Genomic DNA, 57671 nt, shown 5'->3' on the forward strand with positions numbered 1-57671 from the left:
GCGCTTACAGTATTTGCTTGTGTTACAATAATAGTTCCCGTTGCATTTACCGTTCCGCACCCGCCGGTTAAAGGGATCGAATAGTTAAACGTTCCGGAAGCTGTCGGTGTTCCGCTGATTGTAATGGTGTTAGAAGCCCATGCAGCGCTCACGCCAGCTGGTAGTCCATTAGCACCGGAAACCCCGCTGTTTGAGATACCAGTAACATTGGTAGTTGTATGTGTAATAGCTGTTAAAGCTGTGTTGATACAAAGTGTAGGCGAAGATGAAGCAGTTCCTGCAGTTTTAACAGGCGTTACAATAATAGTACCTGTTGCATTTACTATTCCACATCCACCAGCTAAAGGAATTGAATAGTTAAAAGTTCCAGCAATAGTTGGTGTTCCACTTATGGTGATGGTGTTTGAAGCCCAAGCTGCAGTTATTCCTACTGGTAGTCCTGTTGCCGTTCCGATAGCCGTTGCACCAGTTGTAGTATGTTTGATAGCTGTTTCATCTACTATGGTTGTATTAATACAAATTGTAGGCGAATATGAAGGCCCACCTGCTGTATTATTTGGCTTTACAATAATAGTTCCTGTTGCATTTGCAGTTCCGCAAGTACCTGCAAGCGGAATCGAATAGTTAAAAGTTCCCGCTGTAGTTGGTGTTCCGCTTATGGTAATTGTGTTTGAAGCCCAAGATGCACTAATACCGGTAGGTAAACCATAATTTGGTGGAGTTCCTGCGGGACTTATACCTGTAGCCGAACTAGTTGTATGAGTAATGGGTGTCAGGGCAGTATTGATGCAAAGTGTTGGTGAAGAAGAAGCTACTCCTGCAATTTTAGCAGGTGTTACAATAATAGTTCCTGTGGCGTTTGCATTTCCACAACTTCCAGAAAAAGTTACAGTATAAGGAAATGATCCCGCTACAGTTGGTGTACCACTAATCGTAACAACATTGTTTGCAAAATTTCCTGTAACGCCTGAAGGTAACCCTGAATAACTAACTCCAGTAACTCCAGATGTATTGTAGGGAATAGGAATAATCGCAGTATTAATACACTTTGTTTGATTATCTATTCCTGCACTAGAATCTAAATAAAATGAGCTTCCGTTTACAGTAATTGATCCAGATAGATTAGCTTGAATACAATCGTTGTAAACTGTTACAGTATAATTAAATGTTCCAGGAGTGGTCGGTGTTCCACTAATAGTTACAATATTAGAGATATAGCTTCCCGTAACACCGGGTGGTAATCCAGAAAAATCTGCACTAGTGCCACCAGTACTACTATAGGTAATATTTGTGATTGCTGTACCAGTACATTTTGTTTGCACATCAGTTCCAGCTGTAGAAGTAAGTTGGGCAGTAACACTACCTGTACAACATGCAGCCAGATTTAATTGAGAAGAAATCGATCTATAAGTTATAGTAACAGGATTTCCTGACCAGATATTATTTAAAGAAACAGTTTGACCATTCGTATTGATATAAGTTATTGATCCCGGTTTTGGCCTAAGACCATTTGCTCCAACGGTTTCATCATTTTCGTCAAAAACTCCATCAAAACACTTAGTATAAGTTATGGGACCAAAAGATACGTTCTTTTCAGCAACATTGATTGAGTCTCTATTTTTCGAAGTGAAAATCGGATTAAATTCTCCAGCATAGGATATAATACTCCAAAATACCATTAAAAGAGTTACAACTGAATCCTTCTTTATTTTAAAACTTTTCGACATATTTTTTCTATTACAATTGATTCTTTATCAATCGAGTTTATTAAATAGCTATTTATTCTATTTACAATAATTATGATTAACAATTAGTGCTATAGATTTATTAAAACAAGCTTTTTTATAATTTCTTAATTAATCACAAATTCGGGCATAATGTTCGTCAATTATACTTTGTGCTGTAATCTGAACGCACTGATTGTCTTCATTACCTACACGAACTCTCTGAGTTTGTCCATTTTCATCAATAAAATCTACCCATGAATTAATTTCAGGATGGTGAATATCATCTGGATATGGCCATTGTGATGTATAAAGATAAGTTTGTACTGGAGGACCAGTAATTTGTTTATTTACTGTAATGGTAACATTTATTATGGATCCGAAACACGTTCCGGATTTAGGCGTTATGGTATATGTTGCTGACCCATCACTGCTTCCTGTTGTCGTCAAAATTTGATTAATAGAATTTCCTGTCCCTGCAGAAGCACCCGAAACCCCATTTTGCTGAACAGTCCAGCTATATGTTAGTGATTGTCCCTGAACCGCCGATGCTAATGAAATGCTGGTGCTTTGTCCTGATGTTATCGTTTGAGAAGATGGAGTTGCAATAGCATTAGCCTGGCAAGGAGCTGGATTGGAAGGAACAGTTGGCGTAGTTTTACAACCGTCTATTTTTCTAACAAAAGATGCTTTTTGCCCTGGATTAATAGCTATACTGTTATTTCCAGTATGAGAAATTGCTTTAGATACAGTCACATTAGCATTAATAGATTGTGAAAAACCAAAATGAGGTTTTAATAAAGCATCTAATTGTGGATTTGGAATGCCATAATCTTCAAAACCATCAAAACCAATTTCTCCATATTTAGCATTTGAAGTAACTGCTATCGGCAAAGTATAATTATATCCATACTGAGCAGATGAATAACGATCTAAAGCATCTTTATTTTCTAATTCGGCACCATAAGGGCTATATTTCGTTACCTCACTAGCAAATGTCCAATTGGTAACATCTTTTGACCAGACTTCCGAATTCAATGTATAAAAAGGATTAAACGAAGTATAATATCCTTCTTTTCTTCTGTTTGAATTGTTTGAGTTATTTCTTCCAGTTAAATAAGCGTATGATTTTACTGCTCTCCAATTTCCTTTTGCATTATATAAATATGGATTCACTTTACCACCACTTGCGTTTATCAGGCCAGATTCATTCGGTAGGCCATTTTCACATTGCGATTTCCAATCGTCATTGTATTCAATGGCAGTAGCATTAATTATTTTTTTGCTAAGGGTTGTACTGGTTGTGCTCTTATATCCAAATGTGTCATTTGTAATATTAGTTGCAGCATTTTCAATTGGGTTCGTCATTGATGTAACAGAAGCCATTGATGCCATTTGTAAATTTTTGTTTCCTGATTTTGTTACAATGAAATTTAAATCTGAGGGCATATTTGAAGCATCAACATTATTGCCGCTTCTATCCATTAATTGAATTTTAGATTTACCTGTATTATAACCAATAACCCAGAGTTTAGTTTGATTAAAGATTAATTCGTCACCTATTTTAAAATATTCGTTAATTTTTGACGAAGAATTGCTTAGACTAAAAAAAGATCCATCATTAACTAATTCTCCTTCTAATCCAATATTCTCTGAAGCCAGTCCCATATTTTCATAATACCAATATGCCGGATAGCTAAAGCTGTAATAATTGTCATCAAATTCATTTACAGTCTGAGTCAATAATATTTGTCCAGATTTAGCATCCCATGCTAAATTTTTAGTAGAAACTTTTGAACCTAAATCATAAGCTATTTTTTCTATTAAAATACCAGTTTTGTGAATTACTTTAGTTGTTGAAGATGTCTTAAGAACAGATTCATGATAAGCAAATCTCGGCAAAACAGTAGGAACAAACCCTGGGAAAATAGCCACAAGAAATGTTGCCAAGTTTCCATCCACACCTGTTGTTGTAGCGGTAGAATTATTTTCATTAAAATCATTAATCAAATCATAATTTACCCCCAGAATCTGCTTTTTAATATTTCCTTTTGAATCAATTGTGGTTAGATTATTGTCCAGTTTTCCATCTTTTCCCACATTATATTTATATTCAACTTGTGAAATTGGTTTTGTTTGGCCTTCACCATAAACACTTTCAGATTTTACTTTCCCGTCCATGTCATTAGTCTCTATCGAAAACCCTTGTGATGCAGCCAAATGATTTACAGAATGTACTTTTAGTAATTGTTTCAAAGGATTGTCTGTAGGGTCAGGCAATATGTTAAGATCGGTATAATCTACCAATGTTGGAAAATCTTTGGTTGTGTAGTATTCTGTTATTACTTTTCCTGTTGCATGCTTTTTTAATATTTTATTTTCATCATTTTGTTTTTTTTCCAGATTTGAAACAGTAACTCTTGAATAGGTCACTTTTGGTGAAGGAAAAAAAGATTCGCCAAATGGTTTTTCAATATAGTTTGTTTCTTTGGGCGCAGCAATTCTTTCAGCATAATTTCCACTGTCACTATAAAATGGTTCAACAAATGGGTTTTCTGGCGAAGCATTTGGTTCAAAAGTAGCAACCCCGCTTGATGAACTTCCATCTTCTAAAACATATGAATACTGTTGACCATATTTTTCATTATAGATTGTATTGTTGTTCGGGGCTGCATTCATAACATCCCATTGATCACTTAATTCTATTTTGGATACTCTTAGACCTCCTCCAAGTTTTTTTCCATCTGGATTTTCCAGACGTATCCATGATGAATTTGGTGTAAAGGTTTTAGCACATCCATTAGTTTCTAAAAGAGCATTCGGACTTTTAAAAACTTGGGTCATTGATTGAATGCTTTGTACAAGATCTCTGGCAATTGCTTCAAAACTTTTGTTGGCTTCTTCTTCAGAAAGATTATAAACCGCTCTGTTTAAATAGGTTCTTCCAAATCCCCATCCTGTTTTTGCAATAGGGTTTACTGGTCGGTCTTTATCTCCTGAAATTCCTTCAAGTTTAAGAAATTTTAATGGAATTGCCACGACATGATCGTTTACAGACATTTGATCCCTAAGGGAGTCTTCCTTATCAATTTCAAAATAGCCACTAACAAAATCGCTGCTTTTAGCAGTCATATTCAACAAGAATTTGAAATAGATAGGTTTATTAATGTTTTCAGATAAATATTTTTGTTTAAACTCAGTTGCTGTTAATGTTGCATCTGGAACGCTTACATAAATAAATTTCTTAGCTATTTTGTTTGCATACAATTGGGTAGAAGATGTTGGTGTAGCAAAATCTCCGGCACCAATAACTTTAAACATCTGCATAGCCTTTTTATTTTGAACATATTTATAATCATCACTTTCGGTTTGTATTTTAAGTTCACCTCCAGATGGTAATGTAATTTTATTTAACTGCCATGCACTTGTGTTAGATGCAGCAATGTCATGATCTTGCTTAACAAAAGGAAATTCATTTGGAGATAAAGTAGAAGTTTTATCAATAGGAGCATAATTTCCCCATATATCTGATGCTTTAATTTCGTAATTAGGATTTTTTTCAGAATAAGAAAATTTATAAGGAGTATATTTCCCCATATTTGAAGCACGGTAGGTAAAGTAAAGTTTTCTTAAAGTAAGTTTTCCTATATTAGTACCTTCAGGATTTTGAGCTGTACCATTATTCGATGGAATATCATTGCAAAGCGAATAATCGTATTCAAAGTGAGCTGTTTTGATAGGCTTAACAGTTATTTCATTTGCGACATCGGCTGCGGTTTCTAGTGAAATTTGAGCAGCAGCCAATTCTGACTTTGAATATAATCGAATCGATTTTATATAACTCATGGCTCTAGATCCTTGACCACCTTTCTCACCATCTACTTCAATCGCATCTTTTCTTTTTTCTAAGTCAATAAAAGCTACATGCGTTTTTGTTTCTATTTTTTTAAGATATGTTATATCTTTTTTTCCATAGATATAATTCCCTCGCTGATCTTTTTTGCTTGTTTTTAAACCCTCATTATAAGATGCTTCAATTTTTCCTTTTTTTCCGTAAGGGACTCTCCATTGAAAGTCACTAACATAATGTAAATCATTAGGTTTAGTGTAGTCAAATTTAGTGTAAGACCCTAAATCATTATCAGTAGGTCCATCATTGTTTAAGTCCTGATAATCTGGAGAAAGTATACTGGTAATTAGATAAGAATGCGCATATTTAGGAGTAGTTATTTTTTGTACAAAATGATCGCTGTTATCAGTTCCATTTTCAGCCAATTCTGCTATATACTCAACCGTACCTTTAAAATTATCGCCAGTCTTACTTTTTGAAACATCAAAAGTTGCCTCGATTTTTTCATTATTGTAAACTGCTTTTCCATAAATATAAGAAGAGCCGTCTGCCTGTACTACTTTCATTCCTGCAGTATGGTATTCAGGTGCCTGATCATTTTTATATATAAACTTATTGTCAGCGTTTTTATTGGTTATTTTTTGAATTACCTGGTTACGCAACAGCCTGCCTGATCTTTTAATTTTTTCTGTTACTGGGTGAGGTTCGTATACAGAATTTGCAGAAATTGATTTTGCCATATAAACAGACTCTAATTTTCTATCATAGGTACCTCCGCCAATTTTTAGTCTTAAAGCTCTGTTTCCTAACATTTTTTTTGTGTAAATGTCGTCAAGGTCGTTATCAACATTTAGTTCACCAATAAGTTTAAATGTTGAGGGTTCATATAAAGGATCATTTTTATCGGTTGAGCGCTCCGTAAACGCATTGATTGCATAGTTTTGTTTAGACCATTTTCCTGTGGATGTTGAAGAAGGAGTTAAATTAAAATTGACACCAAAATGAACCAAATTTCCTGCGCCTATTTCAACTCCTATTGATGTACTTGAACCATTATCAGTTACTTTGTCGTTATAGACATAAGTAGTTTGCGATTTAAAAGGCCGGAACATGCCAGAAACTCCTTGTCCTTCAATGCTATATGTATCAAAAGTGTAATTGGTAACAGGAAGGGCATTTGTATTTTTATTTATTATTGAAGTTTCTTTTTCACGGTTAAAATCAAGCACTCCTTCGGCATCATTTTTATACTGGCTGTTTTCATATCCATATGCCCCGACTTTTCTGTTTTTATATTTAGAGTTAATTTTTTGTACAGCACCATATGCTGTTATTTTAGCATCTAATTCGCCACCAAAAATCTCAGAACCTATAGAAGCATTAAATGTACCGTTGATGTTGTCATAAGCAACTCTTTTTGTAGGAGTGTAATTATTCGTATTATTTAGAGAGATTTTACCTTCTATTTTACCTTCTCCGATAGTTTTTTCAGTATCACCACCGGAAGTGATAGTATTAAATGTTTTTTCTGATCGTTTTGAGAATGCTGAAACACTTAAATTCTCTAATCCTTTTCTATTATTTAGATCGATTCCAACTCCTACACCCAAAGTTGATGAAAATTTTGTTTTTTCAGAAACTTTGCCGGATAAACCAACAGTTGGACTCAATGTTGCACCTTCACCTGTTGATCCTGTAAGCTCAAAACCAATATTGGCAGTATTAAATAAAGAATACGAAATACCGAATGAAGGTTTGAATGTTATACCTTCATAATTGTTATACTGAACTCCCAAACCTGCTTGAAATGGAACTTCTACACCAAATAAAGCTCCTGAAATGTTAAAATTAGTTCCAACAGTTACATTGTCCCTAAGGTTATTTTCATAAGTCATTTTATCACCTCGAAAATCATCAGGTAAACCGCGGACTTGTCTGGAAATTTCACCTACGTTTAAATTCCATCCTAAACCTACCCATGATGATTCCTGATCCATACTGGCACCAGAATTGTAAGCAAGATTTAATGGATATCCTCCAACATCCATTATGGGGATGTTATAATTAAAATCTCCTGTTGATAAATTCACCATATCAGAGGTACCAATAGGGGTGAAAGCATTGAATTCAGGCTGTGTTGGTCCACTTGTCAATGCGTAAATCTGCATAGGCTGAAAAGTTTCCAAAAGAATCATCATGGCTAAATAGACAGCCAAAGTTTTTTTAAATTTACTTACTTTTCTTTGCTTAATCATAAGGCTATAGGGGTATGAGGATCTTTGAATTTAAATTTTAGAGTTCCTTTTCTAAACAGGAAATCATTATATATAAGTTGTATTTTATCATTAGGATCTATTCCGGAGAAGAATAAAAGTACCCTTTGATAAGGAGCAATCTTATAACTACGTTCATAAGTAACTCCAGAGCATTGAATAGTGTCATTTTTTGAGGTAACGACATAAAAATCATTTTGAAGACCAAAAGACATATATTTTACAGCATCAGTATATTCCATACCTGTAAAATCTTTAGATAATAAATCTTTTTCTTCCTCTTGTTGAAAAGTAAATTCCATGACACGTTCTCTTTTATTTTCTTCATAAAGAGAATCTACCATTTTTAAATCTTCGGTTCCTAAATCTTTCAGTAAGTAATATTGAACAGGAACTTCGGTTGCAGTAAAACCTATATCTTCTACTTTTTGAGTATACATGCGAGATTTCCAGCCTATTTTTTCAAGGTTGAAATAACGATCTCTAATTTCTGAATCGTCAAAATTTGATGTTTGCGGGTCTTTTTTACAAGAAAATAAAGCAAAAAGCAGGAAGACAAAAATAATCTTATTTAAGTCCTTCATACTTCTTATTTATATAGGTAAGTAAATCGTTGGTTATGTCAATCGATTCATCGGCAAATAGAACATTGCCTTTGTCGTCAGATCCAATAATTATTTGGTAATTGTTTTCTTTTGAAAATTCAGAAGAATAGCTTCTAATTCGGGTCCATATTTTTGCGGATTGCTCTGCACCAAAATAATCGTTGAATTGATTCAGTTCTTCTTTCTCCTGAATGAAGATCTGCATTAAGTTTTTTTTATCTAAACTTGATATTTCTGGAGATTGTAATTTAGAGTATAAAGAATCAAGATGTAGTTTTCTGTTGTTGAATTCTTTTTCACCAACTTTTTTTAATTCTTTCGTCATGTTAAAGCCTTCAAATACTTTAACATTATTAACATATACAATTTTACTTTTGCTTGGATTTAATTTTAATGCAATAAAGGTTATTAAAACTATGATTAACAGGAAATTAAGTATTGTTAATCCAGTTGTGGTATTATTTTTCACTGAATAAATTTGTTAATTTTTTGGTAAAATTACTCTATTTTTCGAATTGCAAAAATGATTGTCTTTTTATTTTTAAACAATAGTTAGTTATTTATGTTAAAAGCCAATTATTATTTGTTAACGCGCTCAAATTTATAGGTAATAATTTTTATTTTATTACGGGTTTCCTCATTTTGTTGTTTTTTTATTGAACTGTTTTTTACCTTTTTGTTAATGAGTGAGTTACCATTTAAAAAAAAGTTGCTTCTTTTTCTGTAATATGGAAATAGAAGAAAAAACTAATTTATTTTGAGAGATTTATCTGGGTAAATTTCTCTATTTGGTGACTTGATGAATAAAAAAAAATGTATTTATAACCTGCTGTAAAATTTAATTGAGAGACTAAAAAAAAGAAGGATTTTTCTTGAATTTTATATAAGAATTAATGTATTTCGAGATGATAAAAATACAAGAGATTTTTTTAATGAGTATAATGTTATTTTTCGTCTTAAAACTTAAAATAAATCAACATAATCTATTTACAATGCTTCATAAACTTTTCTAAAGTTGAATGTTCTATTAGTTATCATCAGTTTTATAGTTTTTAGATGAGATCAATAATTTGTTGGAAACTGAAATTTAATATGCAGTTGCAGAAAAGATTTTATAGTAAAGTAAATAGTTAAACTCTTCTTCTGATTAAACTCTCTGCAAAAGCTCTCAATATCGCTTTCTTATTTTCGTTTATATCAATCTTCTCTAAAATTTCAGAAGCTTTAAAAGTATATTTCTTAATGGATTCTTGAGTTGCGGCTGGTACTCCAGACGTCTGAAATAATTCTGTAATGGTTTCAATTTTCTTTTCATTATCAACTAGGCGAACAGCATACAATTCCATTAATTGTTGTTTTTCGTTTGAAGTTAAAATTTCAAGAGCCTTGAAATATAAATAGGTTTTTTTATTCGAAATAATATCGCCGCATAATCGTCTGCCAAAGGTTGGAGTATCACCAAAAAGATCCAGGTAATCGTCTTGCAGTTGAAACGCTAAGCCTATATTAAGTCCGAAATCATAAATTAAATCGCAATTTTCGGGAGAAGTTTGAGCAATAATGGCGCCCATTTTCATTGATGTGGCTATAAGTGCCCCGGTTTTGCACTCAATCATTTTTAGATATTCTGAAACCGTAACATCTTGTCGGGTTTCAAAATCAACATCCCATGTTTGTCCCTCGCAAACTTTGATTCCCATTTTGACAACCGCTTTAGTTAAAGCTTTAGCAAGATTTGGTTCGTAACTTTGCAGATAATGATAAGTTAAAATAATCATGGCGTCTCCGGCAAGAATAGCGACGTTAGTATTCCATTTTTTGTGTACCGTAGGTTTTCCTCTTCTTATAGGATCCTCGTCTATAATATCATCGTGAACTAGTGAAGAATTATGAAAAACCTCTATGGCCAAAGCAGCTGGCAATGCCAATTTGTAATCCGTATCAAAAAATTCTGTAGTAAGTAAAGTAAGAACAGGCCGTATTCGTTTTCCTCCCAATGACATTATGTAGTTTATAGGCTCATATAGATTTTTAGGTTCTTTATCTATAGTTTGATTTTCTAAATAACTAATAAAAAAATCTGTGTATTGAGCTGGTGAATACATAAAATCAAAATTATTAATTAGTAAATAGCTAAATTACAGCTTTTTATAAATTAAATTAAGAAAAATTCTACAAATTAATTTATACTCTAAATCGTACATAAATTTCCTGACTTTTTAGAGTTTTTTTTGAATAATTCAGATTGGTTATATCAAAAAAAAGCTCCAGATTTCTCCGAAGCTTTTGTAATATTTATAAAGGATGATCTTTAAAAATTAGTATTTACCTTTTTAGAACGATCGGCAATGTATGAAATAAGCCAGGTTACTTGTCCCTCTTTTACAAAGTATACTTTCTTTGTTTCTAAATTTGGAACACCTTCTAAACAGGCAATTAATATATTATTTGCAGAAATTAAATATTCCTGATTATAAGTACTCAAAACTCTTGCAGCTTCTTTATTGGTTTTAGCAAGGTTTGTAAATTTCACGAAGTTATTTTTCAGGATTGCATCATAATTAAGAATGTCTTCCATGTTTAAAGAAATATAATGCTCTTTTACGTTTTCATTATAATATAGAGTCGCAAAAGCCCAAACAGCTCCACCAGATAAATATATTTTGTCCTTTTTTAATAAAAGAGGATTTTTGTCCAGCAATGCCTGAACCTTCTTACGCAGCACCGAGTTAAAATCAAAAGATTTTTCCTGATATGCCGACATATCATTAACCTGCGCTTGATTTACAACCGTTTTTTTCACAGCATCAGTAAGTGTCATTGTACCAAAATCAAGCTCCAAAGGAATAAACTCTAATTTGTTATCTTCAAGTTCATCAATGTATCCGCCTTTTGTAGTTTGTGCACCAATATCAAGCAAAAAAGCATTAGAATAATCAACCGGAGGCATTGCACCTTTAACTAGTGTTTTAGCCTCTTCGTTAACATTAAGTATCTCAAGTTCTTTGTTTGTTAGTGTAGCAATTTTATTTTTTAAAACATCAGCGTTGCGTGCAGATGAAAAAACAGGAGCGGCTACGATAAAAATATTAGTTTCGGGCATTTTATGTTCTGCTCGTATTTTTGTCAATTGTTCAGCTACAATAGTGCTGGCTCTGTTAATATCGTCCTCAGTAAGTTCGCCGGTATTAGCAATATGTTCGGCAAAATTAATTCTCTCAGTCCAGAAAGAAAGGATTTTATAATCTGCTTTCTTGATATTACTTACATCCAGAACAGAAACTTTTATCGCTCTTCGGCCAACTTCAATTCCGGCATAAAGATTTTTTTGAGAAAATGAATTAATGGAAAAAAATAAACTTAAAAAGGTAAGAATAAGAATTTGGGGGCTGTTTTTTTTAAACATTGGAGTTTACGATTAAAATATAATTTTAAATAAATAATTAAGATAATTGTTGCTTTTCTTCTCGTTAACGTAAAGAAAATCAATCAAAAAGCAAGTTTTTTTGCAAAGTGCTTTTTTTTATAAAGAAAAAAGCTCCAGATTTCTCTGAAGCTTTACTTAGTAGCGGGAACAGGACTCGAACCTGTGACCTTCGGGTTATGAGCCCGACGAGCTGCCTACTGCTCTATCCCGCGATGTTTCGGGTGCAAAGATACGCACTAAATACTGTTATGCAAAGAAATTATTGAAAATTTTTCATTTTAATAATTTTAATTTTAAGTGATTGATATTTAGTAAATTGTGGTTTATGATTACTTGAATCACAATTTATATTCAAGTAATTCTAAATATGGATTGATTTTTAAACCTAATAATTCGCCAAAAGCAGGCTCGGTTTTGTATCCATTTTGTTTGAGTTTTATGATTTCTAAACGGAAATTTTCGCCTTTTGATTCTAATATTTCATTTTGAATAACCATATGCTTGTAGGCATTTTGATTTTTGGTTGGAATATTTTGTCCGAAGATTTCAATTTCAAAATCATCTATTTTAAAATTAGCGACTACAGATTCATGTTGGTCAATAATTGTTTCTTGAATTTTAAAATCCGTTTTATTTTCGAAAAGGGAAGAAACTCTAGAAACAAATTCGGTTTTGTTTTCCCAATAACAAATAATATCCAGATCGCTGTTTTCAATGTCAATATTAATGGGAATTGTTCCAGCCAAAATTGGATCAAATTCAGAAAGAACTTCCATGACCTTATTTTGCTTTAAGGTTTCGTAAGCTTGAATCTGTTTTTGATTTCCGGTTTTTAAATATTCAATATTGCTGAAATCAGTCATTTATTTGGCGTAATTTTTTTCTTCTTTGATTTCCTGTTCAAGCCTTTTGTTGATATTGATTTTCGCATTTTTAAAAATAAAAATTGTGGTTCGGTATTCTCTGGCGTATTTATTTGTGATTTCGCCGCCAATTAAAGAAATATCAAAATAAGGGCTCGTCTCTACAAATTCCTTACTGTCTTTGTCAAATTCTTTAACCCTAATTAGATTTGTATAATACAGATTTAGGTTGAACCAGTTTACATAATCGGCATTAAAAGAAACCGCTTTAATTCCTTTTTTTGTGTAATAATTTATAGCTCCGGCCTGACCGTAATTGTCACACAGAACCAAAGTGTTTTCTGTTTTTGGAAACAAAGCATAAACTGAATCTGTTTTTCGGGCAAGTTCTCTCCAGCCTAGCATATCGGCAAAATCCTGCGATAAATTGTGTTCTTTTCCATCTTCCCAACGATGTGTTTCCAGTTTTTCGGCAACTATTTTTTCAGGACTTTTATTGGGGAAAGCCAGGTAATACATCGGAATAAAAAATAGTAAAGGAAGCGCAATAAATACAGGTTTTAAGAAACGTTTCCAGCCATTTTGTAAAACATCTGCAAGAAAAACCGATCCAAAAGCGATATAAATAGGGTATAAGCCAATTGCATAATAGGCTTTTGCTTTGAAGTATAAAAAGACAATTAATGTAAAAACTATCGACGCAAAAAAGAACTTATATTTTTCAAAAGGTTTATAAAAAAGTAAAGCATAAAAAGAAGAAAGAATAACAAAGAATCCGCCAATAAAAAATAAAATCTGTTCTTTGGCAAAATCGGCACGATCTACGTTTACCAATTGTGTTTCGGCAAGTTCTTTCATATGGTGTACAATTGGAAAATGATTATTGTACTGCCATAATAAATTCGGCAGAATCAATAATAACCCTAAAATCAAGGCGAAGTATAATTTTTTCTCTGCGAATATTTTTCTTTGTTTAGAGAGTATAATTGCCGGTAAAAGGCCAATTAAAAGAAATAAGATGTTGTATTTATTTAAAAAACCGAAGGCAAAAACAATAGCTCCAATATAAAGCCACTTTGGTTTTTCTGCAGCAACATATCGAATCAAAATATAATAAAATAATGTCCAGCACAAAACATCAAATGAATTAGGCTGATACAACATGTTAATTCGTAATAAAGCAGAGAATAAAATACAAAGTGCGCCTAAAACCAAAGCGTATAAATTTCTTTTTAAAAACTCAATAGTTTTCCAGACAATTAAAAGCGTCAAAGCACCAAAAAGAGCAGGAAAGAACTTGACCCAAAAAACAGAATTTCCGAGTAATAAAATGATATAAGAAAACCAAGAAGTTACCGGCGGAACCGATAAATAACCCCAAGCCAAATGATGCGCCTGATCAAGATGTAAATATTCATCGCGCTGCAAATCATATTCCGGACTTATTAAAACATATTGCAGGACAAATTTTAAAATAATAAACCCAATTAATATAAGTGTTTTTTTATTCATGGAGTTTTTGGTTTGGTTGTAAGTGGTTTTGTATAACGAATATAGGATTTATTTTGATTTGAAAATACGTGTAAATTTTACTGCCCGAAAATAAAAAAGCTCCAGATTCCTCTGAAGCTAATTTGTTAAAATTTCAATATTGGAATTTGGAATTTTAATTTTTTGAAGTTTAAAAAAATTATTCTTCTAGGGTTTCAAATTCCATATGGTCTATTATTTCTTCATCTACTTTTGCAGGTTTTGAAGCTTTAAGAGCGTTGAATCTTTCCAGCATTTCGGTTTCTTCTTCCTCACCACTGAAATAAGGAAAAACATCCATAATTGGCGACTCTGAAATGGCAGGAATAGAATATTCTCCCATTGTATTTTTCATAACATGAATTGTGTTGTCAAAAGCTTCTCTCACATCATTTGCCTGAACCAGCATATACATATTCGATTTTCTTTCTTTTCCGCTTTCTTCATCATAAGCAATCAAAGAAACTTTTGATTTAAACCAGCGGTCAGCATTTTCAAACGGATGAATCTCGGCATAATTTGCGACTTTAATATTGGTGATTTTAAATTCTTCGCTAATATAAGCCGCCATTTCTTCATTAATTCTTTTTTCAGCCTCTGTATAAGATACTGCATCTACCAAATAAGGTTCTGTTAAAACTTTTTGGCCTCCAGTTTCATCGGTTTTTCTATACTTTACTTTGCATTCGTACCAAATTGCGCTCATTTTTTCTAATTTTTAAGGATGCCAAAGATAGATTTTACAGGAAAATAAATCAGGATTTCGGGAAATAGATATTCACAATTTGCTTTTGTTTTTTGTAAAGTGTTGATTGGTTTGTGTTTAATGTGTAAACACGAGTTGTCCTGAAAAATGTAATGTTAGTTAGAAATTGTAAGCGGATTAAAAGTCCTGGCTTTTTATAGTAATATTTATAAATTAAAATGTATTAGATTTGCTTTACCTTGAAGCATAATGTAGTGATATAAGGGGATTAAGGAGTATAAATTTTAAATATAAATAATGGGAGATATTCTTAATGCATTTAATAATTTTAACAACACCTCAAAACAGTTGATTATCTTTTTTATAATTATGGGAGCATTTTGGACTATTCCATTTTGTTTATTTAAACCTGAAGTATTTGAGTATCCTTTTTATGCACAATTTGCTTTAATATTTGCGTTAAGTGTTAGTTGGTTTCTTTGTACTCTTTTGGCTATTTCGAAATTCCTAAGTTTTGTAGATAAGGATGGTACATATACAGTTGGTGTAGCTTCTATTTTTTCGATAGGATTGTTGTGCATTTCTATACTAATAAGTTATTATTTCTCAAATAGTTTTACATTCTTTCTGCGGATTGCCTTTCTATGTGTGATGTTGCCTTTTTATCTATTATTTTTAATCTTTTTCGTTAGGTTAGAATTTAAGAAACTTAGTAGAAATGTTTCTGAATAAATCTATATTTTTTGCTTTACACAATTTTTGCATTTATAATCTATAATATTGACAGCATACCCGCTCACGTATTAACATTTAGCGGAATGAAATTATGAAATTGACTCAATTTTTTTATTGTAATTCTTCGCAACAATCTGATATGACAATAAAAGCAGAGTTATTATTAAAATAAACGGAAGAGAAGGCCATATAGCAAAAGTTTTAAAAAACGGTACTAATAAAAATATCGTCGATAATGAAAACATAATCCAGGTAAATAATTTTTTATTGATTATTGACGATAAAATATTTTGAATTAATACACTTTCAAAAAAAATGAGGACAATATAAGGAAGTATTTTTTCTGTAATTTGTCTATAATTTTCTGCGACAAACTTTGTCTCTGCAAATTGTAGTAATTCCACAAAAATAAAATAAACAAAAGTTTGAATCAAACTAAATATAATTCCGAGTATAAAAATCCGCTTAATCATTTAAAATTATATTTTTTGGAATAACTCTGCTATTTCAACATTCAGAGCTTTACTGATACGAATAAGCTTGTCAATACCCATAATTTGTTTTCCTAACATATATCTCCTTAATGCTTCGATATCTAAATCTGAATCGTGTGCAACGTGTCTTACTTTAAGTTTTTTTTCTTTAATAATCTCTTTTATATTATTTCCGACAATTTTGACGGATTCTGGTACTTCAGTTTTTCTCATTTTCGAAATTTATTCATTTGAAAATGGAGGTAACTCAAAATTAAATAAATCACTAAGCGGTACTTCTAACGCTCGAACAATTTTAAATATAGTACTTACAGTAGGATTTGTTTTTACGGTTTCAATTCTGGCAATTTGTGATAATGTCATATCAGCACGGTATGCTAGTTCTTCTTGTGATATACCTTTTTCAGCGCGTATTTCTTTTAGTCGCTTTGCCAGTAACTGTAAACCCTCTTTATCGAAGATTAATTTTCTAGGTTTAATATCATTCTTTTCCACTTATCAAAAAGAAGATATAAATAAGAAAAATATTATAGCACTTGTGCTATAATTTGTATATTTGCTCATATTTAAAAGAATAAAATATTATGGAAAAAAATGAAATGGAAAATGAAGAGAAATTTAAAAAATTAATGCGTTACTATTTTAAAACTCTAAAATCGGCAAATAAAAAAAATGAACATTATGTTGCTGAGGTTAAGTTTTCAAGTTACTATGAACTTGGATGCGCTATTAATGAGATGCTAAAACTGTGCATTTTGGGAGTTGATCACGACGTGCATAAAATTTCGGAAACTGATATAAGAACAACGATTAATTTGTCTTTAATTTTAGAAGTTGTGCACCAGCTTTTTCCTTTGGATGCATTTGAATTTTTGGATGAAATCGATGAAATGCTTCTTAAAAAAGTTCAAAGTATAAAAGAATAATAAAAAGCTTTTTACCATTAAAAGAAAATCTAATAAAAGCCTTTTCTAAGCTCGAATAATTTTTCCACAGAATTTCAAATTTTGTATATTTATATTGTTATTTATTTGATTATTAAATGTTTATAATTGTTTAAAGGATATGGAAAACAATAAAAAAACTTTGCCAAATGAAACGGATGAAATATTTTTAACAGACGGCGGACTCGAAACAACATTGGTTTTTTTGGAAGGATTTGATCTTCCGTATTTCGCTGCTTTTGATTTATTAAAAAATCAGGAAGGATATAATGCCCTTAAAAATTATTACATCCGATATTTAAAAATCGCAAAAAAGTATCAAACCAATTTTATTTTAGAAACTCCAACCTGGCGTACCAATCCAGACTGGATCGAAAAAATTGGTCATCGCAAAAATGAATTAGCCACGCTGAATGAAAAAGCCGTTACTCTTTTAGAAAATTTAAGAACAGAATTTAAAAACGATATAAATTCTATTTTAATAAGCGGCTGCATTGGCCCTCGCGGCGACGGTTATGTACCAGAAAATTGTATGAATATTGAGGAAGCACAGCAATATCATACAGCACAAATAGAAGCTTTTAGCAAAACCTCAACAGATTTTGTTTCGGCACTTACAATGAATTATATCGAAGAAACTATTGGAATTGTCAAAGCTGCGGCATCTTTTAATTTGCCTGTGGTTATTTCTTTTACAGTCGAAACAAATGGTAAACTGCCTACGGGAATGAGTTTAAAAAATGCTATTGAAAAAGTAGACCAAAGTGTCAATATTCCGCCAATATATTATATGATAAATTGCGCGCATCCAACACATTTTTTAAACGAATTAAGCGAAAGCAAAAACGAAAACTGGGTAAAACGCATCAAAGCAATTCGCGCAAATGCATCTTGTAAAAGCCACGCCGAATTAGACGAAGCCACAGAATTAGACAGGGGAGTCCCAAAAGAATTAGGAAAAGAATATAAAACATTAAAAGATTCTTTCTCGCATTTAAATGTTTTTGGCGGCTGTTGCGGAACTGATGAAGAACATATCGTTGAGATTATTGGTCAGTTGAAAGCCGTATAAAGTTTCAGAATTTAGAATTTACTCCGCTATCGCGAGCATCTTACTCGTGACCGCAAAGTTTTGCACGAGCGAAACGCTCGAGCCAGCATTTTTTTTAGAAAAAATGAATATATTTGAAAATAGGATTTAATGATTTTTGAATACAAAACATCCTAATATTTTTTAATAATATTCAAAAATAAATGAAATGAAAAAAAGCATTTTGGTAATTCTATTGTTTACTTTATTGATATCTTGTCAAGAAAGTAAACTAGAGCTAAAATTGATAAACAAAGAAATTGTATCTAAAGGATTTTCTACAGACACAATTGAAGCTTTCTACAATCATGGTGTGTTTAATAACGAAAATGAAAAGTATCTTTTTATAAATACTGTAAAACTTGAATTATCGAACCCCACTAATAAAAAATATTTACTCTTTATTCAAGACTTGCATTTATCTAATTTATATCATGTAGATATAATTATTGAAGATGAAAAAGGAAATTTATTGGAGAAAAATGCCCCTTTAATTGATCCTTCGTATAGTTGTAAAATGGGTAGTTTATTAGAACAAGATTCATATATTCAGAATGAAAAAGAACTATTATTAAAAAAGATGGGTTATAATATAAAAAGCGAGTTTTTAAATTTTTATAACCAGGAAATAATTATCTCTCCTAAAGAAAATTATATTTTAAAAACATCTTTACCACTTCCATTTGTGGTTGAAGATATAGTTGAGAATTTAAGAAGTCCAATTTACTTTAAATTAAATCCTCAAAAAAAATATACATTTCGTTTAAAATACAAATTAAAATATGATATGGAAAAAATTATCCCAAAAGATATTTTGGCTAATTATAAAGAAAATAATATAGAAATTTTTAAAGGAGAAATAGAAACTCAAAAAATACCAATTGTTTTTAAATAATGTTTTAAACCTATAATTTTAGGAAGAGACAAACCTCATCATTACCATTAAAATATAATCACCTCAATAAATAATTCATCCCCTATATGAAAATTACGCTCCAAATTTTAATAATCAGTATGTTGTTATTCTCTTGTCAAGAAAATAAAAAGGAGCTAAGTAAAAAACCAGATAAAAAAGAAATTGTAAGCAAAAAGAAAGAAGATTTTGTATCGGATGGAGAAAAAGTAAATGACGCAATAGCAGATCTTACTATTAAATTTTCTGATTTAAAGATTTCAATGAGTGACGATGATACAAGCTGGAAAGATGAATATGAAGAAACCGATAATATTTATGAAACCAGAAAAGATACAGCCGTTTTTTATCTTGATCCGGGTTACTCTCTTGAAAGATCATTTAAAATTGAACAAGCTGAGTTTGATGAAATAGAATTATATGGACAATTTGAAATAAACGTGGGAATTGATACTGAACGAGAACTTGATGTACCGTTTTGCCTTATAGAAGGTTGGAAAACCTACACTTCTGAATGGACTAAATTTAAAGTCAATAAAAACGATTTGCAGCTCCCAATGATTGATGAAAGAACAGACCACCCAATAGATTTTACTATTGATGAGCTCAAAACTGCTGTAGGGAAACATTGCGGACCTGAATGGTTAGACGAAATCCGAAATATTGAATCTCTTGATAAAATAAGAACCAGCTTTTTTGCAACAAGATATATTTATAAAATTAAAGCAAAGAATAGCAAAACAAACGAGGTAGTTGAAAAATTCATTGTTTTTTATGCACCTACAAGCTGTTAGAATTTAATAACACTATTAGATTCAGTTCTAAAAACATCTAAAAATGAAAAACCTTATTTCGATATTTATTGTTTTGCTTTTAATGAGCTGTAGAAATACGGCAGAAAATGTTTCTTTAAAAAAAGAGAGTAAACATGAGGTTTCAGTAAAAGAGCTTTCCCAAACTAAAATAGATACTTCTGTAAAAATAAGTGCGCCTTTTAGCCTTAATAATATAAAATGTAACTGGAAACAAATTGATTCTGTTTCAGGCGCAATTACAATAGAATTAAGAGACTATAAAACACAGCGAATTTTATTAAGCTATTCTGATTATTTTAAATCAGGAAATGATGTTAATACGGAAGATTATTTTAACGAACATTTTCAGGATTTAAATTTTGATGGTTTTAAAGATTTTTTTATCACAAGTCAAGGAAGTAAGCCTATGACAGATATGGTGAATATGTATTTGTTTAATGAAAAAACAAAGTCATTTGAGTATTCAGAAGAGCTGTCAGACAATGCTATAGAAGAAATAGATAGTGTTAACAGAATACTTTCGACAGCTTCATCTACTATAGATGATGAAACTATAAAAAAGCATTATTTTAATAAAAAAGGCGTAATAAAATATTCTGAAATTATAACTAGATCAGACGTTAGTGAAAACGATTCGGTTGCACATTATAAAAATAATTATGAAAAAGTTGTAAATGGTAAAGTGGTTAAAACAAAAGAATATATTACTATAGAATAATAATTAAAAACATAAACTTTTGTTTACATCATTTTTCCTTCTTTAGCATATTCCTTTTTAATTCCCTGAAGCAAATGATTGAGGTTAATACTTTTGTTTTGGTCTTCTAAAGTTCTCAAACAGGCATATTGAATGATATTTACAATATTGGCACCCGTAATATCATATTTTTTCGAAAGCTCGTTAAGGTTTACATCTTCCGCAATCTTAATCCCTGTTGGCAGGTTATTTTGCCATAATCTTAAACGTTCACCGTAGGATGGTACTTCAAACTCAATTATAGATTGAAATCTTCGGGTAAAAGCGCTATCAATATTTGCTTTAAAGTTAGAAGCCAGAATAACCAATCCCGGATGATTTTCGATACGTTGCAGCAAATACGAAACTTCCTGATTAGCATATTTATCGTGGGCGTCTCTCACATTTGTTCTTTTTCCGAAAACGGCATCGGCTTCATCAAAAAACAAAATCCAGTCTTTATCCGTCGCTTTGTCAAAAAGAGAAGACAGGTTTTTTTCGGTTTCACCAATGTATTTTGAAATCACCATCGATAAATCAATTCTATAAACATCTCTTTGAGTATATTTTCCTAAAAGCGAAGCTGTAAGCGTTTTTCCCGTTCCCGGCGCACCATAAAACATGACTCTAAAACCAGGTTTTATTTTAGATTTCATATTCCATTCATGAAGTAAAATATCGTTGAATTTAAGCCAGGTTTCTATCTCTTTAATTTGATTTAAAGTAGAAGAATTGAGCACCAAATCATCCCAGTCTAATTGGGTTTCGATTAATTGGGCAGGGAAAATACTGCTAAGCTGCGGTTTAAGAATTTTTCCGGTAATGAATTTTTCGATGTATTCGTCTTCTAAAACCAATAAACCGCTCAATTTTGGTTCACCATTTGGAACAGCTTCTATTTTGATGATTTTTTTCTGATAAAGAAAAGACTGATTGTGCAGATAATCATAAAATGAAATTCGATCATCGAGATCATTTCCAGCAATTAAAAATTGAGCCGTTTCGCCTGTTGGTAAAATTCCGCGGTGGTTTTTGGTTTTTATTCCGCCAAATTCAGGTAATTCGCCGCCATTTGGTAAATATTCTGCAATAATCGAACTTAAAAAATCGGGTTTCACGTGGGGTGCAAGAGCCAGCCCCAATAAAAGAATATCGATTTCTGTCAGATTATTTTCGATGATGAATTCGTTCATAAAACCATTCGAATCCATTTGATTCAAAACAGGTTTTTCCATTGGGTTTTCGGCCTGAAAAAGAATATCAAGCTGAAATACGAATTGGTTTTTTAGGTAAGAGAATACATTTTCCATTTTATATTACTAATAATGATTCGATTGATTATTTTACTTTTTTTGTTTTTGCAGGTTTTCTTAACAATTATTCAAATTATCTTCGTCTGTTCCCGCCTCTGTTTCCACGTCTATTTCCGCCTCTGCCTCCACCATCTTCTTCTTCCTCTTGATCCCGTTTTTGCTCTCTTCTTTCTCTTTCTTCGGCATCTCGTGTTCTGTTTTCTTCTCTCTGAGATCTTGGATCAGCACCTCTTCTTGTGTGAGTTTGAGCGTCTAGCACTGCGACTTCACCTTTATATTCATAATGAAATTCATGTCCGGGTACAGCACAAGGTATCCTCGCAACTCTAATTCTTGTAATTCTATCTGCTCCTGCCATAACATTGTGATAGGATGTAGGTACATCATATTCTATATTCCAGCCTCCATCTTGTACTACTCTAGTTGCAGTTGGATTGTCATTTTTTACTTTTATATATAAATCGTCCAAAGTAGTATATAAGTTAGTTTCCATGGTACATCCTTCAGTACCAGCATCAGCTTTTGGAAGATTGCTAGGTTCTTCGGTTCTTTGAATAATATTGTAATTCCATTTGGTTCCACCATCAACTACTTGAATTGAATTTACTAACGTATTGTTTCTGGCTGCTACATTTTGAGCTACTGTCTGCGCATCTTCTCTTCTTATTCCTCCGTTTGTTAAATGAGTTTGCTCTTCCTGATGAAGGTTTTGTCTAACAGCAGTTAGACCATCTGCACCACTATTTCCCATTACTCTGTCCAACAATGCCATTCCTCTGTCGACAGCCTGATTTACTAACCAAGTTAAGGCCTCATCAACCATTTGTTGTACAGAAATAATCATTTCGCCAATTCTTGCCCCAATACCAGTTAAACCAACCTGATTTGCTAAGAAACCTATCACAACCGGCATGGCTTGTCCCATAGTTCTTTCGAGATAATCTGCAGCTGTTGCTACGTTGCCTCTGGCTAAATCTGCAACCCCATTTACAAAAGAGTTGACAACTTCGAGCATTTCACGCAGGTATTTTATAAAACTCTGTATCGCATTAAAGAAAGCCATAGCTCCGTTTATCACCGCCATGATTCCCGTTGGGTCTAACATGCTCAAAAGTCTGGCTGTAATTCTATTTACAATACGTTCCATGACAAAGTTTTTCACGGCATCAAGAACGGTATTCCATAAATTACTGAGCTGCTCTTGTATTTTGTCCCAAATGGCAGCCATGCCTCGTTCCTGAACATCTTTAATGAATGTCCAAATACCTTCGAGCGTATTAATCATACTGCGGATTCTGGCAACTCTTGCAGGGCCAATACGTGGATGAGCAGCTAGTTTTTCCCAAATTTTTTCCATTGAGATATTCAGTACTTCTAATACCCAGGCAATAACGCCGCGCAAAGAGAAATCAGTAAGTACTGGAATATTAGCATCTCTTAACTCACTCATAAGCCAGCCTGTTACACCATTTATTAAATGGGTTACAATATTGTCAAAGAACTGTATAAATCCTTGTTTGAGTGCTCGCAGTATATTTTTCAAGAAACCAATTGGGTCTTTTTTGATATCATCAATAGCTTCTAATGCTCTTGTAATGATATTTCCGATGAGGTCAAATGGGAAATTCATGATTTCGAGAATAGCTACAATAACGATTCGGACAATTTCTGCCACAAAAGCGATTAATCGTCCTATAGGTTCTCCAAATTTTTCGATAATTCTCATGAAAGCATCTATCGGATGAATGAGGTCATCGATACTCATAGAATCCCAAATATCAGTAAAGAGCTGTATTATCGACTGTGGCGTCATGTTGAGAGTTGCAACTGCAGCTTCAATTTGGCCTACAATTCTGGCTATTGCGCCAGATTCAACCATTTGTGCATATTGTTCTTCTCCGCCATCCATAAGGCTCATAAATCCTCGTATTAAATTTGGAACTGTGCGAGGTACAGCTTCTTGTGTAAAAGGATCTTTTCCAATAATCACTTTAACAAGCGAATAACCTCTAACAGTAGCAGCCTGCTCAGAAAGCCATGCTAATAAGGAATCCTTAACAAGTTCTAATACTTTGAGTGCCACGCCAGAGGCAAAATCCCAAACTCTTTGCAGAAATCCTCCTACCTGATCTGCAAGTGCAGAAAGATTATCAGCAATATTGACCAAATTTGCGGGTTGAATAGCATCCCAAGCAGCCGTTATAAGTCCGCGAAGTTCGCCAAGTAAAGAAGTGAAAGTTCCAACCTGAGTGTCAAGCCAGTCGGCAGTTTTTTGCAGCGTGCCTTTTTCACGCATTTGCTCAAGTTCTGTTTGCTTATCTATCAGTATTAAGAAATCTTCTAATATTTCGACCGTTGTGGCGTTGACTGCCTCATCGCGTAACGGGTTGTATTTAATTATTTTTTTGATTAATGACCAAGCTTTATTTTCTGCCAGTATAGGTTCTGCTACACCAATTAAAGCTTCTTTTATCCAGGTAATAACCTGATCTACAGTTGCACTTACAAAAGAAGTTATTCTGTCAATTACTTCATTAAATTTTTCAGTAACTAAATCAATTATACCTGTATAAGGAAATGATAATTCGTGCCAAACATCTTCAACCAAATCTAAAATACTGTCGATCGTTAATCCCAGTTCGCCTAATTTTCCTTCTACCCAATCAAAAACCTGCTGCAATATTCCATATTCCTGAAGTTTGTCGAATATGGCTGTGCCAAAAGGAACAAGTCCCATTAAGCCTTCAACCAGATTAATTGGAGTTCGTTCTACATCAATTTGTCGCAACGGATCGTAACCAATAATAACGGTGAAAAGTGTGTAACCCGGAATGTGTCGCGCGCCATCAATGATCCAATTTGGAACTAAATCCAGGAACGAACCCTGAATCATTTCGGGAGCTGGGGATATAGGTTCTGCTTTTTTTCTAATGGCCGCTCCTTGCTGAACAGTATGTGTTAATTCGTGGGCAAGTAAATGTTTACCATCCTGCGAATTTGGATTGTATTTTCCTTCGTTAAAATAAATATTATTTCCTGTTGCAAAAGCCTGTGCTCCCAGCTGCTGGTTCATTTGAACTGCAGTAGAATCATTGTGAATACGGACATTGCTGAAATCAGCCCCAATGCCAGATTCCATTTCAGTTTTTACTTTTCCGGATAATGGTGCACCGCCGCCTTTACTGCTGTTTAAAGTACTTTCTAGATTTGAAGTGTCAGAAGGGTTTGCATCTGCAGCAGCGCTCATCTGCAATTCTTTTTCGTCTTCTTTAGCCTGAATTTCCTCTTCTTCCTTGGCCTGAATTTCTTCTTCTTTTTTCTTTTGTATTAATGGTTTTGGAGCAAGATGTGTTTCTTTATTTTTTGGAGTTTCGGTTTTTACAGATTCAGTTTTATTTTTTGGAGTTTCGGCTTTTTCAACTGCATTTTTTTTCTGAATATCTTCTTCTTTTTTGGGTTGAACCAAAGATTTAGAAGTAGTTGTTTTTTCTTTCAGTTTAGGAGATTCTATTTTGTTTTGTACGGAATCTTCTTTCTCTAATTTTAACTGAATAACAGGAACTTTTTTCTCTGTTGCGGCTTCTTTTTGAACCTCTTTTTGAGAATTGTCTTTTTTCTGTACTTCGTTAGCGCGTTTGTTTTGAATAACTGGCGAAGGAGTGAAAAAAGATCCTGCAGCAGTTCCGGCCTGTTTGTTATGAACTACTTTTAATTTTGGCTGAACAACTGGTGAAATTCCCTCTGGAACTGTTTTTTTCTGGATACCATTATTTTTATTTTCCGGATGATTTTCACCGCCAAGTTTATTTTGAATAGTAGTTGAAGTGGCAAAGAAAGGCTCTGGAGCAGTTTTTTTGTTTGCTACAACGGTATCTGCTACCCTGTCTGCTTCGGCTTCATATTTATCATTTGATTTTCCAATGTTGAGTTTTGCCTGAACACCAAAAAAAGAATCCCTCTCATTTCCTTTGTTATGAGGATTGAGGTTGCTTTTTCCGGCTGTACTTTTGGCAAAAACACTCATTTTATTGATTTTTCTTGTATGGTAATTAAAGCTGTTTTATGAATTAAATTTTGTAGTTTCAGTAAATGCTCTTTATTATTTAGGTTTAAAAATGTGTCTGATAAGACGTATAGCGTATATTCATTATTAATAACTTCGGTATAATGCCAATCATTAATTGTGCTGTTTAGATTTAAATTTTCTATTTGCTTTTTACTTAAAAAATTTATCCACCAAAAACCGTTTGGAACTTCACTAATATTGATTTCATTTGTTGAAAAATGAGAAGGAATATTAAAACGATTAGTAAAATCTAAATCTGGTTTAGGAAGGAAATCTATATAATCAAAAGGTAATTGTGACAAAATTTTGTCATAGCTTCTTTGTGCAAAATATACCTGAAGTATTTCTTCATCTTCAGTATAAGCATAGATTCCTTTAAAGCTTATAAACAGACTTTTTAGTAAATTTAAAAGGGATTTTAAATCTGGTATTTTGGGAAAACCGGGAATTAATGCATTAAAAGAAAACCATAAACAATCATAGATTTCGTCTCCGCATATTTCTTCAGTAAGAAATAGGTTAAATTCTTTGGTTTCATTGCTAAATACAGTTATATCTTCTTGTTTTTTAGTTAGATAAGTGTGAATTTCTTTTGAGGTAATTCCATTTTGGATGTATTGATCTCCAAGATATTTCACAATTTTTTTCTCATAATTATGTTTTTCCAGCTCGTTTATAACGGCTAGAATTTTTTTTGATAATTCTAAAACAGATTCTTTTCTGCTTAGAATTTTGAATCGTATATATGTAAAATCTTCTTTTCTCATTATTCTGGAATGCTTAAAACAGGAGGATAACCTCCCCAGCGTGTATTAAGTAAGAAAGCAACATGGCGATCCGGAATAGACCAAACGTGAAAAAAAGCACATCTTTGTGCAACAAAAACACCAAAATTTTTCTGAGCATCAAATCTTGCCAATGTGAGATCTCGCAGACTAATCATTGCGGGATTAAAGAACCAGCCAAAACCAACTTTAACTTCCCAAACAATTGTATGATTTGTTTGCCCGTCATAGTTAATAGCCGAAAATGGAGGCCCTGGCCATACATTAAAATCAAATGATCTGCCCGAAACTTTTGTTGCATAAGCATCATGTCTGGCATGTCCTCCCAATCTTGTAATCTCTCTGCTTTTGCACCCTGTTCTATCGTCATCTTCTTCTGGCTGTGGTGCCGGATCCGGTAATGGAATAATATCTGTTCTTGGATCCGTTTCTTCGTCTCCGCTTGTTCTCGGCGTTAGTCTTCTGGCTCTGCCTAAATAGTCTAAATATTCTCTTTGATTAGGAGATAAACGATTGACCCAATCATACTCTCTTGGAGATGCGTATGGACCTCCTGTTATAGGATTTAATTCATCCATCCAGCGAGGTGCGGTAGAGGTTGGCCATAATAAAATTGTAAAAAAAGCAACTGGCGGTGCAGCTTCGGCAGAAAACATTGCTATTCGGGTAAGTACAGAAGTTGCCTCTGCGCCTGCAGCAACTGTCGCTCCTCCTTCTGCAAGTGCAGCTCCACCTTCAATCACTGATGCTGAACCCCATCTTGCGGCGGCAGTTTCTAATGCAGTTGTACCTGTAGCTGCAGCTCCACTTGTTCCTGTTCCGGTTGCGGCTGCGGCAGATGGAGCCGTTAATCCGGCAAGAAGTGCAGGTGCGGCACTTGCCATTGAAGCAGCTTCTTCTTGTGTTACAGGAATTTGAGGTATTGTAGGAACATCATAAGGTAAATAAGGCGCACTCAATAATCCGGCTGCTTCCCATTCAATAAGAGAACTTAACATTGTAGATATTCTGTGCTCAACTCTAGGTGGAGGAGCGGGTTCTGGAGGAACTTCTTGTCTTTGAAGTTTTGCTTTATTTCCTTGTTGAACAGTATGTGTTAGCTCATGCGCCAAAAGGTGTTTGCCTGATTGTGAGTTTGGATTGTATTTTCCTTCATTGAAATAAATATCATTTCCATTGGCAAAAGCCTGCGCTCCAATTTGCTGGCTCATTTGTACTGCATTGGAATCATTATGGATTCGAACATTGCTGAAATCAGCACCAAAACCTGATTCCATTTCTGTTTTAGTATCGTTAGAAAGTGCCTTGCCTCCGCCTTTTGAGCTGTTCAGCTGGCTTTCAAAATTAGAATTAACTGCTGTATCGGCCTCAGCTTCATCTCCTTCTTTTTTCTGAACATTTTCTTCTTCACAATTGCATTTTTGAATGGGCTGCAATTGTACTACAGGCGTAATTGATTCTGCCAGTGGTTTTTCCTGAATTTCATTTTCCTTGTTTTCTTTTTTATGAACTTCCGGAGCCTGATTTTTTTGTACAGTAGAAGAGGAGAAGAAAGGTTCTGCTGATTTTTTGGAAGAATTGGATACTATTTTATTGGCGACAGTATCGGCTTCAACTTCATATTTATCATTCGATTTTCCAACATTGAGTTTTGCCTGAACGCCAAAAAAATCCTCACCCTTTCTTGAATTAAAGGGAGAAGATTCTGAAGCATTTGGTTTTAATCTTTGGTTGAATGCGCTCATAATATTGTTAATTGTACTTCATTTTGTTATTGTCTGTGTTTTCTTCCCTTGCCAATAAAAGCCTCAGCACCACATGTCGATGGTGTTGAAATAGACATATTGAAAACATCTACTTTTTTTCCTGTGAAATTAAAAACGACACGTCCTCCCACGGGAAATGATGTTGGGCCTTGCACAACTGTTCCTGCAGAATCTGTAATTACCACGCTGTATGTTGTGCACACATTTTCTGTTTTCTTTTTGGTTGTTTTTAATGAAATGGTAAAAAGTTTACAGTCTTTAGTAGTCTCCAATGGCTCAATATGAACTGGTTCTGATGAAAAGTCAAATAAATTAGCGATGTCACACGTTTTTTTCTTTTCCTTTTTTGGAGGTTTTTTATTTTTTCCTTTGTCTTTTCCGACATAAATATCATCTAAGCGCCCAATGGTTTGTACACCCACAACACCATCATAAGTCAAATCATTATCGGATTGAAAATTGAGAACGGCGGCTTTAGTTTCACTGCCATAATCACCATCAGCACCAAATTTTGGCAGGCTATATCCTAAGTCCATCAAACCCGATTGTACTTTTTGTACTGGTTCACCCTTAGATCCTACGGCGAGATAATCTAAATTATCATGTGCTTGTTCTAACCTGTAATTACCTTGAAAACGAGCTGCTTCTAAATCTTCAGAAGCATTTGCATTAGGATCAATTGATTTTTGTACGGCTCCGGTTTGCTGTACGGTATGCGTTAATTCGTGTGCCAGTAAATGTTTTCCTTCCTTAGAACCGGGATTGTATTTTCCTTCGTTAAAATAAACATCATTGCCATTGGTAAAAGCCTGAGCTCCTAATTCCTGACTCATTTGAACTGCCTTAGCATCGGTATGGATTTTTACATTACTGAAATCAGAACCAAAACCAGATTCCATTTCCCTTTTCGTTTTTTTGTCTAATCCGGTCCCGCTTCCTTTTGAACTGTCGAGTTTTTCTTCTAAGGCATTGTTTTCAATTTCAGTTCCTGAATTTTGGCCTTTCTTTTGAACCGGTTTTTCTTCTTCTTTTTTATCTTTTTTCTGTACTTTATCTTCTTTTTCACATTCGGCGCACTTGGCCTGAATAGGTTTTTCTTCTTCTTTATCTGATTTTTTCTGCACCGGTTTCTCCTCTTCTTTTTCTTTCTTCTGAACAGGCTTTTCTTCTTCTTTTTTATCAGATTTTTTTTGAACAGGTTTTTCTTCTTCCTTCATGTCTTTAGCCTGAACTGTAGAGATGCTTTCTGAAATTGGTTTTTGCTGTATTTGCTCTTTTGACTGCAAAAGTCCGCCTCCTGACGAGGTATTATTAACCACTTTATCTGCTACACTATCAGCTTCTACTTCATATTTATCTCCAGCCGTTCCGGTTTTTAGTTTTTTCTGAATTTTGGGTCCAAAAAAACTAGTGTTTGCAGGACTGTCTTTTTTTCGTTGTTCAAATGCTCTCATAACAATATAATTTTACCATTGGGTGTAGATTAATTTTTGTATCCACGGAATTTTAACGATGCTGATATTCCACGGAATTTTTTCTAATAAAAGATCCTGTGTTTTTCGTTCAATAGTTAGTTTTGGATTCGATTCACTCCAATCCAGTTTTCCTTCTCTTTGAAGAAATTCACTTCTTAAAACAGCTGTAGATGTATTTTTTAAGGCAGACCAATGATAAACTGCTGAGTCTAACATTTCTTCTACTTGCTGTTTGTATTTGTCCTCAATTTTGACTTCTTTTTGTATGGATTGCTGCAGAGGTATTCCGCATAAAAACTTTTCAAAAAGCATCAAATGTTCGTAGTCATTTTCTCTTTTTGTAGCCGCATAATGCAAAATATGCGCAGCTAATTCTTTGTTTAAAAGAGCATTATTATCATCAATTAAATCACAGCTTTTTAGCATTTCTTTTAAAAAGGGATGCAAAATGATTAAACCTGCATTTTGTACATAACACGATTTAGAATTTGTACTATCTTCTTGATAATCATCTTCAATTGCAGATTCCTCTTTTAAATGAGTTTCTAATTCTGATTTAGTTTCTTCTTTTATTGTATCAGAATTGGGTTTTATATTTATAGTTGGTTTTTCTTTTTCAGAAACCAAATAATCTTTTTTGATTTTTATCAGCTCTTCAGTAGTAAAATCAAGTGGTACGAACGTTTTTATGTTTTCAATAAAATCTTCAAAAATGATTTTATCAGCTGAAAATTGAGATTGTTCTTTATAATAAAATTTGATGAGGCTGAGTGGTTTTTTTTCCACCCAAAAATCAAAAATCAACTGCCAGAACGCCGCTTTAAAAGCATGTGTTTTTTGATGCAGTAATTTTATTAAAATGTTTTTTGAGACTGCTTTTTGCTGTTTTTCTAAACCAAAAACTGCCGAACTCAATAATGCAATTTCCTGATTTGAAAACTGGTTTATGATTCGGTTTTGAACTTTTTTCTGCTCTATTAATCTCTTGAATGCAATCTTGAAAACATCATTTTTTAATTGTTCAGAAGTGATTTTTTTGAAAAATTCTACTTCATTTACATTAGAAACCCACCACGGCATACTGCCATTTTCTATAAAATAAAGGAAGGTTTTCAGGTCCTTGTCTTCGGGTGAAATTGTAAGAATTTCAGAGCTTCTTTTATCTTCGTTTTTTGATGTTTTTTGCAGTTCATTTAATGCTTTTTGAACCTCTTTTTCGATTTGGTTTTTTATATGATTATTAGAAAATGAAACATCGTTTTTACCTATAATGGATTCTAGATTAATTTCTAGTTTTTCTATTTGAATGATCTGATTATCAATATTTTTAATTGAATTAAATTGCTTTTCTAAAATAGGGATTACCTCATTTTGAAGGAACACAGCAAGGTTGTTTTTGATAGAATTAGCCATCGCCATTGAGGGGGTGTCTATCTCTAAAAAAACTTTTTGAATGCTATGTGAAATTTTATTCATTTTTATTTGTTTGTATAAAATTTTTTCCTACATTTGTATCTGACCGTGAAGGTTATACTGGGAAAAGATAGTTGTCGTAATTGATAGCAGCTCCCCATTAAAGCTTGAGATTTGCCAGTTTTGGCATTCGTCTCAAGCTTTTTTATTTGGTGTCACCCGGTTTCTTTGGTGTTCTCTTAGTAACAGGTGTTTTTTTGATAACAGGTTTAGTTACCTTTTTGGTAATAGGAGATTTGGTTATTTTTTGTTTGTTAACCAAAACCCTTTTTTTGATACTTCCATCTTTAGAAAAACGATTTTGTTCTATCTTAATAAAATTACCATTGGTAGGTTTATAAAAATAGAATTCTGCTTTTTTAGCATATTTGGTAAATAGTTCTTCAAAATCAGAAAGTTTTACATTTCTGGTTGTATCAATGTGAATCATGTATTTGCTCACTTTTGATTCGTTATGAATTTTTGTTCTTAAATTCATAAACAATACCAGCTCATCGTTTGTGTCTGTGTAATTTTCCAGATAATACGACTGCATAGTAGTATTTACATAGTTACCACTGGTCCAGTCGCCGCCAATATAAATTTCATTATAATTATCGTCTATTCTAACAATTTCCTGAGCAATGTTTAATAGTTCTTCGGCAACAGTTGTGTCCTCATTTTGCTGATTATTATAAATTACCGGAATAGTGTAATAGTCGTCGAAAATTTTCGGAAATCTTATAAACGATTTGGTTTCTTCATGGAATCGTAGCTGGCTTCTTAAATATTCGAATTTATCCCAATCGTCATTAAAGCGTCCAAAATCATCATCGTCCTTGTTGATAGGATCGTAATAAGCATGGATTTTTTTATAAATTTCTGCTTTATGCGAATTCATGATGGCGCAGGTTATTTTATTTGAAGAATAAACTTTACCGTTTTTGGTCACTCCGTTTTGTGTAAATGTATACGTTGGAGCATTTCTTGAAAGTGTAATATCTTGAACTTCAAATTCAAAAGTGTCTTTTTCAAGACGCATGATTCTAAGTTTTTTCTCTTCTTCAATAAAATCAAATAAAAGACCGGTAGGGAATCGATTATTGAGTGTTTCCATTACCACGTGCAAACGACGGGCAAGAAGCTGATCTAACGGAATATCTATTAAAACTCTGTCTGTAATTAAATTAACGCCATTTATGGTATATTTTTTTACACTTAGTTTGTAATGAGTTGGCAAATCAACTTTGTCGCTTCTGCTTCCTCTTAAACTTCGTGATAAATTATTGATATAGCGCAGCGAGCTGATCCATGGGTATAAACAGCCCATAATGGTGCAGCAGCCCAATCCGCTGTCTGGATTTATTTTTCCATCAATAGCAAAATCGGTTATCAAAGTAGTTCCTGATTTTAGCAGTAATAAAGTACCTCCTTTTTTAACCCCGGCTTTATGTTCGAAAGAATAATTAGTGTTGAATAAGATTTTTAAATCGGCTGCATTTTCAACAACATCCATAATATAAAAATCGAAATCCAGCCCAAATTCTATTCTTTTTGCGATTAAAAAAGCTTTTACGTCATCAACGCTGTCGTTTAGATAGCCTTCAATTCGGTAAAAATCATGGTCGTCTATGCAAAAACTCAACGGAGTTTTGATGTAATCGCTGTTGAGCAAATTTGTGGTATGATAACTAAAATTGGCTTGATGATTATAAAGAGTGCTTTTTTCAAAATCCCAGGCATGCAGTAAATTATCATCAACATTATAGTAATACGGAACTGATTTTGTACCTAGTTTACCTATTGTTTTTGATGGTGTAATTTTAACGCTGTTTGCATTTACCAGATAATTATCTAAAATGCCTTTAAGCCTTCTAACTAAAGAGTCAAAATTGCTAAATGTTTTATTGTGGTCTAAAGCAGACGCTTTATAAAATTGGTGTCTGTAATTTTTGTATCGATTATTTTCTTCTACAAGTCCTAATAATAAATGTTTTGGAAATGAACCTATCGGCGGATTACATTCTGATTTTAGCTGTAAAAAAAGATCTTTCAGTTCTTTGTAAGTTGCCACAATATCTTTTAATAAATCGTAGCGATAATGAATATCTGCCGGAATATTGTTTGGGTCAATGGTAAACAGTGCATTGAAGCGGGTGTTAATCGCAGCAAGCTGAGTTACATAACCAAAGGGGATAAGCACAGTAGCTAAATTGGCAAGTAATTCTGATTTAAACGAAACATCATTGACAACAGTATTAAAAAGCTGTTTGATTTTAGCAGCAGTTGAGGTATTGTTGAATGTTGGGATTACTTTTTTTACGCCCAATTCGTCAAGCATACTGTATTTATCAAAAACATCATATTTACTGTAAAGTGGATCTCTTTGCGGCGTGCTGGTTTTGCTAATAATAATATTAGCAGTTGCCTGGCTTACTACAAGTACACGTAAGTTAAAAACTTCTTCGCCGCCTTTGTTAGAACAATCGGTTTCATCACATAAAGTGGCCTCTTTAGTATAATTTTCAAGGTATAGAAGAACAACATGATTTTTTAAATCAGGAAAACTAGTCAGCAGAGATTCACCGGTTTCTAAAGCGCCTGTTTTTTCAGGAAGTAATTCCCACATAGGTAACATTGCAGTACCGCTTTTAAAATGCGGATAATTACCTTTATCTATATCAAAAACTTTATAGCTTTTATAATCAATTTTTGGGATATCAATCGAAATCAATTTTTGTTTAAGGGCTGTTGCCAATGCTATATCAGCAGGAGTAGAAGGTTTTACGAATAATTTTATCAAATCACCATCAGTAGTAATTCCGTTTCCCTGAGTTATAGTTACGGTCGAGTAGCCGGGATTTGTTGAAACCTGAAAGCCGCAAACAATTCCTGTACCGGTAAGAAAGACTCTGCTTAATCGATTTTGGTCATCAAAATAATCAATAGTTTCGTTAAGCTGATAGTGTGTCAACACCTGATCTGCTACATAACTATGATATTGTCCTGTAATGGTGGTAAGTTTTGCTGCCATGACCTTGTATTTTTATATTGTTCCTAAATTTGTTCTTCCTAATACTATTTTTCCTGAAATATCTTCTTCTTCATCTATACAATTGTATAAGGTGCCGGTAGGATAAACAGAGTTTAATTTTGATAATGACTTGATGAATTTTGGTAAAGCATCTTGTTTATTTTGCGTTTTATCCGTCAGGAATTTTTTGAAATCTGCTTCAAAATCGAGTAAGTCATTGTCTTTTGGGGTAATCTGATCCTTTCGATAACCAATCCAGCAGATTTTACCCAAAATGTGCGATGGGATTTCCTGCCGAATAACGTCTTCGGCAAAATTTCTAAAATCAACATCCGCAAAACGATAGGTATATCCCGGTAAAACCACACTGATTTTAAACGAATACGGATTGGGAATACAGCAACCATCTGAGCAGTCGTCTGCACATATAGGCATATAATACGTTGCATCAATTACTTCGTTAGGGTTGGGAACCAGCAGAATATGTTCTACCAGAAAAACACCTTCGTCGCTGAATTCTTCTTTAAAGAAAATAAGCAAATCGAGCATTGCTGTTTTTACTTCTTCTAATGTGAGATAGAGTTCATATTGACGTGCGATGATTCTGTCCGGATTGCTGATGTCATCTACAAATTCGGGGTTAACGATGTGAAAAGAATATTTATGCGTATCTGATTCAATTACTTCAAAAGTGTTGATAACGGTATCTTTAAAAGCAATTCCGTTGGCTCTGTCTTCAAAAAGCTCTTCAAATGCCTGTTCAATTTGTTTTTCGCTGGTTTCGTAAATTTTGAGGATTGCGAAATACATTTCTTTAATCGCACTCAATTGATTTTCATAATCTTCGGTTGCGGTTAAAATGATTTCATTGGCACTGTTTCTTATTCTCCATCTAAAAAGATTGGGAGTTACGCCTGGACTCGGATCATAAAGCTGTACAAACAAACCAGAGATATCTTTTCTTTTAATTCCTCGTTTGCCCGTAACGGGATTTTTATCGCCTTTAATTCCTAATAAACCGGCAATTCGGTTTTCTAATCCGGTCACATTAAAAGTGTTCCATAAATTAGACACAGGCTGGTTGAAATAATTAAACCCGCTGCCACGTTTGCTGCTTATGGTATCGTAATTGATTAAAAAATCAGATTTATTTTGAAGTACGATTTCATCAGAAGAAGCGCCATACAATGATTTCATCAAGAAAGCATATTCTGCAAATCGTTCTGCAAATCGTGCAATAAGGTGGTCTTTTATTTGGTTTTGTCTTTTAATAGAATCGTCGAGATGACTAAATAATAATTCGTCCAGTTTTTCTTCATTTGCTGAAAGATAGGTATCATTTACAATTTCATCAAAACCTGTCATATCACCAATAGCCTGAGTAAAATAAGTGTTTTCCAAATCACCGTTGATGGAAAGTAATTCTTTAACGGTGCTTAGATGTTTGAAGTAACTCGCCAAAATTTGATCAAAAAACAGCAGATATCCTTTTAGTTGTTTGGCTTTGGCTTTTCGTTCTTCACTGGCAGATTCAGAAAGGCCAATTTCGCCAATACCATAATTTTCGGGAAAATTGTTGGTGATACTGGTATAGAAATCAGATTCTGTAATTTTGCCATGCGGTATTTGCAGTTCTTTGTTTTTGGCTGCATTTAGCTGTGAATAAGCAAGATCTTCTTTTAACTCTTCCAGATATTTTTTTGCTTTTACTTTGTTCACTGTCACAGGCAAAACGCCTTTGCTAAAGTTAAACGTGCTTTTTTGACAAAGGCTTGGTTTTTTATTGGCCGGAATGCAAATATTCCAAACGCTTCCTTCCGTTTCTATGGCTTCGCAATTGTTTAAAGAAATATCTTTGATTACGCTTACACCTTCAATGTTCATGATAATCTGCATAATATCAGAAAGGCGGACTTCGGTTCTTAACGACGAATTTTCTAATTCTGCAGTATCAATAAAACCTCTTTCTAAAAGAGGGCCTTCAAAAATTTGATCGCTTGAATAGCCTTTATCAAACATTTCTGCTAACGAATAATAGGTAACGCCCGGCGACAGGTATTTTTCGAGTTCAAAAGTGATTAAGGCATGAATATATTCTTCATTCGCTTCTGGTTCAAGTTCGATCAAGGCACAAACAGCAATAGGCTGAATTTGTACTTCGCTTACTTCTAAAACATCTTCGCAAAGGTTTCTGTTTGCGTGAAATTTTTCGATTATTTTAGTTTTTAGCAGGTTTTTCTCTGCTATAGTAATTTCTTCAAAATCAACTAATATGTTATAGTATCCTTTAATTTTAGTTTCTTTAATAAAAATATCGGGAGTACCTATGAAATCTTCTTTTTTAAGTGAAATTTTAGCCTCTTTGCAATTGATGAATAAATTTTTGGTCGTTTTTTGAAGCCAGCAGTTTTTGATGTTTGGATCAATATCAATTAAAATTTTTCGGTAATCAAGAGCCGTAACAGCCTGCATGGGTAAAATTTCAGAGGCTGTAAAAAATTGTTCGTTAATTGGCGCAGTATTATTGCTTAACAAATCTTCGATAGGCAGATTGATTCTCATACCTAAATCGGTAATGGCATAACAAAGCACTTCCAGAATTGTAATTCCGGGATCGTGTGTGTTATAGTCGGTCCAAAACTGGCTTCCTAACGATTCAATGTACTCGATTCCTTTTTTTCGAAGGAAGTCAAAACTCATGTCATCATTAGAACTGACGTTTTTTGGGATGCTGATATGTTGGTTTACAGTTGACATTCTTCTTGTGGTTCTATGGTTGTAACAGTACATTTTTTGACATCAGTGCTGATTATATGACTTTTTGCCGAAACTAAAATCGATTTTGGATTGGACGGAACGACAACTTTATCAGATAAAGCGCCATCTTTTAACAGCTTTACATCTTGCAGATAATCTACATAACCTAATTTTTCGATGTAATTAATGAGCACGCTAGAGTGAATAGAGACCCCAAATGTGATGGGAACATTTTTGTCGAGCGCCCAAGGCGATAAAAACTTAATAATATCAGCATTGAGTTCCTGCAAGTAGAAATTTTCATCAAAACCCGGTTTGAATTTTACTTTTAAATCGACCTGAACTTCTTCATAAAGTGGATTAATTACATAAGTAGTTACGTGCATCGAGTTTAATTGATCAATATGTTTTTTGACTTTATTAAGCGTTGCCGTACTTACCCGTGGCTGAAAAATGTCAAACACGTTTTTGTTTACCGTGTCTGGAATTACTACCAGCGTTACATTGCCTGGCGATTGATACGAGCAGTTGCAAGTATGATTTAAGCATTTTACTTTGTAAAATTCCGGAAACTTTTGCAGTACGATGTGCTCGTAATCCCACATGGTGACCGCTCTGTTTTTGTGTCGAAGCCGTTCGCTGATTCTTCTGTAATAATCTTCGTTAGCTTCTTCCGGTTTATAATCAAAACTGTTGTAAGGCTGTGCAACCGATTTTACGTTGCTTAGTCTTTGAAGCAGTTTTGAAATAGTTCCTGCTTTTAATCCGGTGTTTAGGTGTGCTAAATCATTAGCATTATTTTGAAAAGAGGCCAAAACCGCCTGTGAATGAATACCGATTATTTTGCACACCACATCATATTGTTTATGCATTTTGGCTTTCAACCAGATATAATTTTTAGGAAGTCTTGTATTGTTTTGTGTGGCTTCTTTTGGTAAGTTGAATTTCAGTATTCCCGATTGCAATAAGTTGTCGGTCTCATTTAGTAAAATATCAGAATAGTTAAGAATTCTCCATTCGTTATTGCCTAAAACAGACCATTCTATTTTTTGTTTTCCGGTAAAAGAGGCTGCCGTTGGATTTTCACTTCCTTCTAACACCTGAAACAGTAATGTAATTTGCTGTAATTCCTGCACATTTTCAAGGCCAATAAACAATTCTCCGCCTTTGCAGTAAGTAGGAAGCAAATATGATTTTTCGTTTTCTACATAATCTAAAAGGGATTTTAAATAACTGTGTTCTTCTGCATATCCAAAAGGGTGAATTTGGAATAATTTTGCTTTGTTTTGAGTATAAATTCCTTCTAATGTTTCTGCTCCTGTTGCTGAAAATTTAGTTGTTTCTGAAGCGGTATAATTAAGCACAAGACTTTCAACCAGCGGGGTGTAAGGTTCATTTGGAATTACAACATCTTTACTTTTAACAGAAAGTGCCAAAGCGTAAATTTTAGGATACAGATCATGCAGGAATGATGTCGTTAATGTTAGTCTTATTTGTCCGTTTTTATCAGTTATATAATTGGTATTACTTATGTTTAAGCTTGTTTTAAACGGATTTGATGTTGTAAATAAAACGGCTGCAGCACCGTAATCCTGCCAGATATTATTAGATAAAATGGATGATTTATATTGAAAATAATTATTAGAAGTTACAATTCCGCCAGTAGTTACAAAAGTAGTTCCATCAAAAACACTGGTTTTAAAGTCATTTACACTTATAGTATTTACAGATGAGGTTTTGTAAGCTTTGTAATGTTCTACGAAATTGACTGGAGTATTTTTCCAAAGTATATCAACGTTTACATTTTCCCATTTTTTAGAAAAAGCTTCGTTGTATTTGATAAGAAGATTAGAACCCGGAACAGGTTGTGGGGAAAATGGAAAAAATGGTTTTGCGGCGTTGATACTGCCGTTATCGTTTTCTAAAACTGCACTCTTAATATTTTGTACATCAATATTAATGACAATGTTTTCTAATTTATTTTGTGCCAATGATTTATATAAATCATATCCGTTGGTTTTTGTAATATCCAGATTGAATTTTGCAACAGGTAAATGAGTCGCAAATTCCTCACCATAAACTTTAGGATCATAACCTGTAATAGCGTCTGTATTTTCATCTAATAGAAAAGCAATTTTCATTGTTTTTCCGCTGACAGAAGTCGTATATACAGCATCCGATTTTATGGTTAATGAGGATGAAATTTCGGTAACTTCCAGCCATTTTTTAGCTGTAGTTAACTGAATGCTTAAACATTCTTTAATAATAGCAGTAGTTATAGCAGTGATGTTATTTTGAAAAGTAAAACTAAACTGAATGCTACGTTTTCCTTCGGCTAAAATCAGAATAGGAGAGGCAACTGCAAAACCAAAAGCGACATTAGGTAATTCTGGTAAAAGGCCTGTTTTGTCAATATAACCAAAAGGCCACCATTGGATGTTGTTTTTATCCGGAAATGCTTTGCCTAAACCATCGTAAGAATTAGCAATTGGACTTGCTTTTATTTTTTTTGTATCGACGTCGTTATAGATGTTTTTTAATGAAGAAACTACTGTTTTATTAGCAATTAATTCATTGCTTGAATAGTAGTTTCTAGGTTTGCCCAGAGCATCTTTACCGCCGTCAAAACAGGTTTTGGTTTCAATTTTTTCCTGACTGGCATTTTTGGCCAATTCAAAAATCAGGTATACTTTATCTGGCGTGGCGGGCAGTTTATCAATATGCAGAATCTGGTTGTAATAAAAATCCAGATGACGTTTCGTAAGGTTGTTGTATCTTTTTTTGCTGTTTTCTAAAAGCATTAAAAAAGTAAGGAACAGAGTTAAATGCGGCGTAATGGCATACTCTTTTTTATTTTCTGAAATTAAATCAGCCAGTTCTTTTTTAACACGGTCTAGCTTTAATTGATTTTCTATAGATGGTTTGTCGCCATTCCATTTAAAAAAATCAAAAAAAGGTTTCCAGTCGCCCGATGGTTTTTGGGGGTTAGAGGTTTCAAAATAATTTACGTATTCAGAAAAATTATGGGCAAATAAAACCCAATCAGTCAGTTCAAAATCATTAAGACGAATGTTTTCGGGTTGTAACGCGTTGAGATAGCGTTGCTTTTGGTCGCTGCCATTAGAAGTCAAAACACTCAATATTGTATTACAATTACTCATCTTTTAACAATTTATAAATTGGTTCCTTCTTGTTGGTAAAATGGATAAACCATATTTATTCTCGAATTGGTAGCGCGTACTTTAAAATCAATAAGTACTAATAATTCGCCGTTCAAATCGTCGCCTTTTGTAATGTCAATTTTTTCAACATCAATTCTGGGTTCGTGGTACAGAATCGCCGTTTTAATCAATTCAGAAACAAACGTTTTTAAAGTTCGGTTCAATGGATTAAACAAGAGCTCATCCATATTACAGCCGTATTTGGGCTGCATAATGCGCTCGCCAATTTTAGTTGAAAGCAAAATCTCCAGGCTGCTTTTAATGTCGCTTTCATCCTTAAGCATTGTCACCTCTTTTGTGTTTGCTTTAAACTCAGGAGGGAAACTCCATCCAGTTCCTAAAAAATCTTGTTCTGTTTCCATAACTAACCAATTAATACAGTTGGTAATCCGGCTACTATTGTACCGCCATGTGAGGTTGAGTCGCCCATGCGTGCGGCAGGTTTTCCTCCAATTAATACTGTTGATGAACCTGCAATAATGCTATCTGGCGGACCTGTACAAGTGGCCATGTCGCCAACACATGCGGCTGGCATTCCGCCAATTAAAACGGTTGGTGCGCCGGCAGGTAAAATTGGGCCGCCCACATGCGGAACCGTTCCGGTAACCATTGGGCAAACGTGCATATCTGCAATTCTGGCGGCTGGTGCTCCCATAACTTTAATTTATTTGTACAATACTTCCTTTTAAGATGGCAGTAGCTCCAGATGACATTTCTACACCTGCACTTCCTTCTGCCTTAAATTGTGCGCTGGCATTTATGGAAACATTTGTTCCTTCGATTTTTACATCTCCGGTAGCTTTAAATTCAATATTTCCTGCGCTTTCCATTTTTATTCCGTTGCTGTCGATCGTGATTATGTTTGAGTTTTCATCTTCAATTTTAATAATGCCCTGATCTTCATCGAGTGTTATTTTTTTTCCGGCCGGAGTTTCAATTGCGATTGATTTTTTTTCATCATCAAACAAAACTTTCATTTCGCTTCTGGTTATAATTCCTTTTTGATGATTGTCATCAGAAGCTGTAATTGGAGCCGGTTTTCCGCTGCTGTGGAGCATTCCTAAAACAATGGCGTTATTTGGATCTTCGTTGACAAAACCAATAATTACCTCATCTTCAATTTCTGGCCTGAAAAAAACACCTCTTTTATCTCCCGCATCTGGCGAAGCTACGCGGCACCAAATGCCTTGTTCGTCATTATTGATAATGGGAATTTTTACTAAAATTCGGTCTTCGCCGTTGGGATCTTCTTCGAGCTGTGTTACGATTCCCACATGAAGCCCTTTTATGGCCGGAATAATTCCAGAGCCAGTTGGTGTATGAATGTCAAATGTTTCAGAAAACCATTCGGGATTTAATCCAAATTGCGCATCAATTGTCCAGTTTCCTTCGGCTAATTCGTGAAAAACGCCTGTGATATAAGCATTTCCATTAAACCGATCGCCTACGCCTTCGAGCTTGATTATGGTATTTGGTTTTACTGCCGGAATACCTTGAAATTTGACTCTTCCGCGAATTTTTGATAATTGCTGAAATAGTAATTTAGAATCGGCCCAATCCTGAAGTTCTACTTCGGTAATGGTTCCGCCGTGTCTCAATTCAAGATTTTCATGATCGATAATTTTAGACAAATCAGAAACAGAAAGATTACCATTCAGGCTCACGGCCGGATCGCTGGCTTCAATTTCTACTAATTCCTGATCAGTATAATTCCAGCTATACGAAGACACTTTTGCAAATTGATTACGGGCATCAATTTCGGCATCAAAATCAAGTAAAGATGAACCAAAAGTGACCGTTTCAACAGGCGAGGAGCTAACGTTGGGTTTACTGATGGTGATTTTTCCATTTTCAACAAAACAAAGTTTACCATTAGCCTGCGCTCTTGAAACGATAAAATCCCAATCGGATGTATTGTATTGAACCAATTCTTTGTGACTAAAATTGGTTGCTTCGACATCTTTATCTAATCCGTATGCATCAATAATTTCTTCAAAAGCTTCGCTGTCTTTTACATCATAAAAATATTTGCTCTTTCTGCCAATGGTCAGTTTTACCGCTTCGTCTTTGCATTCGATAATTAATAAAGAGGCACTGCTTTTTATTTTGATAGAATGCTTGATGATGATTCCTTTATAAATGGTTTCTTCATCGTTGTGATAACCGGCACTTATTTCAATTTTTTTCCCCGGAATTAATAAATCTTCATTACTCAATTTAAAATCTCTTTCAGAGGCTTCTCCATCTACCAGAACAATTTGGGCCATAGGAATCCTGTTGACTTCATTTTGTACCACTACGCTTTTTACTTGATAGGTGTTTGATAATTCTGTTCCTTCAATTAAAATTTTAAGTGTTACTAAATCAGCACTTTTACTGGTTTGTATGACTCCGCTATTGTTCATCAGGATTGTTTTTGTAATGGTGGAAAAAATAGTTTTTGTCCGGTTTTTAATTTTCTGAAATTGACAATGTTATTGACTCTGGCTACTTCCAGATAATACTTAGAATCGCCATAAATGTGATAAGACATTAAGGGCAATGTATCGCCTTCCTTAACGGTTCTGTAATGTGTTAAATCGGGCGATTTATTATTTTCTTTTGCTGCTCTTAAATTGTCTTCAACAAAACCCTGAAATTTTGCTTTTGCAACGGCTCTTATCGGAGTTCCGTCTGGTTTAAAGAGTTTGAATTCTACATCCATTTCGGTCAAAGCACCTTTAAAAAGCAATGTTCCCCAGGAAATAATGAGATAATTGGGCTTGTGTTCGTCTCCATTGTAATCCAAAATAACTTTTTTGAATTTTTCAATGTCATCGATAATACCATCGTCTGAGCTTGCAAAGCCGTTAATTACTCCCGATCGATCAAAAACAAAATCAAGCTCCAGGTTTTCAGGTAATTTTTTATTAAACCTTGGAGAAACAGTACTCGTTCCCGAAGCCTGCGTTTCATCTGTTTCAATTTTATAATGATAGGTGTATTTTTCCGGATTCATAAGCGTAGAAAATTCGCCATCAGCAATCTTGTTGTTGAATTCCGGGTCACTGTAAGCAGTGACTTTTAGTTTTTCTAATTCTCCAGGCATGACTTAGCGTTCTTTTTTACGTTCGATGATTTTCATTACTTGCTCTACACATTCTGCCACCGGATCTTCATCCTTGCTTTTTGGAGCATTTGGAGGAGGTGCTTGCTTTGATCCTTCGTTTACATTAATTTTAATGTGAAGCTCTTTTATTTCTATTGGCATGACTAACTTTTAATTAAGGTGAAATAATTGTAGGTAAGCTCAACGTTTTCGACAACAAGCTTACTTTCTTCGGCATTAAAATCTTCAACTGCCCATTTTACAGGGTAGGCGTGAACCACGTTCCAGGAAACTAAAGGCTGATGCTGCTGATTGAGTAGTTTAACAGTCAGGTTTACAGGTTTGAAAGAAAAATTTTCGATAGCATCTCTGCACCAGTCAATTACAACAGAATCAATCAGAATCCCTCTTTTTAAAGTCAGGTTTGGATATTTTGTCTTTACCGGAAGTTTGTGCTTGAATCTATTTTCTCCACCTTCGGCAATTTCTTCGGTTTCGATGTCTACAGACAAACCAGAAACGGATTGAAATTGATGGTCTTTTTCTTTTGAACCAAGACCTTGAAATTCAACTAAAAAATGAAAACCGACAGGTGGGTAATAGTTAGCCATGACTAGTCATTTTGAATAGATAAACCTTCGTGAACTAATTCCATTGATTCGATAGCAACTTCATTTCCATCGGCTTTTAAATCAGTCGATTGAATTTTAGTTGGCCATGCGTTTTTTACTTTCCAGGTAATCACTGGTTCGTGATCTTCGTTAAGTAATTTGATGGTAATGTCCCTTCTTTCTATGGTATTTAGTTTTACCGTATTCCACCAAGTGTAATACTCGTTATCGCTTGCAAATGTTCCTCTTTTCAATGTGATGTTAGAGAATTTCTGCATGCCGGGCATTTTGATCTTGCTGTATTCGGGACTTGCTCCCTGACGGTATTCAATGACTTCGGTTTCTACATCTAATCCAGAAACTTCTGTAAACCCTATTTTTGTTCCTTTCCAGTCAACTGAGAAATGGAACTTTGGTAGTGGATAACTCATGATCTATATTTTTTTAATGTTGATATATTAATTAAGATTCCTGCATTTTGTGAGAGAAGCGTAAAATGATAAATTCTGCCGGACGAACTACTGCCATTCCGATTTCGATGATCATTTTACCGTCTAAAATATCTACAGCCGACATGGTTTGCCCAAGTCCAATTCTAACATAAAATGCTTGTTCTGGTTTTGCTCCGGCTAATGCTCCGGCTCTCCATTGCAGAATTAAGAAATTCTCAATCATAGCTCTTACTCTTATCCAGGTATTGGCATCGTTAGGTTCAAAAACAAATTGTTCGGTTGCTTTTTTAATGGATTCCTCGGCCATATTAAAGAAACGGCGAACTGGTATATAACGCCATTCGCTATCGTTACCAGCTAAGGTTCTTGATCCCCAAACCAAGGTTCCTTTGCCGGTAAAACTTCTGATAGCATTAATCGATTTACCTGCAGTAGTGTCAAAATTTAAGTTGTCCTGATCGCCATTTGTTATTTTTAATGATGGTTTAATCACATAGTTTAAGCCTACATTTGCCGGTGCTTTCCATACGCCGCGGTCACTGTCTACTCTTGCATAGACTCCTGCTATTGCAGAACTAGGCGGCAATGTGATAGGAAGACCTGCGATTTCTGATTTAATGATGTTGTATGATGCATTTTCTAAAGGTTCAATATCAGCCAGAAATCTGCCATTCATTGCACCATTATTAACATCTACTCCAGATACATTTACAGTTGAGACTGCTGCGATTATTGCAGTAACTTGTGAAGACATATTTTGAAATACATCGGGATTGATTACCAGAGTATTGCTAGGTAATCCTAAAACCGGAGTGTAGTCTATTAGTCTTTTGACTTCGGTAATAATATTAGTAGCATTTGTTTTTACTAAGCTTAATACTTTTGCATTAGTATCGGCATTTTTGATTTTTGCAGTAAGATCGATTATGTTTTTTAAGACACTTTCAATTTTATTGTTGCCTTCAAACCCTCCAACAAAAGCAGCAAGTGCTACAATGATGTTATCATCTGCTGTAGACAATTCTTCCACAGATGCAATAGCTGAATTGGCTGCATTTTTAATTTTTTTCTTGATTTCAACTAAATTATTTAATTGAACAATTAAGGCATCTAATAAAGTTGTAAAAGCAGGAATTGTTTTTGCTACAGTAAAATCAGCATTAGTATTATTATAACCTGCAGGATCTTGTGTATATTTTAAAATAGATGGAATGGCACCCACTATGTTATCATTCACAGCATTGACATCAGCATCGCTTATAGTTCTTAAAGCAGCTATAACTGGAGTTAGTGCAGTACTGGCTTCATTAAGTTCGCCAAGGGCTATTGGCACAGCATCTTTTTTATAAGAAATATGATTAATTAAAATAGAATTTTCATCATATTTATAATCGAGAATAGTTTTTAAATAAGGAAAATATACGGCCCCATATTTTAAATAATCTTTTTCCTGATTCAATTTAAATCTTATTTCGTCTATTGGCGAAACAAGTTCAGTATCGTCATTTTCATATTCTACATCTCGATAAGTGTCAATAATGGCAAATCGGTCCTGCATATCATGACATTGTGTTAATGCACTTTTATATAATTCATAAAAATCATTATCACTGGCTAATCCTGCAGCATCTGGAAATAAAAGAAGTGTAGGTTCATCTTCACTTCTCAATAAATCAAGACCATCCTTTAAATCTGAAAAAGAGATCGTGTTTAGATTGTTGTTTTCATCTTCATAAGTGTTTACAGAAACAATATAGCATGGTCCGCCGCCATTTGCAAAATACATTTGTAATGCATAATACATTAAAAAAGTGCTGGGAGAACTAGGCTGATTTACTACAATATCTCGTTGTATTTTACCGCCAATTTCTACATCGGTTATATTTACAGATATGGTTTTTTCCGGATAGGCTGTACCAAAATAGTTCTCATAATCAAGTAAAGAAGTGATTCTGGTAGGGTCATTAATTAAATCACCTTCAGTTTTCTTTGTAGCTTTTTCGGTATATCCAATAAAAGCAGGAATCGCTGTTTCTACCTGGGCAACAGAAGGAGGAAACTTTACGATTTCCTCAATATATACTCCAGGCGTTTTGTAAGTTGTTGCCATAATTGATTGTTTTTTAATTATTTAAATAAATATTTCAGAATAGTAGTCACTACTGATTTTTGTTATTGATTTTACAGATGGGTTTGGGTATTGGGTATCTGCCAGTTGTGAAGGCGTAAAATCGTTAAGAGGATCAATTTCAACAAAACCAGAGCGTGTTAGTGGTTTTGGAGTATTGGTTTCAATTTCGGTTCCTGCTTTTCGATTGATATATTTCCAAAGTGTCTTTCGATTGTCAAAATGGATTTTAAAATTTGGGCTTATTATTTCGCCCGCGATATCCACAATATTTCCTGAACTATTATCACCTTGAAGATTTAGAGAAATAATCCCAAAGACATCTTGTTTTTCCGGCGGCTGTAATGCCGAAATTAAAATGGCAGTGGTTTCCTCAGATACTAAATAATCATTTGAAATTAATTTGTTGTCATTTATTTTAGGAAGATATTCAAATGAAACTGGTTCAGTTAAGGGCTTGGTGTTGCTAAATAAGAAGACTTGATTAAGGGCAAAGTCCAGATTAGTGTAATTTTCAAATTGATAATCATTGATTTTGATTAAAAATTTTAAGTTCAAATCGGCAGGGACTTTTATAGATGGGTCCAATTCGTTAGCTTCCTTAACTTTAATATATACTCTAAAACCTGTTTTGGTTTTTTTGAATACCATTTTGTAGTTTTTGAGTTCGTTGTAGGTTTCTAAAGTTGGAGTTATAGTTGTAAATGCATCGGTATTAAAATGCTGCAGCATTTTTGTTTTATCATCCCCTGTCATACTTGTAAAGATTTCTTCGCCATTATTCAGGAAATAATTATGAAGAAACGTTACTTCAAATAACAATCCATATGTAATAGAAAAACTCATGACTGCTCTTTTGTTTTGGTTACACCTTTAACTTTGCTGATAAGTTGTCCTTCTGCTTGTGCAATATTGCGTTCAATTTGTATCATGCTCACTTTGTATAAAGCTGATGGGAGCTGCTTGCCGCCCAATGTACCCCAGATATAATTTAACTCTTCAAAAGTGGGAGTGTAGAGTTCAACCGTAAATCTAAAGTTGTCTACATTGCTCATGGCAATATTGTTTCGGTTATAAATCGTATTGGCTTGGGTAAAAAGTCTTTTCCCTTGAAAAAACTCTATAATTTTTGAAATATCCTTTAGTGAATTGATGTATTTGTCCCTATTGGCGCTAAAAAGTATGTACAGGTTTAAATTGACAATACTGTTTTTGTAAATTGTTTTAGCATTTTCAATAGTATGATTTGGGAAGTTTTTTAAAGTAGCTTCTTCATCTAAATTGATTAGTGTAAGTGCTACAGCATTTTTTAACGCATCGGCTATATCATCATTTTGTGATTCTAAAAAAGCAATATTTTCAGGAACAACAGATTTGTCCAGCCCAATTTCCTCGAGATAGTTGTTTACTTGTTCTGCAATTATTTGTATTACTTCAAAAATCATCTTTTGATAAAATTTATTATAAATACTAAATGAAATTGTACTGAAAAGGAATTAGATTCAGGCGCAGATTGTAAATAGAATGGGGCTTCTAATTGTGCTTTAAACTTGTAATGAAAACAAGGCTGATAAGATTTGTCTAAATTAGAAAAATGTAAGGGTACCAAAAAAGGGGAATTTTCCCCTTTTTTTTATTTATTTAAGATATTGATTTTTAATTAGTTGTGGTGGTTTTGAGGCTTTGTTTTATTTCTTAGTAAAAGTAAGGGGTTGAAAGAAAAAACATTCAAAAATTTAGAAGAGAAAAAGATTAAAATTGTTAGTTTTAAAGAATGCAACTAAAAAGTTTATGTATGAAAAATTAGAAATGTAAATAGTTAAGTTCTATTTTTTATGAGAGAATAATATTTTGTTTTTGATAATTTTTTACTTTGTAAAATCTAAACAGATGATCATAAATAATAAGTTCAAACATTCTTTGTTTAGAAGTGTATTGCCTGTTGATCATCATATGAATATGACTTGCTAAAAAAGATTCTAATGGAATTTCGATTTTAGTTCTAATTTCTAAAGCTTTCTCAGTAACATTTTTAGATTTTTTATTTATAATTTTTGCAATTTCTTCAAAATTATCATTTGATGTAGTAGATAAAAAATCATTTATTTGAGGAAATAATAATTGATAACTTTTAGACATTTCTCTTTTTTGTTCTTTATCTGTGTCAAATTCTATTTTGAAAGAAGCTTGTAAATCATTCATCAGTGATAATTTTTCTTTATCAGATAATCTAAATGAATTTAGAAAAGAATCAATGGAATAAAAACTAAATAACAATTGTATGTCTTGTTTGACAAATTGAGATTTAAGTTTGATGTAGCGTAATATCATCTTACTATCTTCCCAAAAAAGGAATTCTGAATCTAACATCGTGTTTTTACCATATCTTTCTATTTCTCTTTTGTAAGTATCTGTTTGTATGTTCCAAACTAAATTTTGTTCTAATAACTCATTAAAAATAGAATAAAAAGATTGAATTACTGTAGCCAGGTGTTTTGTGTTGCTTACCAAAAAGCGAATACGAAGATGTTCGTCTGTATCTTTGTACCGAATAAAGAACCATTTCTGAATAATCTTTTTACGTTGTAAACTTGAAATAACAGGCTTTAATTTTTCTAATAAAATATAATCAGATGTTTTCACGCCTGTATAAATTTTATAATACAGCCATTCACTGCCAAGACAAAAATCTCTTTGCATTTTTTACTTTTTTTCTTTGTAATACGATAGTATAATCTGGTTAGAAAAATGATCTCCACCGCTGTTTTCTACAACTGATTTTTCTGTAAAAAGAAATTCTTCAAGAAAAAAATCTTCTTTTTGTTTAATTGCTTTTAGAAAAAGTTCAATACAAATTGGTGATTCAAAATCAAACAATAATGTGTTGTCAGAATTAACCCAATTTGCAAATCGTGGAATATTTCGTTTTAATCTCCATTTTAAAAATTCATTTGCTAAATCATTTTTGTTGATCGTATAAAATAGAATGAGTTCGTTTTTTTTAACTCTCCATTTTGCTTTTGAAAGTATAATCTCTTTGTAAGTAACTCTTGGAAAAAAATCATAATGTGATTCAAGAATCCCCCAATTAAAAGAATAAACAGGTTTAATATCTTCTAATTGAAGATGGCAGAGAAAATTATAAATGGGCAGAGAAATGCTTGAAGAAAAATTATGCGCATTTGACAAACAGGGCACTATTTCCTTATTGTATTTTTTGGAGCGTAAAATAATTCTATTTGATTTAACAGATACGTATAAATCTTCTAAATCCAAATTATCTTCTTGAGATACGCCCGGTTTGCACAGATAACTAATTTCATGTTTTCGAAGAACCGGTCTTTTTAAGATATTTCCAGTTCTTGACTCAGGAATATGTACAATTTCTGCCAGAATCTTTTCCTGATGAAATTCGTTTTCTTTTTTAATAATCTCCTTTGTAAGGTTGTAAATTTCGTTATTACCATTGCAAAAACGACCTAATAATTTTGCGGCGCTTGCACTCCAGGTTGAAGTTAAAGCAATTTGCTCATTATTAAAAAATTCTATAATTACCGAAAAAGTTGCAGGAGTATCTTTTAAGTTCAAATCAAAATCAGGAAAATCTTTTTCGGATAATACAATACTTTTTTCTCCTTTAAAAACACAATCATGGAGTTTTTTCTGTAGAATTAAATCAATCGAATTCCAAACCTGATTTTTTTGGTCTGTCTTCTTAGATTTAAATAAAAAGTTTTCCAGTATTTCGTGACTGTCATTCATTTCATGATTTTGTAAATAACCAATTCCGGTTTCAGTATCTAATACCGTGCTTAAAGGCATTTCTTTAGATTCGTATCTTTTAGTAAAAGCTTTTCTAAAATTTTCAAGAGCTTCAATTTTCTTATGTTTCTGAATACCGTTTAGAAACTGAATTGCACCTAACACTTTTTGTGAAACTTTTTTATCTAAGTTATTTCTTAAAGCAGCTATATTTAAATCGGTTTGAAAAAGATGTTTTTCTTCATAATCCGTTCCTATTTCCGCAATTGTTTCTTTAATTACTGCATAAAGTTCTTCTGGCGGTGATAAAGTGTTGTCTAAACTGGCAAGTTTCTTTTGTAGGTTCTCAAATAATTTAGTTTCCTTACTAAAAGAAGGAATTGCTGTGAAGATGTCAATTACTCTTTTCCATTCATTGTTTCCTGTTACAACCGCATCTAATTCACTAATCAGAAACTGAAAATCTATTAGTTGAAAAACAAATGCTTCGGCTTGTTTTTTTTCTGAATCATTAGCCGCTAAAAAGGAAACCATTTCATTTATAGTTATCCCTGATTTTGCCTGTAGTATTATTTGCTCTAACAATTCAGATTTGCGTAATGCAGAAATGTTATGTTCCCGTTTTGTGTTAACATATTTATATTCAATAAAACGGTAAAAATCGCCTATTTCATAAATGGAAGAGTTAGGGAAATATTTTAAATGAAGTGCAATTTCTTTTCTCTTCGCAATATTTTGAAGCATTGCAACCCAATATTGCATATCAAATTGAGTGAATCGCTTATGTTTATGGAGGGATTCTATTGTGATATTGGTTTCAAAATCGAGTTTTCCGACAGAACATCCTGCAAATAAACCAAAAGGAGTACAGCGAGAAGACATTCTCGCTGTATATTTTAAAAAAGTAAGTTCTAAAGCTTGTTTTTTTTCGTTAGATATTGAAGAAGTTTCCTGAGCCCATTTGTCTAGTTCTCTTCGCAATTCAGGAGAAGCTAAATTAATGGCTTCTTTTACTACTTCATTTTTATAGAATTCTTTTGCTTTTTCAGAAGAATATTTTTCAATTAAGCCCAGATAAGAAGCTAATGGAAACAAAGGAGTTCTAAGCACATATTCTGAAAAAGACGTGATTTTATAATGAGGCATTATTTGTTTTTACTAACTTTTTCGGCAAGTTTCATTGCATTATAAACGTTTAAAACTTTGCCAGATTTTGATAATTCTGAAAATGGAACTTTTGTATCTTTTGTTCCGGGTACAATTACTTCGAGATTATATGATGTTCCTGAATCTAGAATGATTTGTTTTACCTGTGAAGCTTTTAGTTTAGGATAATATTGCCAGATTAATGCTGCTGTTCCGCAAACCATTGGCGCTGCCATTGAAGTTCCTGAATCAAATTTATAAGCATTGCCTGCACTTGTGGAATATATTTCTTCTCCTGGTGCAAACAAATCGACATTTTGTTTGCCATAATTAGAAAAATCAGACACAAAGTGACTATTCAATTTATGAGTAACAGATCCTACATTGATAAAATTCGAACTCACTTCTTTAAAATTTTCAAAATCATTATCATTTGGATAAGATGGATTTTTATCAATATTAGAACTATCATTTCCTGAGATATGAACTAATAATACATTATTCTCTTCGGCATATTTTATGGCCTCAAATATCCATTCTTTATGTAAAGAGAATTCTTTATAAAAAGACATGTTAATTATTTTGGCGCCATTATCTACTGCGTACTTTATTGCCATAGCTATATCCTTATCATGTTCATCTCCAGATGGAGAAATACTCAAAGGCATGATTTTTACATCTTGTATAATTCCTTTTATACCTATATTATTTTTTCTATTTGCACTAATAACTCCAGCCATCTTTGTGCAATGATCCTGAAAAGGCCTATGTCCTGCTTTATTATTACTTACATTATTATTGCCATAACCTTTTTCTAAAATAGCAGGATTGTCGCCTATCAATAAACGCTCATTATAATCTATATTAAGGTTTTTATTTATAACTGAATCTAATTGGGTCTGCATATCTTGAATGTCTTTCAGATTTTGGTTCATCTCCATACTAGACATCATACAGCTAATTAAGGCTCCTAAATCCCGATCATTATCATCGCGTCTTTGCTTAAAAGTTTTATCATTTATCTTATACTTTTTATACATACTATCCAACTGTTTGAATGTATAATCTTCTTTAGGAAAAAAGTATTTTAAGGTGTCTTTTGTTATTGGAAGAAGTACAGCTTTATAATTTAAAGATTTAAACCAATTTTTGTAATACTTGTTCTTTTCTTCCAGTTTTTTTAAAGCTCTTTGATATTCTTTATACTTGTATTGATCTTGAGTAGTTATTTGAGGTTCTGCTTTATCTTTAAATAATGGTGCCCAATCTCTTACAATGCGTACGTATTCATAATTACTCCACACAACATAACCGCCGCTTTTAGTTCCCGTAAAACTCCAGCCATTTATATCATCTATATAGCCATTATGGTCATCATCAATGCCATTGTTTGGGATTTCTTTATCGTTTGTCCAGATTTGTCCTTGTAAATCTTCATGTTTCAGGTCAATTTGAGTGTCTATTACTGCAACAATGATAGTATTACTTTTAGTTTTTTTTTTATTTAAAGCATACCATTTGTCCAATGAAATCCCTGGAATAGTATCTTCTACATAATCTTTTTGATACCACGTTTGTAATTCTGATGATTTAAGTTCAGTTTTTGGATTTAACTTGACATACGAAACGCTTGAATCTTTTGTTGGTTTACAACTGATTAGAAATAAAAGAAATAAGATTACATTGTAAAATGGCTTCATCTGCTTTAAATGATAATTTTTAATACTTGATATTTTAATTTACCTACAATCCCCGGATGAATTTCCACCTTTATTACCAGTTCCATCAATTGGATCGTCAGGAGCATCTCCTCCTTTTATTATACGCAAATTTTTCAATTTTGCTACTTCAAATTTTTCTAAACTAAATTTGTTAATTGTTTTGTTTACTTTTTTTGATTTCATTTCTATAAATTTCATGTATTACTATAGCCGCAAAAGTATAGTGACCTTATTTATAAATAATAAAATAGTTTATTTTGCTTCTCGAAATTCAGGAATTTCGAGTTGGTCAAATGTTTAAGTTTTTGTTAATTAGATATTTAAGCTTGTTTGTTCATGTCCAATTCTTTAATAAAATAAGTCGGTTTGATGCCTGTTTTTTTAGAAAAAGCAGCTGAAAATGATTCAGCGTTGTTAAAACCAAATTCTAAAGCTAGTGCTTGAATGGTATATTTTCGAAGTTTATTGTTTTCTTTTAATTGTACGATAGCGTACTCTATTCTTAAATCATTTATATATTGAATAAATGTTTTTCCTTTAAATACATTTACAATTTTGGATACATATTTACTATTCGTTTCAAATGTGGTTGATAATGTTTGTATAGTAATATTAGATTCTAGATATCCTTTGTTTTTTTCAAAAACTTTGAGTTTTTCTAAAATATGGTTTATTAATTCCTCACCAATACCAATATCTTCAGTTTTTACAATATTATTAGTAATTTGTGTGTCATTATTTTCTGTTTGATTTTCTTTAACTTCTAATGATTGGTTAATTATTTTATTAAACCGTATTCGATACTTTTTTTTAAGTTGGTATTGATGCAATCCAAAACCTGAAATAGCAACAATAGCTATAAATAAAAACCCTAATCCCCAATAAAACTTTGTTTGTTCATTATTAAGAAACTCAATAAGACTTTCTTTTTCTGAAATTAAATGAGGAGTATCGTATTCTTTTTGTACCAGTTTATTTAATTCCTTATAATTTTTCTGCAAAATACTATCTATAGCCATATAGGCAGTTATGTACTTTAATTGTTTTTCCTTATTTCCTAAATTTTTATAATATGTAATTAAATACGGGTAGCCATCTATAAATTCGGTACTTATTTCTTTCGTTACTTTATACATAGAATCAACCTTGATAAAGTTTTTTGCAGCGATTGTCTTTTTCCCTAACCCTTCATATGTCTTTCCTAAATAAAAATAAGCTGCCAATACATTACCCACATTATTGTATTCTATCATCTTTGGCAATGCTTTATTAATACTGTCTAATGCTTCTTTATAATTCTTTTTTAATACTTGGTTTGCTCCCTCGTTTAAGGTAAAAAGATATTTGTATTCTTCATTCTTGGTTATTTGAGATTCTCTATACCCTAGTTTATTATAGTATGTAGTTGAATCGGTATTTTGTAAAGATTTATAACAATCTGCTAATCCAAAAATAATACCTTGGTATCTTTTGGAATATTTGGAATTCCTTACATCTACAGTTTTATAATAGTGATAACATTCTTTAAAAATATCTAAAGCTTCATTATAATCTCCTAAATCTTCAGACTTCGTTATACCAATATATTCTCTTACTACATAATAATAATCAGTATTAGTTTTCAGCGCTATTTTTTCGGCCTGATTATAATTAATCATAGCCTCTTTAAACTTATACTGCATTTTAAGAAAATCAGCTTTTTCACAATAAGCTGCTACCGGAAAGAATTTATCACCTGTGTTTTGAGAATATTTAATAACACTATCCAAATACATAATGGCCTTATTGATATCTTTTTTATAATATAAAAGAGCAATTTGATAGTTAGCTTTTGCTTTTCTAATATTACTATTCTCCCTTATAGCCTTTGTCATATATGCATTTGTATATGTTATCTGCTTTTTAGGATTCCCTTCATTATTAAAATATAGATCATGTAATGCATCATAAGATAATTTTGTCAGATCTTTTTTTTGTGATTGCCCTAATAAGGTAAAAGATGTCAGGAATAAAAAAAGAATTTTATTCCATTTTAAGTGGGTCATTGAAATTGGATTTTCACAAAAATACAGTAAATGCAGTAACTTTTAAATCAAAATAATTGATTTTTCTTATAAAAAATAAATAACTGATGTTTAGCTGTTTACGTGGTTTTGAATGTCGAGATTCATGAAAATCTATGTCTGAATTCAGGAATCCCGATAGTAATAGTTTGTTAGACTTGTATTACTATTCTAGTTTTGGCTTCAGAAAAATCAACTATTTATTTTAATGAAAAAATATATTATTGTCTTAATGCTTATTTATAGTTCAGTTTCTTTTTCACAAATTAAAGTATCAGGTAAAATTGTCAATCATGAAAACAACCCTATCGATTTAGCCGAAGTTTTATTGTTAAATAAAGATTCAATCGCTCATAAAAGTGAGTTAACTAATTCTAAAGGTGAATTTATAATTACAATAGCAAAAGGGGACTATCTTTTACAAATAAAACAATTTGGAAAAAAATTATATAATTCAGAAATAAAGATAACACACGAACTCGATTTGGGAGTCATAAAAATTAGTCAGAAGACAGAAATGTTAGCTAATATTATCGTTCAGGGTAAAAAACAAATAATAGAAAGAAAAGTTGATCGATTAGTATTTAATGTAGAAAATACCATCTCGGCTAATGGTGGTGATGCCATTGATGCGCTAAAAATCACCCCTGGCGTTAGGGTACAAAATGATGTCATCAGCATGATTGGCAAGAATGGCATGGCATTAATGGTTGATGACAGATTGATACAACTCTCTGGTGATGATTTAGTAAATTTTCTAAAAACCATCTCGTCTGAAAATATTAAAAGTATTGAAGTGATTACTACACCACCTGCAAAATATAGTGCAGAGGGCAATAGTGGGTTGATAAATATAAAATTGAAGAAAGCTAAGAAGGATTCTTGGAATGGTGCTCTTGGCACCAGTTTTACTCAAAGAGTTTATTTTTCAAAAAATTTGTTAGGCAATTTTAATTACAACAAAAACAAATTATCGCTTCAAAGTTCCATTAATATTGGAGATGCACATACTTTGAATGTCGATAATAACAAAACCTACTACGAGAAAGAATTGTGGGCGAACAATAATCCAAGGAAAGTCAACGATAAGTTTTCAAGCCTCAATGCAGCAATTGACTACGAAATTGCCCCAAAATGGTCAACAGGGGTCCAATATCTTGGAAGTTTTTATAAAATGAATATAAACACTGATGGATTGGCTACGATTATCAATAATGAGAGCCAACAGATAGATTCTTATATTAAGAATAATGGATTTTCCACAACTGGTCCGAGGTTAAACTCGCTAAATTGGCACAACATTTTTAAATTAGATACTATTGGTACAAAAATAGCAGTTGATTTAGATTATTTCGATTACAAGGCAACAGACGAAAGTAATTATAGAGGAAATCATTTGGATAATCAATCTATAATTGTGCCTGATACTTATTTTGCAGGGATAAGCTCAAATACTAATAATATTGCCAATTTTTCGGGTAAGATAGATTTTGATTTACCAAAGAAATGGGCTGTAATGAATTTCGGAGGAAAAATTTCGCAGTCGAAAACAAAAAATAATGCTTCTTTTTATTATAATGAAACAGGAACTCCAATTTTAGACCCTAACCAATCAAATGCTTTTGATTATACCGAAAATACAGAAGCTCTTTATTTTTCTGCAAACAAAGAAATAAGTTCAAAATGGTCTGCACAAATAGGATTACGGGCAGAAGCCACTCAAACCAAGGGATATTCTATAAATAATAACCAAACCAACAAAAATAATTATATAAAACTCTTTCCAACAGCTTATATTAGTTATAAAGCTAACGAAGATAAGATCTTGTCATTAAACTATAGCCGACGCATAGCTAGACCAAATTATGAACAATTGAACCCGTTTATAATACGTGAAAATGAATATGTTTATGTAGAGGGTAACCCTTTTTTGAGCCCTTCTTTTTCTGATAACTTAGAGTTTAGCTATGGGTACAAAAAACTGGAGAGCAAATTGACTTTCTCCAATACAATTGATGGTTTTAAGCAATTAGGAATAGTTGAAGCCTCTACTAATATTATACATTATTATGTATTAAACTTTATAAATGCCAAAGAATATGGTATATCTGAAAGTTATGTTTTTG

At 32.9% G+C, this 57671-nt stretch carries 41 protein-coding genes, 1 tRNA gene and 1 pseudogene (1 of these 43 running past the window's edge); 7 read left to right on the forward strand and 36 right to left on the reverse strand.

All coding sequences use genetic code 11. The annotated features are described in order from the left end of the window. The 10 genes and pseudogenes from J2Y38_RS19970 to J2Y38_RS20015 all read right to left on the reverse strand — a co-directional run. Positions 1 to 1727, reverse strand: a pseudogene (locus J2Y38_RS19970) (hypothetical protein); the annotation flags it as partial. A gap of 129 nt (positions 1728 to 1856) precedes the next feature. Further along, positions 1857 to 7829: a PKD-like domain-containing protein gene (locus tag J2Y38_RS19975; protein WP_309846053.1), complete on the reverse strand. Its 5973-nt coding sequence runs from the start codon at positions 7827 to 7829 to the stop codon at positions 1857 to 1859. Beyond that, a complete protein-coding gene (locus J2Y38_RS19980) occupies positions 7826 to 8431 on the reverse strand; it encodes a hypothetical protein (protein WP_309846054.1) in 606 nt (201 codons plus the stop codon). Before J2Y38_RS19980 ends, J2Y38_RS19975 begins: the two co-directional genes overlap by 4 nt. Beyond that, the gene (locus tag J2Y38_RS19985; RefSeq protein WP_309846056.1) at positions 8415 to 8921 is read right to left on the reverse strand and encodes an OmpH family outer membrane protein; all 507 of its coding nucleotides are present in this window, start codon (positions 8919 to 8921) and stop codon (positions 8415 to 8417) included. The genes J2Y38_RS19980 and J2Y38_RS19985 overlap by 17 nt, the downstream gene beginning before the upstream one ends. A gap of 661 nt (positions 8922 to 9582) precedes the next feature. Next, a complete protein-coding gene (locus J2Y38_RS19990; protein ID WP_309846057.1) occupies positions 9583 to 10557 on the reverse strand; it encodes a polyprenyl synthetase family protein in 975 nt (324 codons plus the stop codon). 206 nt (positions 10558 to 10763) lie between these two features. Beyond that, positions 10764 to 11858 (reverse strand): exopolyphosphatase, encoded by a 1095-nt coding sequence (locus J2Y38_RS19995; RefSeq protein ID WP_180860045.1) that lies wholly within the window; start codon positions 11856 to 11858, stop codon positions 10764 to 10766. 160 nt (positions 11859 to 12018) lie between these two features. After that, a tRNA-Met gene (locus tag J2Y38_RS20000) sits at positions 12019 to 12091 on the reverse strand. Between the two features lie 126 nt (positions 12092 to 12217). Continuing rightward, positions 12218 to 12742, reverse strand: a complete 525-nt coding sequence (locus J2Y38_RS20005; protein WP_309846059.1) for a DUF4269 domain-containing protein — start codon at positions 12740 to 12742, stop codon at positions 12218 to 12220. Continuing rightward, entirely contained in the window at positions 12743 to 14254 is a 1512-nt protein-coding gene (locus tag J2Y38_RS20010; protein WP_309846060.1) for a glycosyltransferase family 39 protein, read from the reverse strand. It lies immediately after the preceding gene. A 178-nt stretch (positions 14255 to 14432) separates the two neighbouring features. Further along, positions 14433 to 14978, reverse strand: coding sequence for a DUF4494 domain-containing protein (locus tag J2Y38_RS20015; protein ID WP_309846061.1), 546 nt, complete (start codon positions 14976 to 14978; stop codon positions 14433 to 14435). Positions 14979 to 15275: 297 nt separating this feature from the next. Between J2Y38_RS20015 and J2Y38_RS20020 the strand changes: the two genes are divergently transcribed. Further along, the gene (locus J2Y38_RS20020; RefSeq protein ID WP_309846063.1) at positions 15276 to 15710 is read left to right on the forward strand and encodes a hypothetical protein; all 435 of its coding nucleotides are present in this window, start codon (positions 15276 to 15278) and stop codon (positions 15708 to 15710) included. Between the two features lie 482 nt (positions 15711 to 16192). Here the strand turns inward: J2Y38_RS20020 and J2Y38_RS20025 are convergent, their stop codons facing one another. Both J2Y38_RS20025 and J2Y38_RS20030 read right to left on the reverse strand, forming a co-directional pair. Continuing rightward, positions 16193 to 16420 (reverse strand): helix-turn-helix domain-containing protein, encoded by a 228-nt coding sequence (locus tag J2Y38_RS20025; RefSeq protein ID WP_232682363.1) that lies wholly within the window; start codon positions 16418 to 16420, stop codon positions 16193 to 16195. A gap of 9 nt (positions 16421 to 16429) precedes the next feature. Next, on the reverse strand, positions 16430 to 16702 hold the full coding sequence (locus tag J2Y38_RS20030) for a helix-turn-helix transcriptional regulator (protein WP_309846066.1): 273 nt from the start codon (positions 16700 to 16702) through the stop codon (positions 16430 to 16432). Between the two features lie 89 nt (positions 16703 to 16791). Here J2Y38_RS20030 and J2Y38_RS20035 point away from each other — a divergent pair, with 89 nt between their 5' ends. From J2Y38_RS20035 to J2Y38_RS20055, 5 genes are all read left to right on the forward strand, one after another. Further along, a complete protein-coding gene (locus tag J2Y38_RS20035) occupies positions 16792 to 17133 on the forward strand; it encodes a hypothetical protein (protein ID WP_309846068.1) in 342 nt (113 codons plus the stop codon). A gap of 139 nt (positions 17134 to 17272) precedes the next feature. After that, entirely contained in the window at positions 17273 to 18223 is a 951-nt protein-coding gene (locus J2Y38_RS20040; RefSeq protein WP_309846070.1) for a homocysteine S-methyltransferase family protein, read from the forward strand. Between the two features lie 187 nt (positions 18224 to 18410). Continuing rightward, the gene (locus J2Y38_RS20045; protein WP_309846071.1) at positions 18411 to 19136 is read left to right on the forward strand and encodes a hypothetical protein; all 726 of its coding nucleotides are present in this window, start codon (positions 18411 to 18413) and stop codon (positions 19134 to 19136) included. Between the two features lie 86 nt (positions 19137 to 19222). Next, positions 19223 to 19948, forward strand: a complete 726-nt coding sequence (locus J2Y38_RS20050; RefSeq protein ID WP_309846074.1) for a hypothetical protein — start codon at positions 19223 to 19225, stop codon at positions 19946 to 19948. Between the two features lie 43 nt (positions 19949 to 19991). Further along, positions 19992 to 20687 (forward strand): XAC2610-related protein, encoded by a 696-nt coding sequence (locus tag J2Y38_RS20055; protein ID WP_309846077.1) that lies wholly within the window; start codon positions 19992 to 19994, stop codon positions 20685 to 20687. Between the two features lie 23 nt (positions 20688 to 20710). Here J2Y38_RS20055 and J2Y38_RS20060 read toward each other — a convergent pair whose 3' ends face one another. The 24 genes from J2Y38_RS20060 to J2Y38_RS20175 all read right to left on the reverse strand — a co-directional run bounded on the left by J2Y38_RS20060 (position 20711) and on the right by J2Y38_RS20175 (position 55527). Then, positions 20711 to 22015, reverse strand: coding sequence for an ATP-binding protein (locus tag J2Y38_RS20060; protein WP_309846079.1), 1305 nt, complete (start codon positions 22013 to 22015; stop codon positions 20711 to 20713). Between the two features lie 76 nt (positions 22016 to 22091). Beyond that, on the reverse strand, positions 22092 to 26042 hold the full coding sequence (locus tag J2Y38_RS20065; protein WP_309846083.1) for a DUF4157 domain-containing protein: 3951 nt from the start codon (positions 26040 to 26042) through the stop codon (positions 22092 to 22094). Next, positions 26039 to 26851 (reverse strand): hypothetical protein, encoded by an 813-nt coding sequence (locus J2Y38_RS20070; RefSeq protein ID WP_309846084.1) that lies wholly within the window; start codon positions 26849 to 26851, stop codon positions 26039 to 26041. Before J2Y38_RS20070 ends, J2Y38_RS20065 begins: the two co-directional genes overlap by 4 nt. Then, complete coding sequence (locus J2Y38_RS20075; RefSeq protein WP_309846086.1) at positions 26851 to 28614, reverse strand: DUF4157 domain-containing protein; 1764 nt, start codon at positions 28612 to 28614, stop codon at positions 26851 to 26853. Before J2Y38_RS20075 ends, J2Y38_RS20070 begins: the two co-directional genes overlap by 1 nt. Before the next feature lie 26 nt (positions 28615 to 28640). Next, a complete protein-coding gene (locus J2Y38_RS20080; protein WP_309846088.1) occupies positions 28641 to 30089 on the reverse strand; it encodes a DUF4157 domain-containing protein in 1449 nt (482 codons plus the stop codon). A gap of 12 nt (positions 30090 to 30101) precedes the next feature. Next, on the reverse strand, positions 30102 to 31586 hold the full coding sequence (locus J2Y38_RS20085) for a contractile injection system tape measure protein (protein ID WP_309846090.1): 1485 nt from the start codon (positions 31584 to 31586) through the stop codon (positions 30102 to 30104). A gap of 142 nt (positions 31587 to 31728) precedes the next feature. Continuing rightward, on the reverse strand, positions 31729 to 34596 hold the full coding sequence (locus J2Y38_RS20090) for a hypothetical protein (RefSeq protein WP_309846094.1): 2868 nt from the start codon (positions 34594 to 34596) through the stop codon (positions 31729 to 31731). 12 nt (positions 34597 to 34608) lie between these two features. Beyond that, positions 34609 to 37386 (reverse strand): hypothetical protein, encoded by a 2778-nt coding sequence (locus tag J2Y38_RS20095; RefSeq protein WP_309846095.1) that lies wholly within the window; start codon positions 37384 to 37386, stop codon positions 34609 to 34611. Further along, entirely contained in the window at positions 37341 to 40514 is a 3174-nt protein-coding gene (locus tag J2Y38_RS20100; protein ID WP_309846097.1) for a baseplate J/gp47 family protein, read from the reverse strand. The genes J2Y38_RS20095 and J2Y38_RS20100 overlap by 46 nt, the downstream gene beginning before the upstream one ends. Positions 40515 to 40525: 11 nt before the next feature. After that, positions 40526 to 40936 carry a GPW/gp25 family protein gene (locus J2Y38_RS20105; RefSeq protein WP_309846100.1) on the reverse strand — a complete coding sequence of 137 codons (411 nt, stop codon included), beginning with the start codon at positions 40934 to 40936 and terminating at the stop codon, positions 40526 to 40528. Positions 40937 to 40938: 2 nt separating this feature from the next. Next, entirely contained in the window at positions 40939 to 41229 is a 291-nt protein-coding gene (locus J2Y38_RS20110) for a PAAR domain-containing protein (RefSeq protein ID WP_073488729.1), read from the reverse strand. Positions 41230 to 41233: 4 nt separating this feature from the next. Next, positions 41234 to 42979, reverse strand: coding sequence for a type VI secretion system tip protein VgrG (vgrG, locus tag J2Y38_RS20115; RefSeq protein WP_309846103.1), 1746 nt, complete (start codon positions 42977 to 42979; stop codon positions 41234 to 41236). After that, positions 42979 to 43662 (reverse strand): LysM peptidoglycan-binding domain-containing protein, encoded by a 684-nt coding sequence (locus J2Y38_RS20120; protein ID WP_309846105.1) that lies wholly within the window; start codon positions 43660 to 43662, stop codon positions 42979 to 42981. The genes vgrG and J2Y38_RS20120 overlap by 1 nt, the downstream gene beginning before the upstream one ends. A gap of 3 nt (positions 43663 to 43665) precedes the next feature. Continuing rightward, complete coding sequence (locus J2Y38_RS20125; RefSeq protein WP_167369511.1) at positions 43666 to 43824, reverse strand: DUF5908 family protein; 159 nt, start codon at positions 43822 to 43824, stop codon at positions 43666 to 43668. 2 nt (positions 43825 to 43826) lie between these two features. Then, positions 43827 to 44273, reverse strand: coding sequence for a phage tail protein (locus J2Y38_RS20130; RefSeq protein ID WP_309846108.1), 447 nt, complete (start codon positions 44271 to 44273; stop codon positions 43827 to 43829). Positions 44274 to 44275: 2 nt separating this feature from the next. Further along, complete coding sequence (locus tag J2Y38_RS20135) at positions 44276 to 44704, reverse strand: phage tail protein (RefSeq protein ID WP_073488721.1); 429 nt, start codon at positions 44702 to 44704, stop codon at positions 44276 to 44278. Positions 44705 to 44735: 31 nt separating this feature from the next. Next, positions 44736 to 46835 carry a phage tail sheath C-terminal domain-containing protein gene (locus tag J2Y38_RS20140; protein ID WP_309846110.1) on the reverse strand — a complete coding sequence of 700 codons (2100 nt, stop codon included), beginning with the start codon at positions 46833 to 46835 and terminating at the stop codon, positions 44736 to 44738. Positions 46836 to 46856: 21 nt separating this feature from the next. Beyond that, positions 46857 to 47699 carry a hypothetical protein gene (locus J2Y38_RS20145; RefSeq protein WP_309846113.1) on the reverse strand — a complete coding sequence of 281 codons (843 nt, stop codon included), beginning with the start codon at positions 47697 to 47699 and terminating at the stop codon, positions 46857 to 46859. After that, positions 47696 to 48298: a DUF4255 domain-containing protein gene (locus J2Y38_RS20150; protein WP_073488715.1), complete on the reverse strand. Its 603-nt coding sequence runs from the start codon at positions 48296 to 48298 to the stop codon at positions 47696 to 47698. Before J2Y38_RS20150 ends, J2Y38_RS20145 begins: the two co-directional genes overlap by 4 nt. 388 nt (positions 48299 to 48686) lie before the next feature. Beyond that, positions 48687 to 49553: a thiopeptide-type bacteriocin biosynthesis protein gene (locus J2Y38_RS20155; protein WP_309846115.1), complete on the reverse strand. Its 867-nt coding sequence runs from the start codon at positions 49551 to 49553 to the stop codon at positions 48687 to 48689. Between the two features lie 3 nt (positions 49554 to 49556). Then, on the reverse strand, positions 49557 to 51761 hold the full coding sequence (locus J2Y38_RS20160; RefSeq protein ID WP_309846117.1) for a lantibiotic dehydratase family protein: 2205 nt from the start codon (positions 51759 to 51761) through the stop codon (positions 49557 to 49559). Then, positions 51761 to 53461 carry a S8 family peptidase gene (locus tag J2Y38_RS20165; protein WP_309846118.1) on the reverse strand — a complete coding sequence of 567 codons (1701 nt, stop codon included), beginning with the start codon at positions 53459 to 53461 and terminating at the stop codon, positions 51761 to 51763. Before J2Y38_RS20165 ends, J2Y38_RS20160 begins: the two co-directional genes overlap by 1 nt. Positions 53462 to 53500: 39 nt before the next feature. Then, entirely contained in the window at positions 53501 to 53665 is a 165-nt protein-coding gene (locus tag J2Y38_RS20170) for a hypothetical protein (protein ID WP_309846121.1), read from the reverse strand. A gap of 137 nt (positions 53666 to 53802) precedes the next feature. Continuing rightward, positions 53803 to 55527, reverse strand: coding sequence for an AraC family transcriptional regulator (locus tag J2Y38_RS20175; RefSeq protein ID WP_309846123.1), 1725 nt, complete (start codon positions 55525 to 55527; stop codon positions 53803 to 53805). A 226-nt stretch (positions 55528 to 55753) separates the two neighbouring features. Here J2Y38_RS20175 and J2Y38_RS20180 point away from each other — a divergent pair, with 226 nt between their 5' ends. Beyond that, positions 55754 to 57671, forward strand: the 5' portion of a protein-coding gene (locus tag J2Y38_RS20180; protein ID WP_309846126.1) for a TonB-dependent receptor. 473 nt of this gene lie beyond the right edge of the window; only the first 1918 of its 2391 coding nucleotides appear in the window; the start codon lies at positions 55754 to 55756; its stop codon lies off the right edge, out of view.

The sequence above is a fragment of the Flavobacterium sp. 2755 genome, from assembly GCF_031455715.1.
In the GTDB taxonomy this organism is placed as follows: domain Bacteria; phylum Bacteroidota; class Bacteroidia; order Flavobacteriales; family Flavobacteriaceae; genus Flavobacterium.

Bases quoted from the DNA above. Each gene is read 5' to 3' on its own strand.
- J2Y38_RS19975 (WP_309846053.1), bottom strand. From the start codon at position 7,829: ATGATTAAGCAAAGAAAAGTAAGTAAATTTAAAAAAACTTTGGCTGTC.
- J2Y38_RS19980 (WP_309846054.1), bottom strand. From the start codon at position 8,431: ATGAAGGACTTAAATAAGATTATTTTTGTCTTCCTGCTTTTTGCTTTA.
- J2Y38_RS19990 (WP_309846057.1), bottom strand. From the start codon at position 10,557: ATGTATTCACCAGCTCAATACACAGATTTTTTTATTAGTTATTTAGAA.
- J2Y38_RS19995 (WP_180860045.1), bottom strand. From the start codon at position 11,858: ATGTTTAAAAAAAACAGCCCCCAAATTCTTATTCTTACCTTTTTAAGT.
- J2Y38_RS20005 (WP_309846059.1), bottom strand. From the start codon at position 12,742: ATGACTGATTTCAGCAATATTGAATATTTAAAAACCGGAAATCAAAAA.
- J2Y38_RS20010 (WP_309846060.1), bottom strand. From the start codon at position 14,254: ATGAATAAAAAAACACTTATATTAATTGGGTTTATTATTTTAAAATTT.
- J2Y38_RS20015 (WP_309846061.1), bottom strand. From the start codon at position 14,978: ATGAGCGCAATTTGGTACGAATGCAAAGTAAAGTATAGAAAAACCGAT.
- J2Y38_RS20020 (WP_309846063.1), top strand. From the start codon at position 15,276: ATGGGAGATATTCTTAATGCATTTAATAATTTTAACAACACCTCAAAA.
- J2Y38_RS20025 (WP_232682363.1), bottom strand. From the start codon at position 16,420: ATGAGAAAAACTGAAGTACCAGAATCCGTCAAAATTGTCGGAAATAAT.
- J2Y38_RS20035 (WP_309846068.1), top strand. From the start codon at position 16,792: ATGGAAAAAAATGAAATGGAAAATGAAGAGAAATTTAAAAAATTAATG.
- J2Y38_RS20040 (WP_309846070.1), top strand. From the start codon at position 17,273: ATGGAAAACAATAAAAAAACTTTGCCAAATGAAACGGATGAAATATTT.
- J2Y38_RS20045 (WP_309846071.1), top strand. From the start codon at position 18,411: ATGAAAAAAAGCATTTTGGTAATTCTATTGTTTACTTTATTGATATCT.
- J2Y38_RS20050 (WP_309846074.1), top strand. From the start codon at position 19,223: ATGAAAATTACGCTCCAAATTTTAATAATCAGTATGTTGTTATTCTCT.
- J2Y38_RS20055 (WP_309846077.1), top strand. From the start codon at position 19,992: ATGAAAAACCTTATTTCGATATTTATTGTTTTGCTTTTAATGAGCTGT.
- J2Y38_RS20060 (WP_309846079.1), bottom strand. From the start codon at position 22,015: ATGGAAAATGTATTCTCTTACCTAAAAAACCAATTCGTATTTCAGCTT.
- J2Y38_RS20065 (WP_309846083.1), bottom strand. From the start codon at position 26,042: ATGAGTGTTTTTGCCAAAAGTACAGCCGGAAAAAGCAACCTCAATCCT.
- J2Y38_RS20070 (WP_309846084.1), bottom strand. From the start codon at position 26,851: ATGAGAAAAGAAGATTTTACATATATACGATTCAAAATTCTAAGCAGA.
- J2Y38_RS20075 (WP_309846086.1), bottom strand. From the start codon at position 28,614: ATGAGCGCATTCAACCAAAGATTAAAACCAAATGCTTCAGAATCTTCT.
- J2Y38_RS20080 (WP_309846088.1), bottom strand. From the start codon at position 30,089: ATGAGAGCATTTGAACAACGAAAAAAAGACAGTCCTGCAAACACTAGT.
- J2Y38_RS20085 (WP_309846090.1), bottom strand. From the start codon at position 31,586: ATGAATAAAATTTCACATAGCATTCAAAAAGTTTTTTTAGAGATAGAC.
- J2Y38_RS20090 (WP_309846094.1), bottom strand. From the start codon at position 34,596: ATGGCAGCAAAACTTACCACCATTACAGGACAATATCATAGTTATGTA.
- J2Y38_RS20095 (WP_309846095.1), bottom strand. From the start codon at position 37,386: ATGTACTGTTACAACCATAGAACCACAAGAAGAATGTCAACTGTAAAC.
- J2Y38_RS20100 (WP_309846097.1), bottom strand. From the start codon at position 40,514: ATGAGTAATTGTAATACAATATTGAGTGTTTTGACTTCTAATGGCAGC.
- J2Y38_RS20105 (WP_309846100.1), bottom strand. From the start codon at position 40,936: ATGGAAACAGAACAAGATTTTTTAGGAACTGGATGGAGTTTCCCTCCT.
- J2Y38_RS20110 (WP_073488729.1), bottom strand. From the start codon at position 41,229: ATGGGAGCACCAGCCGCCAGAATTGCAGATATGCACGTTTGCCCAATG.
- vgrG (WP_309846103.1), bottom strand. From the start codon at position 42,979: ATGAACAATAGCGGAGTCATACAAACCAGTAAAAGTGCTGATTTAGTA.
- J2Y38_RS20120 (WP_309846105.1), bottom strand. From the start codon at position 43,662: ATGCCTGGAGAATTAGAAAAACTAAAAGTCACTGCTTACAGTGACCCG.
- J2Y38_RS20125 (WP_167369511.1), bottom strand. From the start codon at position 43,824: ATGCCAATAGAAATAAAAGAGCTTCACATTAAAATTAATGTAAACGAA.
- J2Y38_RS20130 (WP_309846108.1), bottom strand. From the start codon at position 44,273: ATGGCTAACTATTACCCACCTGTCGGTTTTCATTTTTTAGTTGAATTT.
- J2Y38_RS20135 (WP_073488721.1), bottom strand. From the start codon at position 44,704: ATGAGTTATCCACTACCAAAGTTCCATTTCTCAGTTGACTGGAAAGGA.
- J2Y38_RS20140 (WP_309846110.1), bottom strand. From the start codon at position 46,835: ATGGCAACAACTTACAAAACGCCTGGAGTATATATTGAGGAAATCGTA.
- J2Y38_RS20145 (WP_309846113.1), bottom strand. From the start codon at position 47,699: ATGAGTTTTTCTATTACATATGGATTGTTATTTGAAGTAACGTTTCTT.
- J2Y38_RS20150 (WP_073488715.1), bottom strand. From the start codon at position 48,298: ATGATTTTTGAAGTAATACAAATAATTGCAGAACAAGTAAACAACTAT.
- J2Y38_RS20155 (WP_309846115.1), bottom strand. From the start codon at position 49,553: ATGCAAAGAGATTTTTGTCTTGGCAGTGAATGGCTGTATTATAAAATT.
- J2Y38_RS20160 (WP_309846117.1), bottom strand. From the start codon at position 51,761: ATGCCTCATTATAAAATCACGTCTTTTTCAGAATATGTGCTTAGAACT.
- J2Y38_RS20165 (WP_309846118.1), bottom strand. From the start codon at position 53,461: ATGAAGCCATTTTACAATGTAATCTTATTTCTTTTATTTCTAATCAGT.
- J2Y38_RS20170 (WP_309846121.1), bottom strand. From the start codon at position 53,665: ATGAAATCAAAAAAAGTAAACAAAACAATTAACAAATTTAGTTTAGAA.
- J2Y38_RS20175 (WP_309846123.1), bottom strand. From the start codon at position 55,527: ATGACCCACTTAAAATGGAATAAAATTCTTTTTTTATTCCTGACATCT.